The following is a 57,671-nucleotide window of genomic DNA, read 5'->3' on the forward strand; positions in this document are numbered from 1 at the left end:
CTTCCACGCGAGGTAGTTGAGCAGGGACTGCCGGGTGCCGTACTCGAAGCTGCCGTTGAACACGGTATTCACGTCGGGGAATCCCAACGGCGCGTCGGTGACCTCGGTGTTGTCCGTGTTGAACGGCACGCTGCCGCCACTGCCCGGACGGTAGGCGATGCCGCCGCCGGTGGGGCTGAAGTACCAGCCCGTGCCGATGCCTTCCGTGAGGTCGCCGCCGTCCCACACACCGCTCACGATGGAGTCCGGGTCCACCTCGTACCACGGGATGTCGGTGAACTTGTAGTCCTTCATCGGCAGGCCCAGCGCTTCAGTGGCGAGCCCTTCGTCGCCGATGGAGCGCCAGATCGGGTTGCCTTCGAATTCCAGGATGCCGGTGTTGACCGTTCCCGCGTACCACTGCCACACGCGGCTGTGCGGGCCGCCCGCCCCCATGTTCAGGCCGAAGCCGAGGAAGTCCTCCTGACCGAAGCCGGCCAGGCCGTTCAGGTTGAGATCGATGTCGGCGCCGGGGATCGACCGGCCGTTGGGCGTCGCCGTGAAGTGGTTCACGAACGTGCCCGGCGTGGCGTCAGGATTCGCCGCCGTCTGGTAGTAGTTGTCGGCGAACGCGACGTTGGCCCACAACTGGACGTTGGGGTCCTTGAAGTCCGCATAGGCCACCGGCTTCAGCTGCACGCCGAGATTCTTTGCCGCGCCGGTGGTCGCGTTGGCAAGCCACTGCGAGAGCTTCCACGCCCAGATCGCGATCTGGATGCCAAGCGGCACGTTCCCGCCGGCGGCCGAGGCCACCGACGCGACCGCCGAGACGGCCGTCAGGGCAATCTGCGAGTACTCGACCAGTTGCGTGAGCGGAATGTCGAGGCTCTTCTGCTCGAAGTCGTGCGGGTCCAGCGTCGTCATCTGGATGCCGTCCGTCACGATGTCGTACGCACCCAGGCGCTGGATGATCTCGCTGTTCACGGACGTGCCACGGCTGTGGCCGATGAAGTGCAGCGGAGACTCGAGCAGGCTGCCGCCGGTCTGCAGGTCGAGGTCCAGCAGGGCCGCGAACAGCGCGTCGGCCGCAGCTTCCGAGAAGCCCGAATCGCTGATGTCGGATTCCCGCTTCCAGTCGGACACCAGGACCACCGGCTTGCCGCCGATGAGCGCCGAGGCGCCCGCCGGGCCCCACGTGCCGTTGTCCTTCATCTGCCGCCACTGGCCGGTGTTCTTGTCGTAGAGCATCACGACCCCACCGCCCCCCGCCGTGGAAATCAGGCGGGCCAGATCGATGAAGGCGCCGGGCTGCTGGAACGAGGAGTTCGCCAGGTCGGTCTGCGGATCGAGCTGGAAGCCGTGCGTGAGGATCGTCACGTTGCTGAACGTGGACGTGTTCTCCACGTACTTGGCGGTGAAGGCCTCGGCGCGGTTGATGCCGCGGTCCTCGATCTCCACGCCCCAGTAGTAGAACTGGCCCGCCGTCAGAACCTTGCGGAAGGCCGCGTCCAGCTCCACGATCGTGCGCTTGGCGTCCGGCGCGGCACCCATCTCGGTCACGTTGCCGTTCACGTCGATGCTGTAGCGCTTGCCGATCTCCAGGCCGTCGCTGACGGTCAGGATCCTGCCGGGGTTGTAGTCCTCCGCATCGGGATCGCTCGGGTCGCTCGAGAAGAGATGCTCGACCAGATCGAGGAAGGTCGCCTGGCCCAGCGCGAACTGGGACACCGCGTCTTCCTTTCTCGCGCGGAAGGGATCCTCGGGCCACAGGCCTTCGCCCGGCGCGAGCGCGCTGAAGTACAGCAGCGACTTGTAGTCGTCCACGCCCAGCAGGCCGGTGTCGATCTCCCACTCGAACACCAGCGGGTCGTCGTTGGTGCCGTCGAGATCCACCACGCCGGTGGGCGAGATGAGCCGCAGCACCTGGTTGTCCTGGAGCGACAGACCCCGGCTCAGCGACTGCACGTCGATGGCCGGCATGTTGATGATGTTGTCCGGGTCGGAATCATCCGCCCAGGCGTGATCGAGCGGCAGATCGCCGAAGTCCTCGGCGCCGGATTGCGCGCGGGCCTTCATGTTCTCGATGTCGTAGACGGCGATGTTGCCGGCGTTGCGGAAGTTCACGTAGAGCTTCTTGCCGGAAGCGTCGACCTGCACCTCTTCCACGAACGTGAGCGGGATCGGCGAAGTCGCACCCAGGATCTGCGGATTCGGCCCGAACGGGTCCTTGACGATCGCGACCTTCGAACCCACGTGGTGCAGGTCCTCGATCTCATAGGCGCTCATCGAATCCATGTAGAAGTAGCGCGGGATGTACCAGTCGCCCACGAACGCCCACTTGCGGTCAGGCGTCACCGCCACGCCCGTGGCGTTGCGGATGTCCAGGTCGAACACCTGACCGGTCAGGCGCGTGGTGAATCCCGGGTAATAGCCGTAGGGGTCGGCGCTGCCGCCGAACGTCCGGATGCCCACCATCTCGTTGTTGAGCTTGAGATCGATGGTGGAGATGCTGACGTTGAAACCGGTCGGGTTGTCGTTGGTGATGCGCAGCGGGTGCAGGCCGCGCCTGAGATCCAGGCGCGACGTGAAGATCATCAGGTCGCGGTCGGTCGTGGCTTCGATCTCGAACGGCTCCAGCCCCGCGTCGAACGTGCCGATCACTTCGCGCCACTTGCGCGCGCCGCCGATGCTGCCGTTCTCGGTGCGGTCCTTCTCGTCGACGTTGAGGACGATGATCTTGCCCTTCTGCCGCGTGCCGCCGTTCCAGCTCATCGGGCCGAACAGTTCGGTGTGGGGAACGGCGATGAACAGGCGCGTGCCGTCGGCGTTGACCTGGATGTCGTTGATCTTGCCGTTGGAGGGCGCGTCCACGCCCAGCACCGTCGTGACCTGGTTGAACGAGTCCGAGCCCGGATCGATGTCGATGATGTAGACGAGCCCGGTCCCGGCGGCGTACAGGTAACGGCCGTTCGGATCGATGGCGAGGTCGTTCACCTTGCCCCCGAACGGGATGTCGATGCGGTCGATGGCATCGGTGGCCGGGTTGATATCGAACTCCTGCAGCGTGAAGGCGTCGATGACGGCGATGCCGTTGTTCGTGGCGACGTACACGCGCGACAGGTCGCTCGTGGCGAGCGTGTCCCACACCGTTCCGGCGCCGAGGATCTCGATCTCCTTGATGACGCTCTCGGTCGCGGTCTCGTCGATGCGCGCAGTGTCGATGATCTGCACCACCGCGTTGCCCGCATCACCCCAGCGGCCGGTGAAGCCGTAGCCGCCCTTGTTGTCGATACGCACGGCCATGCTCTCGGTCCAGACGACGTCCACGTCGACGCCTCCCGAACTCCCGGCCACGGCGTAGTGCGGCCGGTCGACGCGGATGTCCGCCATGCCCAGCAGCACGTCCTGCGGCACATTGACCACGATGGTGCTCCGGAACACGGAGCCGTCCAGCACGCTGAACGCGTTGACGAAGTCGTCGCCCTCCACGATCACTTCGCGGTCGCGCATCTGGAAGACGACCCGCGCATCGCGGATGTCCTCGCCGATCACGTCCCCGGCGAACATGGGGCTGTCGAGATCGAAGAACTGGTAGCCCTCGATCGTCACCTCCACCGTACCGGTGCCGGAGACGGTCGCGGAAATGTCGTCGATGCGCGGCAGCTCCGGATCCACGCCCGTGGCGGGCGGGGAAGGAATGTCCGGGATGATCTGCGTGATGGGCGCGTCCGGCGGCACGTTCACCGTGAGGTCGTAGCCGTCCTTGTTGGCGGCCCAGTCGCGCCAGATCCTGAGCTGCTGCGCCTGGTAGGCCATCGGCAGCACCAGCATGCCCGCATAGCCGGCGATGAGGCCGCCGGCCACGACGGCACCGGCAAGACCGCCGGTGGCGGCAACGCCTATGGCCAGCGAGAACGCCATGCTCAGCCCGAGCACGTAACCCATGTCGATGCGCAGGATGTTCATCGGCTGCGCGGCCTTGGCGACCAGCACGTTGGCGCGTCCGGACAGCCCCGGGAAGGGCGGCGACGCCGTGCGCGCCATGCCATCCTCGCCCACGGTGCCGGAATCCACGACCGTCCACACGTCGATGAATTCGCCGTTCTCGCCCACCGGCAGGTTGCGCTTCTCGAAGAAGAACACCGTGTCGCCCGCCTGCGCGCTCCCCGGGGGCACGGGCAGCGCCACCTGGAACGGTCCGTTGACTTCGCCGCCCTGGATGTCGATATCGAAGGCACCCAGGTAACCGAAGGTCGTCTCGCCCGTGGGGCTCGATGGCAGGGCCAGGGACAGATCGTCCTCGGCCACCGTCTGGATGGTCACGACCGCATTGCCGGTGAACTGCCCCGGCCCGAACGCCGCCATGATGCCTTCGGCGTTGGCCACCACGCCGCCTTCCTCGCCGATGGTCGCGGTGCCGTTGGTGGACAGCGGCGGTTCGACCTTGACGCGGATCACTTCCTCACCGTGACCGTAGATCACCGTCACGGTCGTCTCGCCCTCGCCCACGGCACGGATGAGGCCGTCTTCGGTGACCGTCGCCACGGCGCTGTTGCCGACGATGTAGCGGGTGCCGTGGCTGCCTTCGGTGATGAACGCCTGCTGCCCCGGCCCGAGGCTCGTGACGATCTGGCGCGTGCCGCCCGTGGGGACCACCGTGACCGTGTCCGGATAGGCATCGATGCCCAGCACGCGGGAGATCATCAGTTCGCCGTTGGACGGCATGCCCACGCCAATGGCGGTGGCGGCCGACGCGGTGCCGCGGGAGGCCGTGAGGACGGTGTAGCCATCCTTCAGCGCCGTGAGCAGTCCTTGCGGCGTGAGCGATGCGATGGACGGGTCCAGCACCCGTGCGTTCACGTACTCGAACGGCAGGACCACGTCCTGCTGGTCGGCGAAATCGCCGATCACACGCAGGACTCGCACGTCGCCCACGCCCACCAGCATCCGCCGCAGCGAGAAATCGATGTTGACGAGCGGTGCGCTGCTCACCGTGACCGGGACGTCCACCTCGGGCGAACTGTTGAAGCCGTCGTCGGCCGTGATGCGGAAGCTTGCCTGGCCCGCGTAACCCGCGTCGGGGGTGAAGACCACGAAGCGACCGTCCGCAGACAGCGCCGCCGTGCCATGCTCGGCGTCCAGCACGCGGTAGTACACGGTGTCGCCGTCGGGGTCGGCCGCGACCTGGCTCAGGTCCACGAAGACCTGCAACGCTTCGTGCGTGAACACGACCGGCATGGTCGCCGCGATCTGCGGCCCCACGTTCTGGGCGAAGCCGAAGTTCGCGTACATCACCTGGCGGTCGGTACGGTCGGACACGCCGTCGCCATCGACGTCCGTGCCGGCACCGGCCGCATCCATCAGGCCGCTGTCCGTGCCGTTCACGAGACCGTCGAGATTCACGTCACCGCCGATGGACAACGTGAGGCGGTAGTCGCCGGCGGCGCCGGACAGACCGGTGGCGGACAGCGTGTAGAGACCTTCCTCCGTCACCCCATAGAGCGCCACGACGGAATTGCCGGAGCGCTGCACCGACAGCGCCGTGAGTCCGGCGATGGCTGGAGCCGCCGCCTGGAACCCTGCCACGCCTTCGATCGCGGCCCGCAGGATGAGTTGTCCGCCGTTGGTGCCATGGATCTCGCTCGCGCGCACGCTGAACGAGTAGCGGTCCGTCTCGCCGGCAGCGAGGGAGCCCGCCACCGTCTCGCCGGTGAATTCCGCCGCACCGCCCAGATCGGCGGCCACCGGGCGTGCCGTGACGGAACCGTCGGCCGCGTAGTCGATGGACAGCCCGGGCTGGCCGACGGCGATCACGCTCACCAGGGCGCCGTTCTCGTACGCGTAGCGCATGCCCGTCCCGGTGGCGAGGTTGCGCGACGCCGTCAGCTGACCGGCCTCGTTGTAGAGATAAGTGACCGTCGTGCCGTCCGGCGCGACGGCGCGCACGATGCGGACTTGCAGATCGCGCAGGAACGCCAGCGTCTCGCCGTTCTCGGCCGTGACGCCGTTGTCGCTCAGGAACAGGCGCTTGCCCGCCGCCGTCACGATCTCCTGCACACCCCGCTCGGCGTCGATGAGGTACTTGGTGCCGTCGGTGGCCACCAGCGTGAAGTCGGTGCCGTCCGCCGATGGCGCCAGCGGGTTGTACGGCTGGCCCGTGGAGGACAGGTAGTACTTGCCGCCTGCCTTGGTGAGCAGGGTGCCGGCCGACTGCAGCTCGTAGCCGCTGCCGGCCTCGGCCGCCCACGCGGCCCGGTAGAAGGTGACGCCGCCCACGACGGTCTCGACCGCCGTGAACGAGAAACCGGCGCGCTGGCCGTCGGGCAGCGTGAAGTACACGCGGGTGCCATCGGCGTAGGCATTGAAGACACCGAGGTCTTCGCGCCCGGTGAGTGCCACGTTGGATTCGAACTGCAGGTCGCGGCCGGACAGCGTCCAGCCCGGACCGAACGCGCCCGGATCGCCCAGCGAATCGTAGAAGCGTGTCAGCGCATACCCGGTGCCGCCCAGATCGACGGTCAGATCCACGTCGCCGCGCCGGTACCGGCCCAGCTTGACGGCCGTGTCGATCTCGACGTCGGCCAGCGCCACGGTGGTCCGGCCGCCGATATCCTTCGCGGTGAGTCTCAACTGATAGAAGCCGTTTGCGTAGCGGCGGCCGTCGAGGCTCGCGAGCGTGCCGTCGACCGGCCCGTCACCTTCGGCCAGCGTGGCCCAGTGCTCGCCGTCGCCGGAAAGCTCCAGCGTCCAGAAGTCGAGGTTCACGTCGGCCACCGAGGCGTCCAGGGCGAGCGGCGCGTCCGTGAGACGGGCGCGCGACACGGTGGAGGAGAACGTCACGACCGGTGCGCTCTTGTCGGACGGATCCCGGACCTTGAAGAAGAAGGTGCGTTCGGCCACACCGCCGTCCACGTCCGTGGCCACGGCGCGGACCTCGACCTTGCCGGGCGTGGCGGAGCTGATGAACGCGCGGCCGTTGGCGTCCACGGCAATCTCCTGACCGGCCACGAACACACGCAGGGACTCGATGTCCGAGAAGCCGTCCGCGATGGCGTGGAGCAGCACGCTCTGTCCCGGCAGCGCCGGGAAGCTGGGCGTGAGCTCCACGAGCAGCACGGGCGGGACGGGTTCCAGCGACGCGCGCAGCACGATGGTCTGGCGGTCGATGGCTTGGCCGTCGTCGGCGATCAGCGTGACGACGTAGTCGCCGGACTGGCCCGGGCCGGGCGTCCACGACAGCAGGCCCGTGTCGACATCGAGGCTCACGCCTTCGGGCAGACCGAGGGCGCGATAGGTGAGGTCGGTGCCCAGATCGGGGTCCGTGGCGCGGATGAGGAATTCGCGCTTCTCGCCGATGAGGAAGCTGTGGTCGGAATCGTCCAGCACCGGTGCGCGGTTGACGTTGGCCACACGCACGACCACGTCGTAGTTCACCGGCGTGCCGCTGGGGTCCGCCGCCGTGAACCGGATGACGTGCTCGCCCGCCTGCTCGAAGCCAGGCGTCCACTGGAATTCGCCGCGGTCGGCGACGAACAGCGCCCCCTCGGGCAATCCCTGCGAGGCCGCCAGCACGATCGGATCGGCGTCGGCATCGCCCGCCACGACCGTGAAGATGATCTCGGCCCCTTCGCGGGCGAGCTGCGGGATCATGGGCACGAACACGGGCAGCTGGTTCGCGTTCGCCACGCGGATCTCCACCGTCTCGCTGCTGCTGCCGCTGCCGTCGGAAGCTGTGAACGTCACCTGGTAGGTGCCCGCGCGGTTGAGCGCCGGCGTCCACGTGAACTGGCCGGTCAGCGGGTCGAGCTTCGCGCCGGGCGGCAGTTCGTCCGCGTAGTACGTGACAGTGTCGCCGTCGCTGTCGACGGACTTCAGCTGGAAGGCGAGCGCCTGGCCTTCGGTGGTTTGCTTGTCGCCCACGGGAATCAGCACGGGGGCGCTGTTCGCCGCACGGACCGTGAGCCGGAACGTGGCCGTGTCCGAAGCCGTGGCCGCCGCACCGGCGTTGCCGGAATCGGTGACCGTCACCGTGACGTCGCGGGCGCCGATGTCGCCCGTCTGCGGCGTCCAGGTGATCACCGCGTGGCCGTATTGCGGCGCGGCCGCGATGGTCGCCCCGGCCGGAAGGCCTGCGAGGGCATAGGACAGCGCGTCCTGATCCATGTCGCTCACGCGCACCGGGATCTGGATCGTCTGGCCGGTCACGGCGACGGCGTCGCCGATGAAGTCGATCTGCGGCGGCTCGTTGGCGCTCTCCACGTCCACGATGAAGACGTAGGACGCCGACTGCGGGGCACCGCCCTCGCCGTCGTCGGTGGCGATGATCCGCACCGCGTGCTCTCCGCGGTCACCGACCTGCGGCGCGATGCGCAGCGTGGCCGTGCCATCGCCGTGGTCGGTGAGCTGCATGAACGACGGCAGCGGGAAGCCCGGCTGCTCGCTGGTGGCCGACAGGGTGATATGGCCGCCTTCCGGATCGGTGGCGCGCACCGTGATCTCGCGCACCGTGCCGCGGTCGAGCTGCACGTTCTCGATCGGTTCCAGAACTGGCGTGCGGTTCAGGTTCAGCACGCGGATCGGCACGACGATCGTGTCGGAGAGCGGCACACCCGTGCGGTCGCCGGTGTCCACCGCGGTGAACGTGACTTCGTAGTTGCCGGCCTGGGCCGCACCGGGGCGCCAGGTGAAGTCGAGCGTGTCGGGATCGAAGCTCGCGCCTGCGGGCAGCGCTCCCGCCGTCACCGTGACGGTACGCGGTGTCTGCGCCGTGTCGACCAGCACGCCGTCCGCGCCGCGGAACGCCGGCTCGTAGAACGGATTGTCCGGATCGAAGGCGAACATCTTGATGGTGAGCGGCTGACCCTCGAAGACCTCCCACCCTTCCTGCGGGTCGAACACCGGCGCGCCGTTGGCGTTGGTGACCGTGATCCGGGTGCTGACGGTGTAGCGGTAGGTGCCGTCGCTCACGCTGAACGGAATGTCGTAGGTGCCTTCCTGCGTGAACAGCGGAGTCCACTCGAACAGCCCGCTGGCGGCGTTCAGCTTGGCACCCCAGGGCAGCACGGGGCTGGAGTAGACCAGCTCGCGCGTCTCGTCGCCCGAGCCTTGCAGGAAGAAGCGCACGGTGTCGCCTTCGCGCACGGTGCGGTCGGCAGGCTTGATCAGTTCGGGCGTGCGATAGCCCTCGGCGATGAGAATGTCCACGGCCACGTTGGTGACCGACACGCCGTCGGAGGCGAAGAAGCGCACGTCCTCGAACGTGCCGGCGGATTCGTAGCCTGGCATCCAGCTGAAGGTACGCGTGGCCGCGTCGAACGTTGCGCCGGCCGGCAGATGGTCCGCCCACACGGTAAGGGCGTCCTGGTCGGAATCGCTCACCACCACGTTGAATTCCACGGCCACGCCTTCGCGGCCCTCGACCTGGGTCGGCACGGAGAGGAATTCCGGCGCGGAGTTGCCGCCGTCCACATCGATCACGAAACGTTGCAGGGCCGTCGCGCCGCGGCTGTCGAAGACCTGGAGCGTGACAGCTTCGGTGGCGCGCACCGGCCCTTCCACCTGCCACGTGAGCAGACCCGTGACCGAGTCGAAGCTCATGCCGTCGGGTCCGGACAGCAGGTAGTACACGACCGGCTGACCATCCGGATCGGTGGCGATCGCCTGGTACGTGTAGGCACTGCCCAGGACCGCATCGAGCGGCGGCTGGGAAGTGAACTCGGGCGCGCGGTTGAGCTGGGTCGCCGCGACGACGCCGGTGGAGAACTCCACCCGGCGGCGGTCCGGCGTTGCCACCGACACGGTGTGGCCCGTGGTGGAGGCGAGCGGCGCGAGCCGGCCGCCTGCGGGCAGGTTCGCGGCGAGATCGATCATCCAGCGGCCGTCGTCCGTGCGGCCCGCGGCGTCCGCGGGCACCCCGGCGTAACCGTCGTTCGGATCCAGCGTGAGCAGCGCGGGCAGCAGGATGTCGGTGTCGCCGCGGTTGGTGATGGTGACGTCGTAAGACACCGTGCCGAGCGACCGGTCGTAGCGGGTGAGGCCGAACTCGATGTCGAGATAGGCCGACAGATCGCTCACGCCCTGGAAGTGCGTGACGTAGTCGCCGGGGAGCGTCTGGCCGTACACGCTCGCGACGTCGTCGCGCACCGTGAGGGTGTAGGCATCGGGGAGCAGGTTGCCGAACGCGAGCAGCACCGTCCGGTTCGCCGCGTCGTACTGAACCGACTGCACGGTGTAGGTGCCGGTGCCGGCGCCCGTGAGCGTGTAGTTGGCCGGATTCAGCACGCTGCCGGACAGCGTGGCGTCGCCGGCGAACATGTCCTGGTTGAACTGGATGGACATGAAAGGCAGCGGCAGCGGCATCACCGCACCGGCCGACGGATAGGTCGCGACGACACTGGGCGCGAACACCGGGTTCACCACATCCACCTGGTGCGACTGGCTGACCAGCAGCCGGCCGTCGGAAGTCGCGAACACCACGTCTCCGCGGGACCCGTCCTGGGCCACCGCCACGCGCCGCAGCGTGGCGACGTCCACCATGGTCAGCTCGGAACCCGCGGCGGCGGCGCCCGTGCTCGAGACCGGCCCGGCGTTGTGCGAGACGAACAGCAGCCCTTCCAGCGCCGTGCCCTTCTCGCCGAAGGCCAGCGAGTCGATGTCGGAATCGAACTCCAGCATGATCTCGGCGCGGCGCTGCTCGGTGAAGCGCACGACCTGGCGGCGATCGGGCCAGGTCACGGCCCAAAGTTCGCCCGGAGTCGTCGAACGCGAGGCTGCCGACGCGCAGGTTGCGGTCGCGGCTGTACTGCACGAACGTGCCGGTGTCCGGATCGAAGATCTGCACGCCCGAGTTGCTGGACACGAACAGACGGTCGGTGTCCGGCTCCACGGCCAGCGCGATGGTGATGCCGTCGCCGTACCGGCCGACGACTTCGCCGGTATCCGCATCGAGTTGAAGCAGCGCGCCGCCGCCGGTGGTCGCCCACAGGCGGCCCTGCCCGTCGAACGCGAGGTTGAAGACCGGATCGTCCAGGCTCGCCCAGGGCAGGCCCGCCGCACCGCCTTCGTTGGACACGCGATAGATGTCACCGCGGTTGGCGCCGCCGGACACCAGGAAACCGCCGTCGGCCGTCTCCGCGATGGCCATCGGTCCGATGTTCCCGTGGCTCCCCACGATGCCCGTCACGAACGACTGCGCCGCGAAGGGCCGCAGCACCGTGTCGAACTCCGACACGCGGGTGAGCGGATCGGCGCTCGGGATGCCGGCCTCCGCCGCCGTGAACAGCGGGTTGGTGGAAGGCTCCGGCGCCGGGGTCGGGGCCACGCCGAAATTCGGCGGCGTGGTGCCCTGCACCGTGGGCAGGGCGCCGAGATTGACGCCGGATCCGTCCGGCACGGCGTTCACACCCGCGACGGGTGCCTCGCGATTGCCGGCGACGTCCGTCGACAGCGCGAGGAACTCGTACGTGTGGCCCTCCTCTCCCGTGAAGATGAGGCTGCCTTCGGCCGCCGAGACATCCCGTTGCCAGATCTTGAAGTCGCCGCCATCGGTGGCGAGGTACAGCGTGAGGTGGCCGAAGCCGGAACCGCCGGTATCGTCCTCCGCGGACCACTCCAGCGAATAGTTGTGGGTCGACCCGATGCGGTTGGCCGCAAGCGTGGTGACCGGCGCCTCGCCGTCGACGAGCTGCTCCAGCACGGTGGTGTCTTCCGGCGCCATGGTGTCGAACAGCACGCGCGCCTGCGCGGTGATGGTCGCACCCGTCTGCGCCGAGTCGGCCGCTTCGACCGTGTAGGTCACGAACCCGGCACCGCCGCCCATGGCGTCGTTGGGTTTCAGCAGCCCGCGGGTGGTGTCCTGCAGCAGTTCGCCGGTCAGCGGATCGATGGCCTGGATGAGCCAAGTGGCCGACGGCGTTTCCTGGTACAGGTCGATGCCCGCGCTCACGCGCAGGATGAAGCCGCGCGTGGCCGCGAAGTCGTACTCGCCCTGGAACAGCGAGCGGCCCTCGGGCACGTCGATGGTGATGTCGCCGACCGTGATGTCGCCCAGCTCGAAGGTGCGGGCATCGAGATCCGGGTCGAGCGCCGTGACGACGCGAACCTCGTTCACGTAGCTGGAGGCCGCCGAACTGTTGGCGAAGCTCACCGTGTAGGGCAGCGCCTGGCCGACCGGCAGCCAGCCTTCCGTGTCGTAGGTCTGCGGGCCGGTGATGGACGCCAGACGCCCGGTGCCACCGGCGTTGCCGGACAGGTAGCGCGAGAAATCGAGCGCAGCGAACTCGTTGCCGTCCACCGGCTCGGGACCGTTGATCTGGAATTCCAGCGGCAGGCCGTCGCCACGGTTCTCGAACGGCATCCACGGCACGTAGATGCGGAACGACTCGAAGTGCGTGTCCTGCGACAGCCCAGGTCGTAGTCCTCCAGTTCCGGAATCGCCGGCACCGGCACCTCGCCCTCGTAGCATTCGCTCTCGCGCGGATCCCAGTATTCGATCTCGGCCATCCTGTCCTGGTCGTGGCCGTACAGTTCGCGCACCTTCTCGAAGAAGCCCAGCAGGTCGCCGTCGCTGCGGATCTCCGTGCCGCCCGGTCCGAAGAGAATGCCGGACGCGATGATGCTCATCAGGCTCACGATGTGCTGCTGCGTGCGGATGGGCGGCACCTCGCCTTCGGGCCGAAGCAGTTCGGCCTCTTCCAGCGCTGCCAGATACAGGTCCACCCACTGATCCTCGCGTGCGGCGAGTGCGAGCAGCGACGCGGGCGCGTCGTCAGCCTCGAACAGTGCCGTGCGCAGGTCGCGCGCCTTCTGCGACTGGAACGCCACGTATTCGTCGCGCGTCATGCTCGTGGACGTCGCGTAGATGTGGAAGCGGAACGGGATGAACGGGATGATGCAGTCGTTCGGCACCGCCTCGTTCTCGTTGTACATCTTCACGAAGTCGATCTGGTTCATCGCCGCGCCCAGGCCCGGCGCCATCTCGTCCGCCTTGGCCTTGAGCGCCTCCCACCAGTCGGCGATGCCGCCGGGGCCGTTGGCGAGCTTGTCGTCGAGGTCGGGGAACTGTGCCGCCATGCGGGCGCGGAACTGGTCGAACGCCTGGTCGTGCAGCTCCTCCAGTCCGGGATACGTCTCCACGTTGAACGTGAAGCCGCCGAAACCGTCGGCCGCGAGGTCGTAGATGAAGCCCGACGCGGCGAGCTGGCCGATGGTGTTGGTGATGGCCTCCATCTGGACCCACGGCACCGATGCGTTCGCCGAGCCTGCGGCGCCTTCCGGCGTGCCGCGCACATTGGTGTAGAAGTTGAGGTACGGCAGGCCGTACACGATGGGGTTGATGTTGAGCTGCGGCACGCCCACCTCGAAGTACGTGTACGGCGTGTCGAGGTTGGAGATGCTCTGCAGCGCGACCGAGTAGGTCGCCTGATCGCCGGCGAGGATCACCCGCGGCCCGCCCAGACCGATGGTGACGTCCGGCTCGATGGCGCGTTCCACGAGGAACCGGTACGGCACCACGGCCGTGTCGCCGTTCGGATTGATGACCTTGAGGTCGTACAGCCCGTGGGGTGCGTCGGTGAAGTCGAACGTGGCGATGATCGTGGTGCTGTCCACCGACGTCCCACAGCAGCGGCTCGTATTCCGCGATGCCGGGCCGGACGAGCTTGACGATCGCGTTGTCCTGGAACTGCGCACCGCGGATCGTCGTGGTGACGTGCTTGCTGTCGCCGCCGGTATCCGTGTGGACCTCGGTGATGACCAGCGGCAGCAGCTCGGCCAGCAGGGTGACGGGGACGCCGTCGGCGTCCGCCTTGAAGTTGCGCACCAGGAGGTAGTAGGTGCCCGGCTCGGTGGACGGAATGATGGCCGTGAGGTCGCTCGACAGCGGGCCTTCGTAGGTCGCATCGAACAGCGCGGAGGTCGGGACGGCATCGTGCCGCACGAAGATCTCGTTGGCGCTCTGGTTGTCCGAGGCTTCCAGGGTGAGCCGCAGCGTCTGGTCGCGCGGCACCTTGATCTGGAAGAGCTTCTCCTGGCCGTCAGCCAGGGTGAGCGCGAGCGGCGTGCCGATCAGCAGCTCGTCGACGGCAACCTCGAGATCCTCCGGTGACGCGGTCCGGTTGTTCGCCTCGTCGACACCCTCGTGCACCTGATTGAAGATGTCCGTGCGCACGATCACGCGATAGCGCCCCGGCGCCGTGCCGGGCATCAGCGTGTCGAGCGACAGCGTGTACGACTCGCCCGAATTCAGGGTGCCGGAATACGTGCCCCGGCCCAGCGGACGGTCGTTGATGTCCCAGACCGAATCCTCCGACAGGAACAGTGAATCGGTCCACGTGCCGCTCGCCGCGACCGTGCTCTGGTTCGTGACGGTCCAGGACAGCGCCACGGGCTCGCCCGACGCGCCTGAGCGGGAACATTCACGTCCGTCACCGCCAGATCGGTGGGCGGCGGCAGTTCGATCACCATGGGCACGGCGGAGACGCGCTGGTTGTTGCGCTCGTTCTCGTCCTCGAACACGGCGCCGCGCGCGTCGTAGCGGTTGGGGTCGGTGACCACGAAGACGTAGTAGGCCTCGGTCGCGAGATCGGTCGGCACGGTGAACGTGCGTTCGATCTCGTAGGACGCCCCGGCCGCCAGGCCACCTTCGCGGCGGATCGACGCGATGAAGCGGTCCGCCCGGGTGTCGAGGAAGGCGTCGCGCGACAGGTAGACGAGGTCCTCCCACATCGACTGCTGGTACGGGGTGTCGCCACCCAGATTGGTGACCGTATAGGACAGGTCGAAACCCTGGCCGCGGATCGCGCGCAGCGGAACGCCCAGTTCGGTGACCTGCAGATCGGGCGCGACGAAAGGCGTGATCGTCACGGGCTTGGCGGTGACGTTGTTGCCCTCGCCCTGGAACTCGGCCACCTGGTCGCCGACCACGCGCAGCCCCTGGAACCGCGTGGAGATGTTGGAGGCGTTGTAGGGCGATCCGGCAACGTTCGCGTCGGTCATGGCGATGACGTTGAACGCGCCTTCGATGTCGAAGGGGATCGTGATGCGCACCGTCGCCGTGTACGACGCGTTCACGTCGAGCACGCCGTCGCGGTGGAACTCCGCGATCGCCGGCCGCGCCGGATGGGTCTCGTCCTTGAGCAGCGCGTCGTAGACGTCCAGCGAGGGGTCGAAGGACAGCACGATGCGGTCGGTCCAGCCCCTCTGCCGCGTCGCGCGGTTGCCCACGTTGGTCACGGTGAACGTGACGTCCACCGTGCTGCCGGCGGCGATGGTGGCCGGGACCTGCAGGTCGGTCACGCGCAGGTCGGGCTCGCGGTAGATCACCGGCAGTGCCGCCTGGCCCATGTTGTTGAGCGGGTTCTCGTACGCGCGGCTGTAGTAGAACTCGTATGGATCGCCCACGCGGAAGTTGCCGTCGCCGCTTTCCACCGTCCACGGCAGTATGCCCGGCAGGCCGACCGGATTGACGTTGGCGAAGACGTAGATGTAGTACTGCCCCTCGATCCCGGCCGGCAGCGTCACTTCGATGTCACGCGTGTAGCTCGCATGTCCGGCAAGGGAACCCGTGTTGGGCTGCTGCACCGAGGCGAGCAGCGTCACGCGATTCGGATCGGCAATGAACGTCGGGTCCTTGGACAGGTAGATCTTGTCCGTCCAGTACTGCGTCTGCCGCCAGATCGCCTGGTCCGAATCGTTGGTGACGGTATAGCGGATGACGGTCTTCTCGCCCGAGTAGGCCGAGGCTTCCGGCACGACCGTCGACACCTTGAGGTCCGGAATGCGGTCGGTGACGAGCGTGGACGTGTGGCCGAGGTTGTTGGCGGTGTTGAGCTCCGTGGGCCGCACCAGACCCGTGTCGAGCCGGACGTGCACGTACTGCCCCTTGGCGGAAGGCTCCAGCCAGATCGTCTGCGTGTTGGTGTAGGCCTCGTTCGGGTTGAGCGCCTTCACCGGCTGGAACTGGCCGAGGAAGAACTGCTTGGCACCCTGTGCATCCAGCACCGGGTTGTCCGACAGGTAGACGTTCTCGTACCAGCCGCCCGTGGCAGCGCCCTCTCCCACGTTCGCGATGGTCCACGACATGGTGTACTGCTCGCCGGCGAATTCCACCGGCTCGACGTTCACCGACTGCACCTCGAGATCCGGGTGCAGGATGATCGGGGGGATGCCGATCAGGTCGATCGCGCGGGCCTTGTAGTTGTTGTTGTTGACCTCGTGCGGATCGTCCGGATTGACGTTGATCGCCAGCGTGTCTTCCAGGATCTGCGCGTACGGATCGACCCACGGCGTGATGTAGTACGTGCCGGAGACGACGCTGTCGGGCAGGTTCACCGAGACGACGCGGTCGTAGCCCGCATTGCGGGCGAGCGAGCCGCCGTTGTACGCGAAGCTCGTGAGCAGCACGTCGCCCTGCCCCGGGTGCGGACGGTTCTTGTCCTTGGTGAGCCAGATCTGCTCGGTCCACTGGCCGATGTCGCTGGGGCCGCTGCCGAGGTTGGTGACGGTGTAGCGCACCTCGATCTGGTTGCCCTCGAACGCCTGTGCCGGAGCGACCACGTCGCTCACCACGATGTCCGCGAACGGCCAGGGATTCACGTAGATCGGCAGCCGCGCGATGTTGTTGCCGTCGTTGGGCCACTCGTCCACCGATCCGCCCTGGTCGGCGACCACGAGGGCGTACACCGTGCCGCGGAACCGCTTGGGCACCTGGAAGGTGCTCGTGAGGGACAGGTACTGCTCTCCCGGCTCCAGCGCCGCGCCGTTGGACAGGCTGCTCACCAGGATGTCGTCGGAGGTCACCTTGTCGTCGAGCGACAGGTAGACACGGTCGGTCCAGTTGGGCACGGTGGTCGCCACGGGGCCCTGGTTGATGACCACGAACTCGATCGATGCCGTGCCGCCGGCATCCACCACGTCCGGACCGGTCACCGAGAACACCTGCAGGTCGGGCCGCGGCAGCACCGTGACGGAGATCTGCGTATCGTCGGCGGACTGGTTGTTGTCCTCCCGCGTGTGCTCGTACACCGTGTTCTGCGAGTCCGTGCGCACGAGGATCTCGTAGCGCTCGCTCGTGTGCAGCGGGATCGTGACCTGCTCGCGCCGGGTGTAGGTCTTGCCCGCCTCGAGCGGGCCCTGGAACGTGTAGGTGCCGATGGCGGCGCCGGCCCCCGTCTCGCCGAACTTGCGCAGGTACACCGTGTCGGTCCACACCCCGTCGGCGTCGCCCAGCCCCTGGTTGAGGACGGTCCACGACACGTCGATGGCGGAGCCCTCGGCGGCGACCTCGGGAGTCACGATGGACGTCACCACGAGATCCGGCGGCGGCGTCAGCGACACGTGGAACACGCCCGACACGCGGGTGTTGTTGCCGGTGTATACGAATTCGAACGGACCGCCGGTTTCCACCACGATCGTGTAGTCGCCCTCAATGCCGTCGGGCAGCGTGACCGTGCCCGTGCGCGTGTACGTGCCATCGGGCGCGAGGAAGCCGATGTGGCTGAAGCTGCCGAGGAAGATGCGCTGGCTGCCGTCGGCGTTGGGGCTCAGATAGATGCGGTCGGCCCACTCGCTGCGGTCGGTGAGTCCGATGCCGGCGTTGCGCACCGTCCACTGCACGTCGAGGCTCTGGCCGCTGTAGGCGGTGCCCGCGGGCGCCGCCGCGTCGATGACGAGATCGGCGTACGGAATGAACATCACGTCGAAGGGCGCGGCATCGGCCGCCGCGTTGTTCGCTTCCAACCCGTTCTCGAAGACCTCGCCGTTCGCGTCCGCGCGGACGAACAGCGTGTAGCGGCCCTGGAACCGCGCGGGCAGCAGGAAGGTCTCGGTCCGCGTGTAGCTCGCGCCCACGGCAAGCGCGCCGTCGTGCGTGAACCGGGCAAGGACGACGTCGTCGCCATTGCCGGCGACGGCATCCGCGGAGGCCACGACCGCATCGGTCCACTGCGCGGTCCTGCCCGCGCCGTTGCCCTCGTTGGTGACCTTCCACGACACGGTGACGGGTATCGGATCGCCGATGTTGAGGTTCGGCGCTTCGACTTCGGACACCACGAGATCGGCGTACGGCGCGAGATCCACGGAGAAGGCCCGGTCGCCCGTGTTGTTGCCCTCGGCGTTGAGTTCCGTCACGGCGTTGCCCGCGTCGCTCACCACGACGAACCAGTAGTCGCCGGTGGCATCGATGGGGACCTCGAAGGACGTGGAGGCGGTGTACGACTCGCCCGTGCCGAGCGTGCGCGCGGCGGAAACGGAGCCCAGCAGCGTGTCGCCGCTGTTGTAGACGCGGTCGCGCGACAGATAGATGCGGTCGGTCCACGTGGCGGACAGCGGGCTCGAGCCGACATTGCGGACGTCCCACTCCGCCTGCATCACGGAGCCGGACTGCGCGGTATCCGCGGCCCTCACGGCCTGCACCGCGAGGTCGGGGTGGACGATGGCGAGCGTGCCGTCGGTGGCACGCTGGTTGTTGTTCTCGTAGGGCGTCTCGTAGATGCGCTGGGTGGCGTCGGTCACCACGAGGACGCGGTAGTTGCCGTCGCCCAGGTTGGGCAGGACGATCTGCGCGGAGGCCGAATAGCCCTCGCCCGCCGCCAGCGTGCGCGCGATGTCCACGCTCGCCACCTGCACTGCATCGGACAGACTGCCCGTGGGGGTGAGGTAGACCCTGTCGGCCCAGCTGCCGGAGATCTGCGCTTCGCCGAGGTTTCGCACCGACCAGGTGACGGTCCGCGTCTCGCCCGGCACGCCTCCGGCGGGCAGGAAGACCTCCGCCACCTGCAGATCTGCCACGGGGGCGGGCGCGAGCGCCATGGGCTGCAGACTGCGGCCCGTGTTGTTGCCCTCCAGCTCGCCCTCGAACACGGCGCCATCGGCATCCGTGCGCACCAGCACGTGGTACTGGCCCGTCATGTTGTTGGGTGCGAAGACGGTCGTCGTGAGCGTGTAGGAGCCGCCCGCTGCCACGGCGCCGGTGCGCAGTGCCTGGCCGAGTTGCAGGTCACCCGCGTCGAGCACGTCGTCCGCCGACAGGTACACGGTATCGCGCCACTGGGCGGCGTCCGTCGCCGCGTCCCCCGCGTTGCGCACGCGCCAGGCGAGCGTGATGGAATCGCCGCCCCGCGCACTGGCCGGCGCATCGACCACTTCCACCTGCAGGTCGGCCCGCGGCGCCGTGAGATCCACGGCGTGCGGCGTCGACGTGTTGTCGGCCCGGGTGTCGGGTTCCGCGACGGCCTGCAGCGCATCCGCCGTCACGGCCAGATAGAACACGCCATCCAGCCGCAGCGGCAGCGTGATCGTGGCGGAGGCGTCGTAGGTGCCGCCAGCGCTGAGCGCGGCTTCGCGCGCAATGGTCGCGAGCACGATATCGTCGGCGTCGCCGATCGTCGTGTCATCGCTCAGCACGATGCGGTCGACGAACCCGGTACCGGTGCCTACGCCGCCTTCGTTGGCGACGCTCCATTCGATGAGGGCGGTCTGTCCGCCGCGCGCCGTGTCGGGCGCGGAGAACGAGGTGACGACCAGATCGGCATAGAGCTTTTCGGCGGCCGTGAACACGAAGGCGGCCGAGTTGTTGTTCTCGGCAGAAGCGCCGCCGGCCGTGAGTTCGATCAGGGCACCGGTTCCGGACGCGTTCTGGTCGGCGAAGACGGTGATCTCGATGCGACCCGTGCCGCGCAGCCCGTCGGGCAGGCGCAGGGAGAAACTGCGCTCGACCGAGCCGCCGGGGGCGACCGGACCATTGCCTGCCAGCGCCGGATCGTAGAACGAGGCGCCGTTGAACAGCGTTTCGCCCGTGTCCAGATTGCGCACCTGGATGCGGTCGTTCCATCCGGAAGGAGTGGTCGCGATACCGCCGTTGACGTCTTCCCAGCGCACGGTGATGTTGTCGCCCGCCTGCACGGCGGCCTGGTCGATGCGCACGTTGCGGACCGTGAGATCCGGTGTCGACGCCACGGTGACGCGTTGCAGGTTGTTGGCCTCGGCGTCGTCCTGGGCGTTGCTTTCGAAGACCTGGCCCGATACGTCCGTGGTGACGGCGAAATCGATCTGGCCGCTGCCGGCGGTGCCTTGCGGCCACGTGAAGGTGAAGCTCCGCGTGCGCGTGCCACCCGCCGCCAGGGCACCCTCGACTTCCGCGCTGTGCGTCTGCGACGCATTGACGATGGTCTGGCCGGTGCTGAGGTTGCGCACCAGGATGCCGTCGCTCCAGGGCGCGGCGGCCGCGGCATCGCCCGCGTTGTTCACCGTCCAGGAGACCGTGACGCTCTGGCCTGCCGCCCAGCCGCTCGGTGGCGAGATGGCAAGCCCCGTCACGCGAAGATCGGGATAGGGCGATGGGAGCGAGACGAGGCTCACGGCCGTCGTGTTGTTGAGTTCGGCGAGCGCGCCCGCGACCTCGGTGACCACGTTCGAGACGTCGGTGGTGACCTCGAAGCGCAGGTTGCCCACGCCCTGGTTGCCTGCGGGCAGCGTGAACGTGGCCTGGCGCGCCCGGCGTTCGCCGGGCAGCAGCGGATCATCCGCGGCCTCGCCCAGATCGGTGTAATCCACCAGCACGTTGCGGATCAGTTCGCCGCGGTCGACGTTGCGCACCAGCACGCGGTCCAGCCACGGCGCGGTGGCAGGTTCGGAGCCGTCGTTGACGACTTCCCACGTCACCGTGACCGTGCCGCCCGCGCGCACTTCACCCCCTGCCGGCGTGATCACGACGTTCCGCACCGTGAGATCGGCCCCCGGCTGCGCGCCGATGCCGGAGATCATGATGCGTTCCTGCTCGGGCACCGGCTGCACGTTGAACCCGTACGTGGCGGTCGCACTGGTGGCGAGGTAGTAGCGGCCTTCCACCAGCAGCGTGTACGTGCCGTCGTAGGGCAGCGTCGTCACGTCGACGTCGTTGCTCGGCATGTACGTCGGACCCCACACCGTGCGGCCCCACGGGTCCAGCAGGCGCCAGTACGTGTCGCCGCCGCTGTTGCTCTGCCGGTCGAAGAAGAACCGGTCGCCCGCGTCGGCGTCGAAGCGATAAATGGACGTCGCGGAGGCCGGGTTGAGCGTGCCCGACACGAGCGTGCCCGGATCGATGTCCACGGCCGTCGACAGATCGAGCAGTCGGATGGCGTAGTCGGCGACAGCATCGTTCAGGCCGTCCACCGACAGTGTGTACTCGCCGGGCGGCAGATCGCGGATCGTGAGCCCGTCGTAGGAATCGAACTGGTACGAGCGGACGTCCGTGAACTCGGCCCCGCGCGGCCCCGTGAGCGAGAAGCGCACGTTGGTATTGGGCGTCTGCACGTCGACGTAGATGCGCTTGGCCTCCGTCAGCGTGAACGTGTAGCGGTCCGTCTCACCGGGCGCCGAAAGGGAACCGGCGGCGATCTCGCCCAGCACCATGGGCTGAGTGTCTGCAGTGACCGGTACCACGCGGAAACCGTAGGAGGCCGTGCCGCCGACGTAATAGCGGCCCTCGACGACGATCGTCCACGCGCCGTCGTACGGCAGCGTCTGGACGTCGACGTCGTTGTTGATGTGCGTCGGACCCCAATACGTGCGGCCCCACGGATCCAGCAGACGCCAGTACGTGTCGCCTCCGCTCGACGCGGTCCGGTCGAAGTAGAACTGTTCGCCGGCGGCCGCATCGAACCGGTAGAAGTGGGACGAGTTGGCCGGGTCGAGGGTGCCCGCGATGGTGGCTCCGCGCTCGATCGGTGTGGCGGTCGAAAGATCGACGAGACGGAACGAATACGTGGATGTTCCTTCGGCGCTGTCGTCCACGACGATGCGGTAGGTCCCGGCCGCGAGATCGAGAATGGTGGTGCCGTCGTAGGAATCGGTGCCGTAGAAGTACCGCTGGGACACGATCGTGCCGTTGGGCCCGACGAGGCTCCAGCGCGTGTTGGTGCTCTGCGTGCGGCTGTCCAGGTAGAGCCGCGTGGTGCCTTCGAGCGTGAAGCTGTGGATGTCGGTCTGGCCGGCGTGATCGATGGCGCCGGTCACGACGTCCCCGACGTTGAATTCCGTTTCCTGGTCCTGCACCTTCGTCAGGCGGAAACTGTAGCTCGCCGTGCCGCCCACGTAATAGCGGCCTTCCACCAGCATCGTGTAGGTGCCGTCGAGGGCCAGACGGGTGACGTCCACGTCGTTGCTGGCTCTCTCCCACACGATCCGGCCGAGCGGGTCCACCAGCCGCCAGTACGTGTCGCCCCCGCTGCGGGTGATGCGGTCGAAGTAGACGAGATCCCCCGCGTCCGCCTCGAAGCGGTAGAGCTCGGTTTCGTTCGCGGGCTGCAGCGTGCCCTCCACCAGCGCTCCGGAGACGATCTCCGTGGCGGTGCCCAGGTCCAGCACGCGGAAACTGTAGGCCGCCGCGGCGCCGGTGATCTGCAGCACGTAGGTACCGGCGGGCGCACTGACGACGGGATTCGCCTCGTAGGAATCCGCGTTGCTCAGCGTGCGTCCCGACACCAGCGTTCCCTGCGGTCCGGTGAGACTCCAGCGGACGTTGTCCAGGTTCACCAGCGAATCGAAGGCGAGCAGCGCGGGCGCGTCGAGGGTGAACGTGTAGCGGTCGATCTCGTTGGCTGCGCCGAGATTGGAAGACACGGTCTGGCCGAGCGCGAGCGCGGGAATCGGATCCGCCGTGCCGGCCGTCGTGGCGATCTCGATGTTGTCGAAGTCGTGGTTGGCCCTTTCTCCACCGTTGTAGGCCGACAGGCCCAGCCGGGCGTCCTTGAGTTCGAGGCCGCTCACGAAGTAGTTCGCGATCGGCGTCACGTCCTCGCCGCCCGCGGGGGTCAGCACGACCGTGACCGACGTTCCACCGCTCACGCGGGTGAGGATCACCCGGGCGTGGTTGAACTGCCCGTTGGCGAGGTCGAAGCCGGGGTTGCCGAACTCCGCCAGTTCCACGCCGTTGTAGTGCAGGGAGAGGTGATTGTTGTTCACCTCACCGTTGTTGTAGATGTCGAAGGACAGGCCGAAGGCGTCGGCCAGGTTGGCTTCCGGCCCGAGCCCCGGCAGCGCACCGCCGTTGCCCCAGGTGTCGGCGCCCGCCCACACGAGGCTGAAGCCGTCCGCCCGTCCATACACAGGCTGCATGCGGAAATCGAGATCGATCTGGACGCTGCCGTGCGGACCGGCGTCCGTGGTCGCGAAGCTGATCGTGTTGCTCGTGTAGTACGAGCCACCGGGCACCAGGCGCAGGTAGCGGCCCGTGGGACCGTCTTCCTCGATGGTGGGGGCGCCGCCGTATTCGTTCACCAGCGTGTAGGGGAGGCCGATGCCGTCGAAATCCTGACCCGTGAGCCCGCTCGGATTGGCCTGTCCTGCATCGACCACGGCGAACTCGTAGTCCACCGCCGCCGTCTCGTTGTACCGGCCCTCGATCAGCAGGTAGTAGTGGCCCCCGAACGGCAGCGTGTAGTCACCCGTGTCGGCGAAGTTCGACGGGCCGAAGACGACACCGCCGAACGGATTGACGAGCCGCCAGTAAGCGGAGTCGCGGCTCTCCGAGATCATGTCGAAGCGCACGCGGTCGCGCGCGGACGCTTCGAACACGTAGACCTGCGTGGCGCTGCCCGGATCGAGGGTGCCTTCCCGGGACTCGCCCACCTGGATTTCCGTGGCCGACGAAAGATCGAGCAGCGCGAACGCGTAGTCGCCCACACCGTCGGATGCGGACTCGACCGTGAGCCGGTAGTCGCCCGCAGCCAGGGCCAGCACGGGACTGGCGCCGAAGTCGGCGGAATCGGACCCGTTGAACGAGCGCGCGGAGACCACGAGGCCTTGCGGGCCGTCCAGCGTCCACAGCAGATCGGACCGGTTGACGCGCGGATCGAACAGGAACTGCCCCGCGCCGTCCAGGGTGAACGTGTAGACGTTCCTGTCGCCGGCCTCCGCGAGCGTGCCGCCGGTCTCGGTGTCGAACGCAAGCTCGGTCTCGGTCACCGTGGGCCGGCCGATGCGGAAGGCGTAGTTCGCGTCGCCCCCGGTGTAGTAGCGGCCTTCCACCAGCAGCGTGTACGTGCCTTCCGCCAGGGCGGCCGGTTCGACATCGCCGAACTGCGAGGGTCCCCACACCGTGCGCCCGGCCGGGTCCAGCAGGCGCCAGTAGACGTCTCCGCCGGCTCCGCCGATGGCATTGAAGTACAGCGTGTCTCCGTCCTCGGCCTCGAACTGGTAGGCGTCGGTCTCGGTGGACGGCTCGAGCCGCGCCTCGACGGTTTCACCGATCATCACCGTCTGCGCCTGCGCCAGGGGCAACAGCCGGAAGGCGTAGTTGCCGGTGACGTCGTTGGTGCCCTCCACCGTCAGCGTGTAGTCGCCCGCGACGAGATCGAAGATCGCCGTTCCGTCGTAGGAATCGGAGCTGTAGAAGGTGCGTCCGCTCGTCTCCGTTCCCCGGGGACCGGTCAGGCTCCAGCGGAGATTGCTCACCTCCCACAGCGAATCGAAATACAGCCGCGTGGCGGAATCCAGCGTGAAGGTGTGCAGCGTGCGATAGCCGGGCAACTCGATGCGGCCCTTGACGATGCCGAAGGTGAGGTCCTGCACCGTCGCGTCCCGGCCATGGCCGGACGTGTCGGCGATCACGTGGCCGCCCGCTTCGTCGAACTGCCACTCGCCGATGAGGCCCGCCGGCGCCGGTTGCGTCAGGGCATTCATGGACTCCGCGATCTGCTGCGTCGTACGTGCGACGTTCCACACGCGCATGTCGTCGACGGCGCCGCGCAGATGCGAATACCCGGTGCTGCCTTCCGTCGTCGTGCCCAGATAGAGCGGCGACTCCGACGGCCAGCCGATCGTCAGGACGCTGCTCGTCTGCTGCGCCCGGTCGGTGCCGTCCACCACGATGCGCATGGTCTGGGCTTCGCGATCGACAACTGCGGCCACGTGGTACCACTGTCCGGTCTGGATCGTGCCGCCGGCCGTGTTCACGGCCGTCTCGTTCACGCCGTTGCCCATGGACATGTACAGCATGCCGTTGCTGTGCAGCCACAGCGAGAACGTGCGCTTCCGGTAATCGCCGTCCTCTCCCTGGAAGAAGATCGGCGTCCAGGTGTTGTCGATGCCGTCGACCCGCAGCCACGTTTCCCAGGTGGCCGAGCCTGCCAGGGAGGCGCCGCTGTCGTACGGGACCTCCACATAGTGCAGACCGTCCAGCACCAGCGCGCTGCCGTCCTCGCGTTCCGTCCAGCTCGTGCTCATGTTCGAGCTCTCGCCGGGAACCATGGGCCGCTCGGTGTTCACCGTGCGCACGAAGCGGAAGCTGTAGTTGCCGTTGCCCGGGCTGGGGCCGCCTTCCACCAGCATCGTGTACCAGCCCGTGGCGGAGAAGTGCATCCGGCCGGCGTCGCCGCCGATGTAGTTGGCCCCGGAGACGACGCGGCCGAACGGATCCAGCAGGCGCCAGTACGTATTGCCCGGGTTCCCGTTCAGCGAGTCGAAGTAGGCGTTGTCGCCGTCCGTCGCTTCGAAGCGGTAGATGTGGGTGCCCGAGGTCGGGTCCAGCAGCCCCGTCACCGTTTCGTCGAACTGGAATTCCGTCGCCTGCCCGACATCCAGCAGGCGGATCGAGAACTCTCCGGTCGTGTCGGCACTGCCGTCGACGGTGAGCGTGTAGTCGCCCGCGATCAGATCGAGAATGCTGCTGCCCGCGTAGGAATCGGTCTGGTCGAACGGACGCGAGCTCACGAGCGTGCCCTGCGGCCCGGCGAGGGTCCAGCGCATCGCGTTCTGCCCGGTGAGCGCGTCCACGTAGATGCGTCGCGTGTCGTCGAGCGAGAACGTATAGGTGCGCTTCTGTCCGGCGTGGTCGAGACTGCCGTCGAGCTGCTCGCCCACCGCGATCTCGCCGGCGGCGTCGTCCACGTGATTGAGGGCGAACCGGTAGATGGACGGCGAATCGTGATAGATGCGGCCTTCCAGGGCGATGAGGTACTTGCCGCTGAATTGCGCCGTGAAGACGTCGATGTCGTTGAACCACTGCGGCCCGGAGACGAGATTGCCGACGGGATCGAAGAGCCTGACCGTGAAGTTGTCTCCGGCCAGGATCTGGCGGTCGAAGTAGAACCGCTCGCCGGCCTGCGCCTCGAACCGGTACAGCTTCGTCTCGACGGCAGGGAAGTTGGTGAGGTACCCGTCGTTGAAGTTGAACGACCCGTCGGCCACGAAAGCATCGTAGTCCGGCTCGTCCATGCCCCAGCGGCCGATCAGCCCCTCGTGCGAACCGACGATGGCGGCGCGATAGTGGGTGGCGATGTCCTCGGCACTGCGCGCCACATTCCACAGCCGCACCTCGTCCAGCATGCCGCGCCAGGGATACCCGCCTGCGCCCTGCCCCAGCAGCAGCGGCTGGGTGGTGTGGTTGATGGTTCCGGCGTAGGCCCGGCTGGCAACCTCCTCGCCATTCACGTACAACCGCAACGTCGCACCGTCGTAGGTCCCCGCGACGTGCGTCCAGGTGTCCACCGCCAGCGGCGTGGAGATCTCGACGTTGTTGTAGTTGTTGATGAAGAAGTGCAACCGGCCATCGGGGTAGATGGCGAGCCCGTAGCCGTCGTTCCAGCTGCTGTTCGACGACTTCATCGCCACGGCATCCCAGGTGGACGCGGCGGCCCCACGGTTGACCCAGGCCTCGAGAGTCAGCTGCTGCGGACGCAGGGAGGCGTCGTCGGGGATCGTCACGTACCGGTTCCACGTGCGGAAGTCCAGCGCGCCCCCGGCGTCGGCCGGGTCGTCCATGGGCACGGTGGAGGGCAGACGCACCTCGGGTACGCCGATGGCGGCATCGCCGAGTACGCCGTCGATGACCTCCAGGACCTGGATGTCGGATGCGGTGCCGGCATCGAGCAACCGGAAGGCGTAAGCGCCGACGAAGTCCCCCGAGCCGTCGATGGTGAGCGTGTAGCTTCCCGAAGCCAGTTCCAGGAGCGGATTGCCGCCCACTTCCCACGAATCCGATCCGGTAAGCGATCGGCCGGAGACGAGCACCCCGCGCGGACCCGTGAGGGACCACAGGACGCTCGGCTGCTCATTGAGCGCGTCGAACAGCGCGGTGGTGGCCTGCGCCACGTCGAAGTGGTAGATGACACGTTGACCGGCGTGTTCGATGGTCCCCAGCGCCGTGTCGCCCATGCCATAGCCGACTTCGACATCCTCGATGCCCTGGACCTTGAAGGTGTAGGTCGACGGAGTGGTCGTGTTGTTGATCCGGCCTTCCAGCGCCAGCGTGTACGTGCCGTCGTAGGCAAGCGTCAGCTCGCCGCCGTCGGTGTTGAAGTTGCTCGAACCGAAGACGGCGCGGCCCCACGGATCGAGCAGGCGCCAGCGGATGTCGCCGGAACGCGTGACGTAGTCGAGATAGATGCGGTCGCCGCTCTCCGCCTCGAAGCGGTAGAGCGCCGTGGCGTTCGATGCATCGAGGGTGCCCTCGATCTGGGCACCAAGGATCAGCTCGGTGGCGTCGTCGAGATCGGCGAGCCTGAAGCGGAACGCTCCGGCGGCGTCCCCACTGCCGTCGATGGTGAGCCGGTAGGTGCCTTCCCGGAGTTCCATCACCGACAGGCCGTCGACGCTGTCGCTGGAGGTGAAGGACCGGTCGAGCACCACCGAACCGCGCGGACCCGTGAGACTCCAATGGACCGAGCTGTTGTTGGTCAGGGCATCGAAATAGACGAGCGAGGTGCCAGCCACATCGAAGGTGTAGGTGACCTGATCTCCCGCCTGCGCGATCTCGCCGTCGACGACCTCGCCCAGAGAAATCGCCGATTCGCTCGCGTCCGCGGCCTCCTGCAGGACGAACGAGTAGCTCACGGAACTGTAGTACTGGGTCGTCCAGACGCGCGGTTCCGCCAGCAGGGTGTATGTCCCGGCCACGTCGAGCTGGAACACGTCCACATCGGAGAAATTCACGGGACCGAAGACCTGCCGGCCCCAGGGATCGAACAACCGCCAGCTGAGCCAGCTGGTGTTCGAATGGGACAGGCTGCGCATGTCCAGGAAATACCGTCCGCCCTCTTCCGGAACGTCGAAGCGGTAGACGTCGCTCTCGTTGGCCGGGTTGAAGTCGGCACTCTTCACTTCACCGGGCAGGATCTCGGTGGCGTCCGCAAGATCCAGCAGACGGAAGGCGTACGCGCCCGTGGTGCTTCCGGTCGCGCTGATCTGGATCTGGTAGGTGCCTGCCATCACCAGCGGAACGACGGGATTGGGACTGCCCAGCTCGTAGGATTCCGAGTTGTACAGCGACCGCGCGTCGACTTCCTGGCCGCGCGCGCTCAGCAGACGCCAGCGGAAGCTCGAATTGTTGTTCGGGGCAAGGCTGTCCATCACGACGAGCGCAGGCGCGTCGATCGTGAAGACATACGAATCCACTTCGCCGGCGGCCGAAAGGGTTCCGTCCACGCGGTTGCCCAGCGACATCTCGGTGCCGGTGAATTCCGCCACCGGCGTGTTGCCGAGGCTCGTGACGGCGAACGTGTAGCTGCTGACCGTGCCCGCGCCCACCGTGCCCTCCAGGAGCAGCGTGTAGGTGCCTTCGATCAGCGCGGTGACGTTCGCGACGTTCTGGAACGACGTGGGTCCGAACACCGTGCGGCCCGTGGGATCCAGCAGACGCCAGTAGGGTGTGCTGCCCGAGAGCGTCTTGCGGTCGAACGTGAACTGGTCCCCCGAAGCAGCCTCGAAGCGGTAGGCGACCGTCGTGTTGGCCGGGTCCAGCGTCCCTTCCACGTCCACATCCTTGGCGAGTTCCTGAGCCCCGGCGAGATCCAGCAGCCGGAAGGCGAATTCGCCCGTGGTGTCGCCTGCCCCGTCGACGGTCAGCACGTAGCTGCCCGCCGCCAGATCGAGCAGCGGGTTGCCCGCGCTGGCATCGGACTGGGACATTGCCCGTCCGGACACCTCCACACCGCGGGGACCGGAAAGCGACCAGTACAAGTTCGAGTTGTTGGTGAGCGAGTCGAACAGCAGCCGTGCCGGGTCGGCAAGATCGAAGGTGAAGCGGACACGTTCGCCGGGCGACGCGATGGCGCTCTCGGCACGCTCGCCCACGGCAAGCTCGGCTTCGGCATCCTCCGCCGCATGCACGGCGATCTCGTAGGCGGCCGAGCCCGTGTTCGTGACGCGGCCCTCGATCGCGACGAGGTAGTCGCCGGTGAACTGCGCCGTGAACACATCCACGTCGCCGATTTCCGCCGGTCCGGAGATGAGGGCGCCGAACGGGTCGAACAGACGCAAGGTGAGGTTCGCCCCAGACTTGCTCACGAGGTCGAAGTAGAGGCGCTCGCCCGCCGTCGCGGCAAAGCGGTACAGGTGCGTCTCGCGCGCCGGCACATTGGTGATGCTCGCGGTGATCCCGTTGCCCGAGGCGTCCGCGTACTCCGTGCCGGTGGCCTCGTCGAAGTGCCACGCTGCTGCGAGACCGGTCGTGGTCTCGGGCATTGCCGCGCGATAGTGGGCGGCAATCTGCTCCGCCGTGCGCGCGACGGTCCAGACCCGGACCTCGTCGAGGTTGCCGACGAAGTCCTGTTCCGTACCCTGCCGGCTGCCGACACGCAGCTCTTCCTGGCTCGGCGAGGTGTCGCCGATCGCGCCCGATCCTTGGTGGGTGTGGACGAGCTCACCGTTCGCGTACGTGTCGACGCGGGCGTTGTCGTAGACCACGGCGATGTGCGTCCACTCGTTCAACGCCGCGACATAACCCGTGTTGACCCAGTTCCACCCGGGACTGCCGTTGGCGAAGGCCCAGGCGATGCTGCCGTCGGCGAAGCGCGCGATCTCGTACTCGCCCTCGCGATTGACGATGATGCCGCCGTAGGTACCGTCCGTTCCGTTCCCGGTCGGACGGATCCATGCCTCCACCGTGAGCTGGTTGGTGGCCTCGAGGGCCGGGGCCGTGCCCGCCGTGACGTAGGTCGTGCCACCGTCCACCAGGAGCGAACGGTTCGTGGCCGGATCGACGCCATCGAGGGGGGCACCCGCCGTCGAATGCATCCTGGCCGCGGTCTGCCCGACATCGCCGACGATGCCGGAGACCGGCACGCCGCGCTGGAGCTGACCGCCGTCGGTGAGATCGAGGAGGCTGAAGGCGTAGTCGCCGACGGCATCGTCCACGCCGTCGATCACCAGCGTGTAGTCGCCGGAACCGAGAGCGAGCGCCGTGTTGGTGTTCCACGCATTGGCGTCGGACTGATGGAGTCCCCTGGCACCGACCACCGTGCCGCGCGGCCCGATCAGCGACCACTGCACGTCCGAGCGGTTCACGAGCGAATCGAACAAGACCGTCCGCTCGGAGTCGAGCGTGAACGTGTGCAGGACGCGGGCACCCGCCGAGGCCAGTGTTCCCATCACCGTGGCGCCGACTTCGACCGGAACCGTCGTCTCGACGACGGGCACGACGTTGAAGCGGTAGTCCATCGGGGTGCCGTTGGACACCCGCCCTTCGATGAGCAGCGTGTAGGCGCCGTCGTACTGCATCAGGGTCTCGCCCACGTCCCCGCCCATTGAGGTGGGGCCCCAGACGTTGCGGCCGAAAGGATCCAGAAGGCGCCAGTACGCGCCGGATTCGACACCGAGCGTGCGATCGAAATAGAACTTCGAGCCTGCGACGACGCTGAACTGGTACGCGTCCGTTTCGCGGCCCGGTTCGAGCCGGCCTTCCTGAGGTGTTCCCGGGGTGATCTCGTCGGCCTGCCCGAGGTCCAGCAGACGGAAGCTGTACGCGCCCGTGTTGTCGCCCGCGCCATCCACCGTGAGGGTGTAGTCGCCGGGCATCAGGTCGAACGCGACGGTCCCGCTCTGATTCACCGAATCGCTCTGGTCGAAGCGGCGGTCGGTGACGAGCGCGCCCTCCGGTCCCGTGAGGGACCAGCGCTTGTTGCTGTCCTGCGTCAGGGAATCGAACACCACGCGCGTGGCGTTCTCCAGGACGAAGCCGTAGCGGTCCACTTCGCCCGGAACGTCGAGGGAACCCTCGATGGTCGGAACCAGGGAATCGGCCGACAGGAGCACGCGCGGCTCGAGGGCCTCGATGAGCGGCCGCCGGCGGAAGGGCGGCAGAGGGCCGCGCACGAGACTCGCAAGACGGGCCGGCAGGCCCTGGCGCAGGCGGCGCGCCTTGCGCAGCGAGATGTCCATCACCTTCTTTGCACGGCGTGCAACAACGGCTGCCTGGTCGTACATGGGTCACCTCTCAAAGTGCCCTGCACGCCCCCCGATTGCGGGAAGTTTCCTCAGTCTCCGGTGGCGGCCTCGCGTCTTGGCGGCGGGCTCGCTCGATTCTGTTGCTCGGATCGACCTGGACGCTCGCGCCGGTCCGGATACGGACCAGTCAGGAGGCACGCAGTTCTATGTTCTGTTCTGGATCCACTTCGGATCGATGCTTGCATTGTGGTCTCTCACCGTCGAGCCAATGTTGACAGTCGTCAACGCCGCAGGACATTTCCACCGCAAACCCGTTCCGTATTTCTCTACCACCGATGCCCTGGCATCGGCATTCGCTACCTCACAATCAGAACTTGCCGAGAAGCCGCGACAGGTTCTTCAGCAGGCCGGACTTGGCCGCTGGCTCCGAAGCACCGATCTGCGCCAGCCGCTGCGTCAGGTCCTTCGCCCACGCCGTCTTCTTCCAGTCGTCTCCCGTCGTGACCGTCGTCGGGTTCGGCGTCGTGGGCTCGGTCTGGGCCAGCGGTACGCTCCAGTTCACCTGCGGCGCGCCTCCCGCCGTTCGTCTCCGCTCCCGGCACCGGCAGCACCAGGTTCGTCGTCTCCACACTCGCCGTCGTGCTCCTCAGCATCACCGGCGCCGGCGGCTGCACCGCCACCACGGTGATCTGCGCATCGGTCCCGTCCACCCCCGCCTGGCTCGCCGGACTCTGGCTGAGCTTCCCATCGTTCAGGGTGAGCACCTGCAGGTCGATCGCCGCTCCCCCTTCCGCCGCTCCCGCCTTCACCTGGAAGTCGATCTCCAGCAGTTCGGTCAGCCCGGCCCCCAGCGCATTCAACCGCGCCAGGTCCAGCACGATCTCCCCCGCCACATGCTTCACCAGCCGGTACGGGAAGTCGGTGGCCAGCCTCACGCCCTTGTACTCCAGCCGGCTCGTGTCGTAGACGATCTTCGCCGTCAGGCTTTCGATTCCCTGGGCGTTGTCGAGGGTGAGCGGGATACTCACCAGGTCCCCGGCACTGGCGCTGCCGCTTCCGCCCAGTCCGACGTTCCTCGCCGGTCCGCCGAACGCGAGCGGACTGCTCCCGGCCGGCAGGGCCGGAATCTCCGGCCGCGCCTGCCCCTGCACGAACTGCATGAACCGGTTCACGTCCAGGCTGGTCAGCTGGCCGTTGCCGTTCAGATCGCCGATCAGCACCGGGTCGACGTTCGGGTACGCGGCATAGCCCGTGTCCAGCCCGGACACCACGCGCTGCAGCCGCTGCACGTCCAGCATGCTGTAGCCGCGGTTGCCGCTCACATCCATGAAGTAGGCGGACACCTGGACGGCCTCGTCGCCGGTGACGGTCTCGACGGAGCCCAGCGCACCGCGCTTAAGGGTGATGTCGCCCCACTTCACGTGGCCCGGCCTGCGGTAGGTGGCCCCGGCATCGACGTCGACGCTCAGACTGAGCGGACTCTGGCTGCCGGCGCCGAGCGGGCTGGTGAAGACGGCATCGACGTGCACCCCGCCGGCGATGGCGGTGGTGTTCAGGGTGCCGGCAAAGCCGCTGGCGAACTGCACGCTGCCCAGGTCCAGATCGGTGCCCTCCAGCAGCAGGTCGAAGTGCAGTTCGGTCGCGCCGGCAGCATTGGTGAGGGTGAGCGGCAACACGGCACTCTGGCCGGGACCGCGTACGAGGTCGGGCAGGCTCAGGACGGGTGCGGTGCCGGCCGTCACGGTGAAGCTGCGCGTGGCACTGTCTCCGCCCGCTCCGTCCGCATTGCCGTCCAGCGCCCGGCCCAGCAGGTCGGCCAGTCCGCCCGCCCCCGCCCGCACGCCCACGGTGTAGGTGTCGGCCGCCAGCACACCGCCGGTCTTGACGAAGCTGAGGCCCTGGCCGTCGCCGTGCAGCACCAGGCTTCCCTTGACCGCCCCGCCCACCGCACCGGTGAGGGTGAGGTCCGCCGCACCGTAGCCGCCGTCCAGTCCGTCGTACAGGTTGAGCAGGCTCGCGTCCACCGGACGGTTGAAGCGCAGACTGAAGCCGGACGCCTCGGGGCTGAATTCGGTGATGACCAGCAGCCCGGCCTCCACCTCCAGGCTGACGACGACCGGGTCGCTCTGGACCGTGCCATCGCTGGCGCGATAGCTGAAGCTGTCCGTTCCCACATAGCCGTTGGCGGCGGTGTAGCGGAAACTGCCGTCGCCATTCAATTCCAGGCTGCCGTGCAGCGGACCGCTCACCAGCACCGCGGACAGCCCGTCACCTTCGACGTCGCTGTCGTTGCCGAGCACGCCTTGCGCGGCAGGGACGTCCAGCGGCACGCCCGCCGTGGCGCTGAAGGGACCGTCCGCCAGCGCGGTGGGGGCATCGTTGACCGCCGACACGTTGATCGTGACGGTGACGGCCGCACTGGTATCCGGGCCGTCGGCCACGAAGCCGGACGGTTCCAGAGGACAGCCGCAATCCAGTTCGTCGTCGCCCGTATCGGTCACGGTGAAGGTGAAGCTGTCGGATCCATTGAAGTTCGCGTCCGGCGTGTAGGTGAAAGTGCCGTCGGCGTTGAAGAGCAGCGTGCCGTTGGCGGGACCGCTGCCCAGCGCGAAGACGAGCGCGTTCGCGGGCGTCTCCAGATCATTGCCGGTGACCTGCCCCGACACGGCCATGTCTTCCTCCGTGCCGAACGTGGCCGTGTTGCCGGTGGGCGCATCGTTGATCGGGCGCACCTTCAGCGTGATCGTGCCCACGGCGCTCGCCTGCCCGTCGCTCACCCGGAACGTGAAGCTGTCGTTGCCGCGCGTGTTGGCCGTGGGCGTGAAGCGCACGACGTGTGTGACCGGGTCGATGGCGGACAGCGTGCCGCGATCGGGGCCTGCCTCTAGCGTGTAGGTGAGCACGTCGCCGTCGACGTCGGAAGCACCCAGCGTGATGTCGATGAATCCGTCCTCGTCCACGAACACGGTCTGCGACTGCGGCACCGGCGCCGTGTTGTCCGCCTTGACCAGCACCTGCTGCGTATTGCTGGCGTAGGTCCCGTCCTCGTCCGTCGCCGTCGCGGTGATGGCATAGGAAACACCGCCCGCGAAGTAGGTGTGCTGGACCGACGGAGTCCCACCGGCCACCGTCTCGACGACGCCGTCACCCCAGTTGATCTCCCAGGAGACGAGGCTGTCGTCGCCCGGATCGCTGCTGGCGAGCGCGAGCTGATACGGCGTGCCCTCGTCCACCTCGGCCGCGCCCGCAATCGTGAGCGTGGCCGCGACGTTCTGCACCGTGATCCCGAAGGTCACGTCGGACCACTGCGCAGGAGAGCCGGCATCGGTCACGCGGGCCGTGACCTGCACGGTGTCCACGCCGTCCGCGGGCGTCCACGACACGATGCCCGTATTGGCGTCGATGGTCATGCCGGCCGGCGCACTCGTCAGGCTCCACTGCAGCGCCTGGCCTTCCGGATCGGTGGCGCTCAGATCCACCAGCAGCACGCTGCCTTCGAGCACGACCTGGTCGTCCACGGCGCCGATCACCGGCGCGTCGTTGACTGCGTTCACGGTAAGCGAGACGGTGGCGGGCGCGGAAGTCAGCGCGTTCGTGTTGGAGCCGTCGGGATCGCCGCGGTCACGCACGGTGTAAGTGAAGCTGTCCGCGCCCGTGTAGTCCGCATCCGGCGCGTAAGTCCAGCCGCCGGCCGGGCCCTGCACCAGCGTGCCGTGCAATGGCCCGGTGCCAAGTTGGAAGACGAGATCCTCGCGGGCCGTCTCGGTGTCGTTGCCACCCAGCACGATGAGCCGCGGCGTGTCCTCGTCCAGGCTCACGCTCTGGTCGGCGGCCGACGGGGCGTCGTTGACCGGCTGCACGTTGATCGTGATCGTCGCCACCCCGATGCCCGCATTGCCGTCGTCGGCCTGGAACTGGAAGCTGTCGCTCCCGGTGTATCCGGCGTTCGGCGTGTAGAGGACCGTGCGTGCCGCAGGATCGAAGTCCGACAGCGTGCCGTGCTGAGTGTCGCCGAGCAGGCTGTAGACGAGCGCATCGCCGTTGCCGTCGGACGCCGACAGCGTGATGACGATCGCCGTGTCCTCGTTGGTGGACACCGTCTGCGCGTTGGCGACCGGCGCGATGTTGGCGGTGCGGTCGATGGTGAAGTGGCGCACGTAGTCGCCCCCTCCCGGAGCCGCCCCGTTGCCGTCGAGCGCGTTGCCGGACAGATCGAAGATGCCTTCCGGTTCGCTCGTGCCCACGTTGTCCCCGCGCAGCGTGAGACGGTAGTCGCCATCGGCAAGGATGCCTGGCGTGCCGTTCGCGCCGGTGAGGAACTCCAGCGTGAGATCGGTCTCCGGGTAGGAGTACGACGGCCGCAGCGCGACGATCACGTCGTCCGGGGTGTCGAAGTTGCCGTCGAGGCCCTTGCTGCGCAGATCGAAGTTGGCCGGGCTGCGCGCGCTGATGGTGTTGAGCGCTTCGCTCGTGCTCACCTGCAGGCCGGAGAACGCCGCGGCGGTGGAGCCGCCTTCCGCCGGAATCTGCGACACGGCCGTGACGACCGGCGCCTGCGTGTCGTCCGAATTGCCCAGGAATTCGTAGGCGCCGATGTCGAAGTACGACAGCCCGTCCTGGGGCGTGAACAGCACCGAGGCGGCATTGTTCAGGTTGGACGAGCCGCTGTACTGCGACAGGACGAAGGTGTAGCCGTTGCCCGCGCTCAGGCCCACGGTGGGCGTGAGCGACTGGTTGCCGTCGCCGTAGTCGAAGCGGATGTTGCCGTTGGCGAACAGCGTGGCCGAGAAATTGACGTCTCCGCCGCCCGTGTCCTGCCTCGTGGCCGCCCAGCGGAACGTGATCTGCCCGGCCACCGTGGCGTCGACGAACACGTTGCCCACGGTCGAGCCCGATGCCGCCGATTGGGTCGTGTCCGTGCGCAGGTTGTCCCACAGCGGCGCGATCCGCCTGTTGCGCAGGAACGTGGTCTGGTCGTTGTTGTCGCCCGTGCCGGGGGAGTCCGCACCGCCGAAATGCAGGTAACCGTTCGTTGACACCGAGACGCTGTTGTACGACGTGCCGTAGTAGTCGAAGGCGAACGGCAGGTTGACCGTCGCGGTGCTGTTGGAGCTGCGCAGCGGGATCGCCGTGCCGGCCGTGTCGGAAGGGATGATGCCGCCGGGAACGGTTTCGTCGTAGCGCGCCCAGCCGATGCCCGTGTTGGCCGTGGCCGGATCGTCGTGCCGCTGGCGCCCTTCGATATCCAGCAGTGCGGCATCGTGAAGATAGGTGGGGATGGGCCGGGCGGCCTCGTACGCGTTGGCCGCGTCGATGGCCGCGGAGTTGGCATCCAGACCGAAGTTGTCGTCGTAGCCGTCGCCGGTGGTGACATCCTGATCGCCCAGCACGTTGTCCGCGCCGTTGATGTCGAGGAACTCCGGATCGCCGGCCACCGCGTGCAGGTCGGGGGTTCCGGCCACGGCCTGCCACTGGGCCAGGGAGGTCTGCTCCGTCGCGCCCCAGCGCGCGGTCTTGGCGGCCGCGGTGCGCAAGTCGAACAGGTTGTAGTCGCTGCTGAATCCGCTCTGGCCGCTCGTCTCCACGTTGAGGGCGTAACCGTTGCCTATGGACAGCAGGTTGTTGCGCACCCGGATGTTCGAGGTGCCCGTCACGCGGATCGCGTCGCCCGTGTCCTGCCACACCGTGTTGTTGTAGACGGTCCTGTCTCCGGCCACGTGGCTGTAGGTGACGTAGATCCCCACGTTGGTGTTGGCGTAGACGAGGTTGTTGAAGATCTCGCTGTAGCCACCATCGCTGATGCCGGTGGAGTTCGAGTACACCTGATTGCGGGAGATGTTCGACGAGTAGTAGGTGCTGATGCCCGTCCCGTTGTCGAACGAACGGTTGCCGATGATCCAGCCCTGGTACCCCGTCTGGATGCCGATGGTGTTGTTCCAGGCGTCGTTGTCCTCCACGAGCGAGTTCGCGTTGTAGCTGTAGATGCCGACCGACTGGTTGTAGGCGCGATTGCGCTGCACGGTGACGGCACTGGAAACGTTGATCCCGGTGCTGCCGTTGTCGTGCGCATCGTTGTCCGTGACGTGGATCCGGTTCGCCTCGGAGCCGCTCGAGGCGCTGATCCCTGCGCTGGCATTCGCGTACACCTCGTTGCCGTCGATGATCGTCCGTTCCGACCCCGAAGCATTGATCCCGTTGGAGTTGTTGTTGTGCAGTTTGCTGTCCTGGATGGTCCAGTCGGAATCACCACTGTTGATGTCGATTCCGTTGCCGGTGTTGCCATAGACGTCCATGTGGCGCAGCGTCACACGGTCGTTGCCGGTCACGTCCGTCGTGTCGATGCCGGTCTGGCCGCCCGTGACATTGAGCCACTCGAGCGTGACGTCGGAAGCGCCCTGGAAGGAGAACACCACCTGTCCGCTGTTCGTGTTGGTGCGGTCCAGCACGGCATCGTGGGTGGGCAGCACCGGACCGCGGATCGTCACGCCGGAGTCCTCGGCCTGCAGGACGATGTTGGTGGCGAGGTTGTAGACACCCGTATCGACGTAGATCGTGTCGCCGGCGTCGAGGTTGTAGGCGCGCAGGAGCGCCTGCAACGAGGCCATGGGGGTGGCGGCGGTCTTGCCGTCGTTGGCGTTGTTGCCCACCGCCGTGGCGTACTCGTCGCCCACCAGGGAATTGTCGTTGACGTAATAGGCGGTGCCGGCGTTGGCAATCTGGAACGGCGCGTCCGACAAGTCCGTGACCGTCGCCTCGCCCGCGTGACCCGTGGCGCGCAGCAGCGCATTCGCTGCCACCGGTCCGGCGCTCCAGACGAAGCTGCCGCGGCCGTAGCGGTCCAGGCTCACACCGCCGGCCACCGGAAGCCACGAGTTGCCGCCGTCCGTCGATACTTCGATGTCCACGGTGGGATTGGCCACACCCTCCGCATTGTCCCGCCGGATCTCGATGGCCGAGAGCTTCGCGCCATAGTTGGCGGTGAGGCTCTCGAGATCCAGCGCGATACCCTTCGCCGTTCACCGCCGTAACGGCGTAGTCCAGCACGATCGCCTTGTTGGTCGCACCGGCCAGGGCGCGCCGGTCGACCGACGCTGCGACAACGGCGCCCTGCAGGCTCAGTTCGAAGCGCTCGGATCCGACCGCTTCGCTGCCGGACGCCAGGTGCAGATAGATGCGATAGGTGCCGTCCGCGACCGGCAGACGATAGCTGAGCATGCCGCCGACCCCGTAGTTCGACATGGCGAAGGAAGGGTAGAGGTCCGCGGGACCGGCATTCGCGACGCCGGCCGTGGAGATGGCACCCGAGGCGCTGGTGCTGCCCACCGTCCGGTACTGGTCCGCGGCCCATCCCGACGGGCTCACGCTCGTGCTGCCCGCGTCGAGGAGCAGCACGGTGTCGCTCGACGCCAATCCCGCCGCGCGGAATTCGATGGTGACCTGCTGCCCTGCCTCGACCTTCTCCAGACCGTTGAGGTTCAGCACCTGAACCAGCTGTGCAGCGCTCTGCGTCGCCTTCGCCGTGTTCCCGAAGGCACCGGCATCCGCACGTCCGCCATTGAATCCGGGTTCCGACGGCCAGAGCGACAGGGGATCCGCGCGGTCGATGCCGGGGCTGCCCGCCGCCAGACGGAAGTCGTCGTCCATGCCGCCATCGACACCGGATGCGGCACTGTAACCACGGATTCCATCCGCACCGTCCATGTCCACGAACAACGGATTTCCGACGAAGCTCTCGAAATCGTTGCCCGTCTCGTAGGCCCAGTCGGCGAGCGTGAGAAAGTCGCGCCCTTCCCATCGGGCGAGCTTGCCGGTCCCCACCAAATGGAAAAGGTTGTAGTTCGACGCGAAGCCCACCTGGCTGTTGTCGTCCACGCGCAGGGCATAGCTGCCCCCGGCGACGATGATGTTGTCGCGCACCCGCGCGGTCGTGGCGCTGCCCGTGACCAGGACGGCATCCCCGGTGAGCTGGTAGATGGTATTGCCGAGCAGACCTTCGAGGCTGCTCTGGGTGCCGCTCAGCCGCACGCCGTAGACGAGGTTGTCGTAGATGAGGTTGCCGCGGGACAGCACGCTGCTGTCGTGCTGCAGACCGAACGTGTTGCCGTAGATCTGGTTGTCCGTCGCCACGCCGCTGCGGATGTACAGGCCCAGTCCCGTCGTGGTTCCGTTGCCCGTGTTGGCGAAGATGCGGTTACCGTCCACGGTCGTGTTGTTGGACGCACTGATGCCCGTGGTGTTCTGGTAGACCGTGTTGTCCTGGATCAGCCCGGACTGGTCACCCGCGATGCCATAGGAGCTGTTGTGGTGCGCCACGTTGCCCTGCACCAGGACCCTGTAGCTGATGCTGATGCCGGTGGAGCCGTTGCGCACCTCGTTGCCGATGACGCGGATGCCTTCCTCGTAGGTGGCCGCGCTGCCTGCGGACGCCGCGATGTTGGTCGGGTTGTTGCGCACGAGATTGTTCTGGACGAGGTGGCCGTTGCCCCCCACGTAGATCCCGATGCTCGAGTTGCCGTACGCCTCGCTGTCACGGATCGTGAGCGAATTGTTGTTGCTGCCGATCTGCAGGCCGTAGGCGTTCCCGCGCAAGACCACGTGCTCAAGCGTGATGCGGTCCGAGTCGACGCTGCCGGTGCCGTCCAGACCGTAGTTGCCGCCGGTCAGCACCACGTGCCGCAGGGTGACGTCATCGGCGCCGCCCAGTTCCACTGCCGCGTGGCTCGTGTTGCCGCGGTCGAGGACGGCCTCGTGCCCGGCCAACTGCGGACCCTGGATGACCACGCCGGAGTCCTGCGCTTCGAGGACAACGTTGGTCGCGAGGCTGTAGACCCCCGTGTCCAGATAGATCGTGTCGCCGGCGTCGAGATCGTAGGCGCGCAGCAGGGCGGCCAGGGAAGCCATGGGCGTGGCGGCCGTCTTGCCGTCGTTGGCGTTGTTGCCCACGGCGGTCGCGTACTCGTCACCCGACATGGAGGCGTCGTTGACGTAGTACGCAGTGCCTGAGTTGGCGACCTGGAACGAGCGGTCCGAGACATCGGACACGGTCACTGCGCCGGCGTGGGCCGTGGCCCGCACCAGCGTCTGTCCGGTGGCCGGTCCCGCGCTCCAGTCGTAGCTGGCCCGTCCGTACGCGTCCAGGGCGACGCCTGAGGTGATGTTGACCCAGTTCGCGCCGCCGTCCTGGGAGACATCCAGGTCCACGGTCGCGTCGCCGACGCCGAGAGGATTGATCCGCCGCAGCTCGATGCCGCTCACGACCGCACCGTAGTTGTTGACCGACGCATTGATCATGTCGATGGAGAGCCCTTCGCCGCCTTCGACCGTCACGTCGTAGCTCAGCACCACCGCCTTGTTGGTGGCACCGGCCAGCGCGCGCCGGTCGGCGTTGTCAGCCACCTGATCGCCCTGCAGGAACAGGTCGAAGAGTTGCGTACCCACCGCCTCGGTTCCGGCGAAGGTGTGCAGCAGCAACTGATACTCGCCGTCGGCCGCCGGAATGAGATACGACAGATGAGTGCCGATGCCGTAGCCGGCGTAGTCGTACGAACGGTAGAGTTGCGCCGGGGCGGCGTTGGCGACACCCTCCACCGAGAAGACTGTCTGCACGTTCGTGGCTGCGCCCGCCGTGCGGTAGGCGCTTCCCGCCCAGCCGTCGACCGTGGACGAATTGTCTCCGGCATTGCTGCGCAGCACGGTGTCGTAGGGGGTGAGACCGGCGCTACGCACCTGCAGCGTGACGGTCTGGCCGACCTCCACTTTTTCCAGACCGTTCGGATTGAGGACCTGCACGACCTGTTCCGGGCTCTGCGTGGCCTCGGCGGTATTGCCGTAGGCGCCCAGATCGATCCGCCCGCCGTTGGCGTAAGACTCGGCCACCGAGATCGAGGAGGGATTGCCCCGGTCCACCGCGATGCTCGCCGGCGCCAGGTGGAAGTTGTCGTCGGCGCCGTGATCGCCGTCGATGCGCTGGATGCGCACCGCGTCCGCGGTGATCCGGTTGGAAGTGCTTCCGCCGATGTCGGACACCTCCACGATCAGCCGGCCGTTACGGATCTCGACGGTGTCGAGACGCTCCCAGGTCGTGCCGTCGGCAGTGAAGTCGTTGGGTGTGGAACCGTGCGAAAGATTGTTGGCGAGGGCGACCACGTTCGACACGGCAATCTCGCCATCGTAGAGGCGGTAATCGGCGCTCCCGCCGGTGATGCCTGCGCCGGCGGGCCAGCGTGCCGCCACCTGATAGATCCCGTCCTCGAGCCCCTCGAACGTCCACCGCGCCACGTTGGCACCCGTGCCGCCCGCCGGAATCTGCAGGATGTCGTTGCCCGTGGCCGTGTTGTAGATCGTCTTTTCCTGCTGAGTCGCAGGATTGCCGGGCTCATCGGCGGCCTGTCCGGTCAGCAACGACCACGGACCGACGGTCGAGAAGCCCGCACCACCGTCGTCGATGACGATCGCGGCACCGGCGGATGCACTGCTGAACCCGCGGATTCCATCCGCACCGGAGGGATCCACGAACTGGGGATCGGCGACCAGGCTTTCGCCGTCGCGCCCGATCTCGTAGTACCAGTCTTCCAGGGTGAGGAAGGGCCGATCCTCCCAGTAGCCGATCTTGCCCGTCCCGGTCAGGCGGAACAGGTTGTAGTCGCTGGTGAAGCCGGCCTGGGCATTGGACGGCACGTTGATCGCGTAGCCGGTGCCCACCTCGAGGATGTTGTTGGTGATGAGCACGTTGTTGCCGCTCGAGGCCACACGGATCGCATCGCCCAGGGGCTGCACGACCGTGTTGCCGATGATGCCGTCGGCGCTGCCGCGATAGCCGCTGGTCTCGATGCCCACACTGCGGTTGTCGTAGACGAGATTGTTGGCCACGCGGGACTCGCTCTCGTCGATGCCGATGTTGTTGCCGTAGACGATGTTGTATTCCGCCACGGCACCGCCGCCGCCACCCAGGCCGATGCCCGTGCCGGTGTTGTCGTACACGCGGTTCTCGCGGCCGACCGCGCCGACGGAGAGGTTCAGTCCGTTCGGACTCCGGGTGATCTCGTTGCCCAGCGCGAGAGCACGGTCGCTGTACATCTGGATGCCCCAGTTGCCGCCGTTGCCGTACACCGTGTTGCCGGAGACGAGCACCCAGTAGGACCCGTCGATGCCCGTGCTGTTGTTGTCGTGGACCACGTTGTCGAGAATCTCGATCCGGGCTTCCTGGCCGCTATTGCTGCCCACGATGCCCGCGCTATTGCCCCACACGTGATTGCCGGTGGCCCGGCCGCCCGCGCCGGCAAGATTGAGGCCCCAGGAGCCGTTCTGGTAGATCTCGTTGTCGTTGAAGTGGGCGTTCGAGTTGCCGCCCGCGACGAAGCCGCCGTAGCTCGCATTGCCGTAGATCTCCGAAGCTTCCACGGTCAGGTCCTGCGATCCCACATTGGCTGCGGCGTAGACGCCGTAGTAGCCTCCGGTGATCGCCAGATTGCGAAGCGTGACGTCGTCCGCACCGTTCACCTGGAAGGCGTAGCTGGTCGACGACGTGTTCCGGCGGTCGATGACCGCACGCGCTCCCGGTAGCGTCGGACCCTGGATCACGACGCCGGAGTCCTGGACATCCACGACGATGTTGACCGTCAGGACGTAGTTCCCCGTATCCACCAGGATGATGTCGCCCGCGTCGAGGTCGTAGGTCTCCAGCACCGAGCGGATCGTCGCCTTGGGCGCCGCCGCCGTCAGGCCGCTGTTGGCATCGTCGCCGATCGCCGTCGTGTACTGGTCACCCGCCGTGGAGCCGTCGTTCACGTAGAAGACGCTGATGGGCGGCGTGATGGAGAACGTGGAATCCGAGCGGTCCTGGATGGCGCCGACGTCGATCGAGCGGACGCGCACATAGTAGTTGGCGCCGACGGCGTACAGCGCGGGATTGACCGACCAGCTGTAGGTTCCGTCATTGTTCTCGTTGTCGGCGATCAGCGTCCAGGTGATTCCGCCGAGGTCGCTCAGGGTACCCAGCTCGATGGCGACGTTTCCGCCGAATCCCGCGGAACGCCAGCGGATGTCGAACTGCGACTCCTGCGGAATCGCCTCGCCCCCGTTCGGGCTCGTCACCAGCATGTACTGGGCGGGGCTCTTCGAGGCCTGGGCGGTGTTGCCGTAGGCGCCCAGGTTCACGTAGCCGCCGTTGTTGGCGGGCTCGTTCACGAACGGATCGCCGGGCGCACCCCGGTCCAGCGCCGGTGAAGTCACACCGTCGAGCGTCGCCGCCACGGATGGGAGGAACACAGGCAGTCCAGTGACCGTGCTGCGTACCGGCGCGAGCGACATGCCCTTGAAGCTGCCGAACTGAGACAGCACGTGGAAGTCGTCGTCGCGGCCGTCGTTGCCCACGCTGACGAATCCGGTGATGCCGTCGGACCCGTCCGGGTCCACGAACAGCGGATCGCCGAACAGGCTGTTCTTGTCGCCGAAGGTGGCGTTGCGCCAGGCGGTCAACGTGGTCCGGTCCGCCCCCTGCCACAACCCGACGTCCGCACCACCGGTCGTGTAGAAGAGGTTGTAGTCCGACGCGAAACCCGATTGCGAATCCGCCGTCACGGAGACGCCGTACCCGGCGGCGGCCTGGAGGATGTTGTCGCGCAGCGTGATGTTGGACGAGTTCTGCTGGATGCGGATGGCGTCGCCCGACGCGGCGACGACCGTGTTGCCGATGAGCTGGACGTTCGACACGCCGGCCAGGAGGATGCCGTAGTCCTCCTCGTCGTACACGACGTTGTTGCGGACGACTCCCGAGCCGCTCACCCGCATGTTCGTGGGGTTCGAGTACACCACGTTGGCCTCGAAGCGGCTCGCGTAGCCCGAGATCCCGTATCCGGTGTTGCCGTACACGCGGTTCTCGGTCACGTCCGGTGCACTGCTGGTGGAGATGCCGACGTAGTTGCCCCAGACGACGTTGCGGGACGCAGCGGCGCCGGCGAAGATGGAAATGCCTTCGCTGGTGGTGTTGGTCTGGCCGTACACGGTGTTGCCGGCGACCCGGGTGTTGTAGGCGGCCTGGATTCCGATCTGGCGGTTGCCGTAGACGAGGTTGCCGCGTCCGAGCGCGAGATCGGCATTGCCGAGGACGGCTTCCTCTCCGCTTCCGCCGTTGTAGAGCAGCATGCCGATGTTGTTGCCGTACGCCGTGTTGGCCTCCACGCGCGCGCCGGCGCCCGGGTTCTGCACGTTGATGCCCGTGCCGCCGTTGTTGTACGCGACCGAATCGCTCACCACGCCTGCGGACCCGTTGACGTAGATCCCGTCCGTCGTGTTGCCGTAAACCAGTCCGTGCGTGAACCCGGCGATCGGGCCGTCGATGAAGATGCCTCGGCCGGTGTTGTTGTAGGCCGTGAGGTGATGGAAGGTGGCGAAGGGCGAATTGGTGTCGATGCGCATGCCGTCGGCCGCATGACCGAACGCCGTGAGGTACGACGCCGACAGGCCGTCGCTGCCGTTCCTCACCTCGATGCCTCGCAGGGCATCGCGCAGCGTGAGGTTCGACACGGTCATGTTGTCCGCGTCGTCGAGGAGCAGCATCGCCTGCGTGCGGTTTCCGGGGATGGCCGGGAACAGCGACGCGATCCTGGAGACGTCCGACGGGCCGCGCAGCGTGAAGCCCTCATCCAGCCCGAGCCCGAGGTCGGTGGTGCCGGAGATGGTCACCGGATCGATCATCGAGTAGCCGCCGGTGTCGATGTTCAGGACCGACGCGGCCCCCAGGTCGTACACGCGCAGCAGGTTGGTCGCGTAGGGCTTCGGGGCGGTCGCGAGCTTGCCGGAATGGCGGTTGTCGCCGACGCCACCCGGCGTGAATTCGTCGTCGACGTTCGACGCATCGTCCACCCAGTACGTCGTGCCGCTCTCGACGACGGTCGAGACTTCCTGGCTGCGGTCGATCGCGATGGGCACGTTGACCAGGGACACCTGGATCCGCAATCCGTACGTGCCGAAGTCCAGTCCGCTCGACGACGGAATCCAGATGTGCTCGCCGTCGTCCGGGGTGGCCGCCGCGATGGTGGCGCGCAATTCCGGTCCGTTGGCGGTGTCCTGGTAGAGGTCGATGCGCACCGGCGACTCGCCGGTGTTGCCGAAACTCTCCCACCGGATCGTGATGGGCTTGTCCTTTTCCAGATCCTTGTAGAGATCCGGATAGCGCAGGGAGATGCGCGGCGTGCCGGTACGGGCGGTGTCGGCGGTCGTGTTGCCGTAGGCGCCCATGTCCAGGCCCAGGGCCTCGCTGCGCACGTAGGCGAAAGACCCGTCCATGTACACATCGTTCGTGGTGCCGGTCTTGCGATCGGCCGCGAGGCGGATGACCGCCTTGCGCGCAGTCGCGGGAATGGCGAGCGTGCCGCCCACCAGTTCCCACCGGTCCGTGGTGTTGGAGGCCTGGACGGTGACGGGAGAGCCGATGTCGGCGTTGCCCGCGTCGAGGAAGCGCACGCGGATGGAAGCCACATCCGGCGCGCTTTCCGCGGCGACGCGCATGCGGGCGCCGAAGATCAGCTCGAGATCCTGGCTGTCCAGCATGGCGGCCGTGATCCCCGCCTGGGCGAGATCCACCACCTGCTCGATGTAGCCTTCCTCGTCCGCGCCGGGCGTGTAGTAGGCGGCTCCGGTGTGCGGCGCCGGGTTGGCGGCACGGGTCGTTCCGGTGGTGTTGACCTGCGTCCAGCCGGTCAGTCCGCTCTCGAATCCGCCGTTGGCGAGCAGGTTGGTGAAGTCCGCGGACACGCCGATATCGGTAAGCGCGTCGCTGTCGTCGACGCCGGGGCTGGTGAAGCGCAGCTGCGCCACGACCGGCATCAAGCGGTAGTCGTCCTGCCCCCGGTTGAAGAAGCGCGGTTCGGCCCACTGCGGATTGACGTCGGTGCGGCCGATGGAGTGCAGGTCGAAGCGCGCGATGTCCGCCTGCCAGTCCAGCACGTCGTTGAAGTCGCGCGTCCAGTAGCCGATCTTGCCGGCACCGGTCGTGTAGAGGTTGTTGTAGTCGCTGAAGAACCCCGATTGCGAGTCGTTGGCCACGTACAGGTCGTAGCCGTCCTCGGTCCACAGCACGTTGCCGCGCACATCGACGTTGGAGGCACCGGCAGCGAGCCGGATGAGGTCTCCCGATGCCGTGTACATCGTGTTGTTCACTATCCGCACGTCGGCCACGCCCTGGACCAGCACGGCTGTGCCGGTGTTCCGGTACAGGAGGTTGTGCGCGACGGTAAGGCCGGCGGTGGCCGCGATGCCTGTCGTGTTGCCGGCGATGCGGTTGAACTGGACGGTACCGGAGAAGGCGCCGATGCCGGTGCCATTGTCCTCGATGAGGTTGGCCGTGCCCAGACTGCCGTCGCCGATCGTGCCGGAACCTTTCACACCCACGCTGTTGCCGAAGACGTGCTGACCGCGCATGCGGGCGTTCGTGAGCATCACGCCGGTCGAGTTGTCGTGTATTTCATTGGGAACGGCCGCACCGACCCAGCCCAGAGCGGTGGCACCGGCGACGCTGGCGGCAATGCCGGTGGTGTTGCCGGAGATGCGGTTGCCGATCAGCTCCGCCCCGGCGGCATAGCGCACGCCGGTCGTGTTGCCCGTGATGTCGTTGTCACGGATGGCGCCCGTGAATGCGGCGTCGATGTCGAGGCCGGTCGTTCCGCCGGAGATCGTGTTGTGGGCGATGGTGCCGGACGCCGCGCCGGCAATTCTGAACACCGCGCCCGCCGTGAAGAGGTTGTGCACGAGCGTGATGTTGCTGCCGGCGTTGACCACCAGGTCTGTGGTGCGCACGACGCTGTCGTTCAGGGTAACCACGCCGTTCAGTTGCACACCTGCGGCGAAGTCGAGACGCTGCAGCTTCGCCGAGACCCCCGCGGCCACGGTGACCGCGCTGGTGAACTTCGTGTCCTGGGTCGGCGCCCCCAGGATCGTCACGCCGCCGTCGCTGGCACTCACCGTGAAGCCAGCCTGCTCTCCGGGCGCGGCCACGATGACATCGGCGGCACCGAAGTTTCCGCTGTCGAGGATGCTCTGGATCGTCTCGCCCGCGTTGGCGTAGCGCACCGTGGCGTTCGCCAGCAGGTTGCTGCGCAGGTAGATCTGCGGAGCCCCCGTGCTCGCATCGTTCCAGGCGATGGTGGGGCGGCCCTGGGAATCCACGGTGGCGGTCAGCGCCTGGACGAAACCGCCGGTGGCGCTCACCCCGCGATTGGACGCGTCGCCGGGCACCCGCTCGAAGAAGCCTGCCGCGCTCCACTCCTTCACGTAGAACGCCACGGTGTTGTCGGGACGCTGCTGGACGCTGTCGTCGCCCCATACGAGGAACAGCTTGCCGCCACCGGCCGCGAGTTGCGGCGAGAACGTGCGGCCGGTCGTGGCCGACACCCCTGCGCCCGAGCCGGAGTTGGGCCCGATCTCGTTCCAGGTGCCGCCATCGAGCCGGCGGACGTAGATCTCCTCGCGCCCCGAACTCTGGTCCTGCCAGGCCGCGAAGATGGAGCCGTCGAAATAGGCAAGCGTGGGCGCCGTGCTGGCACCCCCATTGTTGCTGGCGTTGGATGCGCTGCCCCAGGTGCCGGAGGCGAACACGTGCTCCCGGACGTTCACTTCCGCGGCGTTGCCCGTGCCCTGCACCCAGCCCACGGCCAGCTTCGCGCCGTCGGTCGCCACGGCGATCTGCGACACGCCACCCGCCACTGCGGTGACCGCGACGCTGCCACCGAGCGAGACCCAGTTCGTGCCGTTGAAGCGCTTCGCATGCACCTGCGCCGCGCCGCCGGAGCGGTCGAGCCACACGATGACCGGACCGCTCGCGGTGACGATCAGCCGGGCTTCGTCGGCCGCGCCGCTGTTGCTGATGCCATCGGAGTCCAGCGATTCGCCGAGCGCCACCCAGCTGGCGCCGTTCCACTTGGCCACCTTGATGTTGGACGTGCCGTTGGCCGCGATCTCGGTCCAGGCGACCACGGGGGCGCCCCCCTCCACCGCAAGGCTCGCGCGCCGCGACTGCGCGAGACTCCTGCTCACGCCGGTGAACGAGGCGCTTCCGTCCAGTTCGCTCCAGACGCCGCCGGCGTTGCGCGCCACGTAGATCTCGTCGTTGCCGTTGCGGCTGTCGGTCCAGGCGACGTAGCGCGAGGTGTCCGTCACGGCCACGCTGGGTTCGAGTGCCACGCCCGACCCGCCGCTCACGCCCGTGCCGCTGCCGGATCCGGAGAATTCGCCCCACCATCCGGAATAGTCCGGACCGGCAGGGAGAGAGGCGATTGCGCGGGGATCGACGATGCTCGCGAGAGCAGGAGGCGACACCGTAGCCACCGGGACGGAGAAATCTCCGGGGGTGCCGATTTCGCCGCTGCCGTAGTTCACGATCTGGGTCGTGCCACCGCCCGCGAAGATCTGGTCGTCGTCGCCCTCGCCGAAGAGGATGTCGTTGCCGCCGTTGCCGTAGAGCCGGTCGCGTCCCGAGCCCGCCTCGTTGCCGTCGGTGCCGAAATCGCCGTAGAGCCAGTCCACGGCATCGTCGTCGCCCAGGCCGCTCTCGCTGTGGCCGTAGAGGCGGTCATGCTGCGCTCCGCCCAGCAACACGTCGATGCCCGTATTGCCTTCGATCAGGTCGTCACCCGCGCCACCGTCGGCGATGTCGTCGCCGCTGCCGCCGCGCATCGTGTCATTGCCGCCGTTGCCGTACAGGATGTCGCGGCCGGCATCGCCGGCCATGATGTCCGCACCGTCGTCGGAACCTCGCAGGATGTCGTCTCCGTCGCCCCCGCCGAGGTCATCGCCGACCCCGCCGCCGCCCAGGAGTTCGTCGTTGCCCGCCTCGCCGCGCAGGATGTCGACGCCGACACCGCCGTCGACGAGGTCATCGTCGTCGCCGCCGGACGCACGATCGTTTCCGAAACTGCCACGGATGACATCGCGACCGGCGTTGCCCAGGAGGTAGTCGCCCGCCACGCCGCCATCCAGCGTGTCGTCGTCCGTGCCGCCGTCGATCCAGTCGGCACCGCCCAGACCCCACACCGTGTCGTTGCCCGCACCGCCGAAGATGCGGTCGCCGAACCACGCGTTGTCGAAGAAGTCCGGATCCTCGCCGCCGTCGTCCGTGCCGACGATGCGGTCGTCGCCTTCGTCGCCGAACAACTGCTTGCCGACGCCTGTTCCTCCCAGCAAGAGGTCGTCGCCCACACCGCCGTGGAGGATGTCGAGACCGCTTCCCGCATCGATCAGGTCCTCGCCCTCGTTGCCGAACAGCGAGTCGTCGCCCGTCTCGCCGTAGATCGCGTCGTCGCCGAGGCCACCGAACAGCTGATCCTGTCCCTCCGAACCATAGAGCCGGTCGCGCCCCACGCCGCCCCAGGCGAGATCGTTGCCGAATCCGCCCACGAGGATGTCGTCGCCGAGGTCGCCGGAAAGCTGATCGTCGCCGTCCTCGCCGAAGACCTGGTCATCGCCTTCCTGGCCACGCACGGTGTCGTTGCCGGTGCCCGCGAGAATCGTGTCGTCGTCGGCGCCGCCCAGGATGAGATCGTTGCCCTGGTCGCCATAGATGAGATCGTTGCCCTGATCGCCGCGGATCTCGTCGTCGTCCAGGCCGCCGTAGATCAGGTCGTTCGCACCGCCGCCGGAGATGAAGTCGGGGCCGGTCTCGCCGTAGATCTGGTCCTGGTCCGCGCCGCCGAACAGATTGTCGTTGGCACTGCCGCCGTAGAGGCGGTCCATCCCCGCTTCACCGTAGAGGTCGTCGTTGCCGCCCTGGCCGTACAGGACATCGTTGCCGGAGGCTCCGGCATCGCCCGGACGTTCGTAGTCCGTGCCGACCGCGAAGTCGCCCCACAGGAGGTCGCGCGCGTTGTCGTCACCGGCGCCGGTCAGGCTGAAGCCGTAGAGGATGTCGGCGTCGGCGCCGCCGATGAGAGCGTCGGTGCCCGCGCCGCCCTCGAGCGTGTCGGTGCCGGACTGGCCGTAGAGCTGATCGTCGCCGGCACCGCCGCGCAGACCGTCGTTGCCTTCAGCGCCGTACAGCAGATCGTCGCCGCCACCGCCATCGAGCTGATCGTCGCCCGCCTGGCCGCCCAGCTGGTCGTCGCCGCCATTGCCGTACATCCAGTCGTTCCCGGTCCCGCCGTACATGAAGTCGGCGGCGTTGTCGTCACCGGTGCCGGACTCGGAGTGGCCGTAGAGGTGGTCGTTGCCGGACCCGCCGAAGATCTTGTCGGAGCCTTCACCACCTTCGATACGGGCAGGCCCGCTGCCCGCGGCGATGAGGATGTCGTCGCCGCCGGCGATCGACGAACCGGTGAAATCGCCCCACAGCTCCACCGGGATGTCGACGTTCTCCTTGATCTCGATCATGTCGAGACCCGCGCCGCCGTAGCCGATGATCTTGCTGACGTCCGGCCCCAGTTCGCCGTTCTCCAGATCGGAGAACCGCCCGTAGAGCTGGTTGTAGCCAAAAGCCGAGACCATCACGGTGCCGTTGCCGACCTGCTTGACGACGAAGGACTCGTTGCCGTCGTCGAGATCGCCATTGATGCGCGCGGCGGAACGCGGGCCCATGTTGAGGTACAGCTCGCCCGTGTTCTCGTCCAGCGTCGCCAGCACCGGCGGCGGTTCGTCGCAGCTCACCTCGAATTCGATGATCGTGACGCGTGCGATCTCGAAGTCGAAGGACAGACAGAAGGGACAGAAGCCGACCTCGGCGAACACCGACAGGAACGCCCCCATCTCGCCCCGGTAGTCGAAGGCGCACAGGAAGCCGCTGCTGATGACCTCGAACAGCTCCTTCCCGCGCAGCTTGCCGTCGTCGTTGGGGTCGTTGATGTTCATGTACACGTCGGCGAACAGCCCCCCCTTCGCGCCGATCTCGGCGATCCACACGTCGGCCTTGGCCCCCGCGTAGATCTGCGAGGTGATGACCATCTCGTCGATGTCGTTGCCGTTCGCGTCGTGGTCCGCGATGAAGAAGCCGTTCAGCAGATCCGCCGCGAAACCGGACTCGGGTCGAAGATGCCCTGCGTGTCGTAGCCGAAGGTGAACTGGCCTTCCAGCCCCGCCCCGCCACCGAAGATCACGTAGATGGGCACCCCCATCACCACGGCCACGGGTCCGAACTCCAGCTCGAAGTCGAAGCCGAACTCGAACTTCGGTGTGGTGTACGTGAAGAGGTCCACGTTCTGCCCGAGAATCAGCTTGAACGCCGACAGCGGATCCTCCAGCAGCGGAATCTTGAAGCCCTCCTCCGCGCCCTTGATCTTCTCCTTCTGCGACTTGAGCCCCGGAGCGATGGACGCGAACTGGTCGGACAGGCTCGAACCCGGACCCGTCGTGCGTCCGCCGAAGATGCTCGAGCTGGAGAGCTGGCTCTTCGACGACTCGTTGCGCAGATCCACGCCGTTCAGGTTGAAGCTGCCGAAGCTGATGAACGTGCCGTCCGCGGCCGTCGACTGGATCATGTCGACGAAATCGAGGATGTCGCCCACGGCCTCGACGAAGTCCGCCGTGGATTCCGGAATGAAGCCGAAGTCCGCAGCCAGGTCGAGCAGCGTGTAGTCCTCGCCTGCCACGTCCGAAATGACCGGCAACGGTTCCGTCACGGCGTCGATGATCGGCTTCAACGGGTCGAAAATGCCCGAGATGTTGTCGACGATGGGGCCGAGGAAGCTGTCGAGGAACTCGCCGAAGTTCAGGCGGACGTTGTCGAACGAGACGTTCTGGAGGCTGCCGGACAACCCGTTGGCCGGCGTGAAATTCCAGGTGAGGTTGAAATCCGCCTGCAGCGACGGGAACTGGTCGCTCAGGAAATCCGGGTCGTTGGGATCGGTGACGTCGAAGTCGCCGGGCACGCCCAGCGTGAGGTCCAGATTGATGAGCGCATTGGCCGTGAGCTTGGCGTCGATCACCTGCGCAAAACTCAATCCGCCGCTGCCCAGTTCGTTGAACGTGAGCCGGTTGTTGCCGCCGACGGGGTCCTTGATGTCGATGGAGAACGACCCGTTGAAGAAGCTGGGGTCCTGGCCATCGTCGTCGTTGGTCTCGTCCTGGATCTTCAGCCGCAGGAATCCGAGCGTGCCACCCAGCGCGAAATCCTTGAGGCGGGCATCGAAGAAGACCGACACTTCCTCCGTGTCGTTGGTCTTCAGGTAGACCCCGTCGGTCCGGCTCACGCCGATCGCGAGGTCGTACGTGAAGCCCATGGAGAACACGGCAGCGGAGTTGTTGGCGACCGCCAGACCGAGGCCCGGCAGGCCCAGATCGAACCCGATATCGATGGGCGCCTCGGCCAGCACGCCCAGCTTCATCTCGAACAGCACATCGTCGACGAGGCCGTCGTTGTTGCCGTCGACCGTGGTGAAGCCCACGTCGTCGATCGTGACCTGCGATCCTGCGTCCGCCCCGTCGAGCAGGATGCCGATTCCCCCCGGGCCGAAGGCGTCGAACAGGATCTGCTTCACCTGGGTTGCGGACTGCGTCCCGCCGGCCAGAGCGTCGTTGAGCTTCTGGACGACATTGGTGCGCAGGTTCTCGATGAACTTGACGCCGTCCTTGAGGCCGTCGCCCACGAACGGGAGATTGACGCCGAACACCTGCCCTTCCAATGCATCCTGGATGGTCGCAAGGATGAGATCGATGCCGTCGACGAAGCTGTTCATGTTGCTGAACAGGTCGATGCTGCCGATCTCCGCGGCGAGATTGGGCGCCGTCAGCGTCGTGGTCCCCGCGATGTTGGCGAGGTTGCCGATGGTGAGCTGGATGTTGTTGTTGCCCGCCCCGCCCACCGGATTGGTGACGGTGGGGAAATACACGGGAAGTGTCGCGCCGGCGCGTCCGGCAAGCACGGCGTTCAGCGCGCCCGTGTTCCACTGGTTGCTGTAGTAGCGGTCGCCCGCCACGGGCTTGAACGACAGCGTGAAACTCGCCGGTACACCGGAGCCGTTGTCGAGATAGACCGAGCCATTGCGGATGAAGATGCCCAGGGGTCCGAGGGCCGCGTCGAAGTCGAGGTTGGTGCCGCTCACCTTGGCGGTGAGCGCAAGATTGGAGTCGTCGCGAATGTACGCGCGCGGCGTCGTGGGCGTCGCCAGATCGAAGCCGAAGACGAAGTTGAGCGCGGCCGCCGCTTCGACGGACAGCGCACCGCTGCCGCCGACGTCGATGAGATCGCCGATCCCGTTGAGATTGTTCCCGTCGGTGTTCGTGAATCCGGCGAGCTGGCCCAGGTCCAGGTCGAGCGCGATGTCGTCGGAGAACGCCTTGGAAAGGTTCAGCGTGAATTCGATCGACTGGTTCGCGAACACGACCGACAGCGCCGACGGCGCAATGCCGAAGGCCTGCTCGATCGCCTGTTCCAGCGCCTGGATCGTTGCGGCCCCGCCGTTCTGCAGCGCGGTCTTGGCATCGGAGAACTTCGAGACGAAGCTCACCAGATCGGTGACGCTGCGGTCGATGAGCGGCAGATCCTGGTTGAGGAAGGAAAAGCCTTCCATCTGGCCCAGATAGGTCACGAGCTGACCGAAGGCCGTGACGATGTCGTCGAATCCCAGCTCGCGGTAGTTGAGCAGCGGCTGCAGGTCCGGGAACGTGACCTGCAGCGTGTTGGGCTGGAACACGTTGCTCATGCTGATCTGCACCCGCGGCGCGCCGGGCAGACCGATGACGTTGCCCGTGACGGAGATGGGCAGCGACGCGTTGAGCGTTCCGGTGGACGCGATGGATGTCCACTGCGGAATATTGTTGAGGCCCTCGAAAAGATCCGAGAACCGCATGATCGCGGCAGGCTGTCCTGGTTTGCGGAACTGGACATCGATGGCAGCGGAAGCGGACGCCGTGCCGTTCTGGATGCCCACGCCGAAGAAACCCATGTTCGCGCTGGCATCCACGTCTGCCGCCGAGACCGTCACGTTGCCCGTGGCACGCACGTCGCGCAGGAACGCCTTCTTGGGCAGGCTGTCGACGGCCGTGTTGGTCGCCTTGAGGTGCAGTTCCGTGACCGCGGTGTTGGTGGCGATGTCCGGCACCAGGATGTTGAGGAAGGCGCCGACGAAGCCGCCCGCGTGGGTGAGCTTGAGACGATTGGCATCGAGCGATGCCGTGAGTCCGGTCAGCCCTGCCGCGGTGAACGCGGCGTTGATGTCGGTGATGAGGTGCGCGCGCGTCGTGTTGGTCGTGTCGCGCGGGATCACCACATCCACGTACTCAGCGTTGTCCAGGGACACTTTCAGCGTGGCGGGCTGCGAGAGCTGACCGTTGGCAGGCAGCACGTCGTCGGCGATCAGGACAGCCGAGAAGGGCGACAGATCGAACCCCAGGACGAACTGCACCGTTCCGCTCGAGTCGATCGACAACACGCTGGAGGTGGTGATGCCGCCCAGCGGCGCGAGGTTCAGGTTGAACTTGATCGGGTCGGAGGATGCCGCGTACGCGCTCTGCAGCCGCAGGAAGAACGTGAGCTGGTTGGTGGACGTGTTGTAGCTGGCGTTGATCGCGCCCGCGGGCATGCCCAGCACGTCGGACAGCTTCTGCGCGAACGTCTGGGCCGTGGTGAACGTGGCGACCCCCTCGGGATCGATGAGCTGATCGATGAGCCCGGTGGTGAATCCTTCCGCGAAACGCAGCACTTCGGTGAACGTGCGCCCCTCGGCGAGCGGAATGACGCCGTCGAAGGCATCCGACGTGCGAAGCCCGTTGAGCCAGGCGGCCACCTGATTGAGCGTCTGCAGCACCGCCGTGGGCTGCGCGCGGCCGAAGTTCAGGATGTCCTCGGCCAGCGTGCCCGTGACACCGACGGTGGGCGTCTGCTCGAACACGTTGGTCCCGGTGATCGAGACCGCCGCGTTGCCGGCGTTGAAGCTGCCCAGCGCCTGGACGGCCACGGGGAGATTGCCGTTGATCGTGCCGTTGACGACCTGCGCATCGACCATCGTCTCGATGGTGGTGCCCAGCAGTTCGGACAGCGTGATGTTGCCGTTCGCGTCCCCGTCGGGATTGAGCAGGGTGAGATCCAGCAGCGCGTTGAGCGCGAGCGTACCGCCCTGGACCTGAGCATCGAGAAAACCCACGGCCAGCCCGAAATCGAGGGCCGCGTTGACCGACGCGCCGGCCTTGAAGTCGTCGACGCGGATGAAGAAGCGCTCCTCGGGCGCCAGCCCGTCGCGCAGGTCGATGCCGAACGAGAAGTCCAGATCCAGATCGAAGTTCACATCCAGCTTGCCGTTGGCGTCGGCCGTCAGCGCGATCCCGGTGCTGGTGGCCTCGAGGGCGAAGGGCAGGTCCTGCAGCGTGCGGGTCTCGTCGAGCACGAGGTCGAAGCGGATCTCGTCGCCGTACTGATCGCCTGTCACGGTTCCCGGTCCGAGGACCGCGTTCAACGCGGAGACGATCCCGTCCGTGGTCTGCGTGCCGCCCTGCGCCAGATAGCCCTGTACCGGGATGACGATCCGGTCGTGAATGATCTGGGCGATGTTCAGGGAAGATCCAATGGTCTGATTGACCACCGGAAGGGATTTCGCGAGCTGCTCGACGTTGGCGAGGCCCTCGGCCCACGTGCCGAGCTGCTGCACGCCGTTGGAGATCAGATTCTCGGTATTGGGCGCAAGGTCCGCGGACAGCAACACCCGGGATTCGAGCGCCTCGAACAGGGCCCGGCGCCGGAAGGGCAGCCTGGGGGGGCGGGAAACAACGGACGCGGGTTGACGACGGAATAGTCGATTGAGAATCCGCTGAGCAAGCATGGTGGTCTCCCGGGAACCACGTCCGCCACGGGGCCGGGCGAATCGAGGCGATCCCTCACTGCCTTCGGTCTTGTTCATGCCGGCCAGTCGACTGAAGCCGCAGGGCCGGCATGTCTCGCGCCGGACTTGCCGGCATCCGAACGGCGCATGGACGGCGCGCGGGGGCGCGCCGTCCTGGGCCATCGGTATTGTTTTCTGGAAGGGCGGCGGGCAGCCTCGGCGGGCTGCTCAAGTGGTCCGGTCTCCCCTCGTATATGGCTCGAAAATTACGTCAATTCGTTAGGTTTGTCCACGCGCGATACGGGGGAGTACGGGAGGCCATCCGTGCGTTCGGAAAGGCGGGTGAGCTGCTCGTTGCCTTTGATTTATCGAGGTTGTTTTTTTCTGTCGCAGAAGAACGGCAAGACCTCGGCAGGACCGCGCATGCCCGTATGAAAAATCTCATACGGGGCCGGCAGATCAGGTTCTGCAGGGAAGATTTCCTGCGGTCCGGTCTGGCATCCCGGGACGGCCGCGCGCTGTGCGCGGCAGTACCCTGACGAATCTGTCAGACCCTCGCCTCCGATGCCCCGAGACACGCCGGGCATCCTGGCCCCGACGGCTCGGGCGTTCCGGTCAGTACCGCTTCAGTGCCGCGTCAGTGCGGCAAGCAGGGTCTTGAGCATTCCCGTCTTGCCCTGGGCCTGGGGCTGGGCCACCGCCATGCTCATCTGCGCCAGCCGCTGCGTCAGGTCCTTCGCCCACGCCGTCTTCTTCCAGTCGTCTCCCGTCGTGGCCGTCGCCGGCGTCGGGGCCGCGGGTTCCGGCGTGGCCAGCGGCACACTCCAGTTCACCTGCGGCGCGCCCCCGCCGTTCGTCTCCGGTCCCGGCACCGGCAGCACCAGGTTCCCCGTCTCGACACTCGCCGCCGTGCTCCTCAGCATCACCGGCGCCGGCGGCTGCACCGCCACCACGGTGATCTGCGCATCCGTCCCGTCCACCCCCGCCTGGCTCGCCGGACTCTGGCTGAGCTTCCCGTCGTTCAGAGTGAGCACCTGCAGGTCGATCGCCGCTCCCCCTTCCGCCGCTCCCGCCTTCACCTGGAAGTCGATCTCCAGCAGTTCGGTCAAGCCACTTCCCAGCGCATTCAACCGCGCCAGGTCCAGCACGAACTCCCCCGCTACGTGCTTCACCAGCCGGTACGGGAAGTCGGTGGCCAGCCTCACCCCCTTGTACTCCAGCCGGCTCGCGTCGTAGACGATCTTCGCCGTCAGGCTTTCCACCCCCGTGGAGGTGTCGATCGTCAGCGGGATGCTCACCAGGTCTCCGGCACTGGCACTGCCGCTTCCGCCCAGCCCGACGTTCCTCGCAGGTCCGCCGAACGCGAGCGGGCTGCTCCCCGCCGGCAGCGCCGGGATCTCCGGCCTCGCCTGCCCTTGCACAAACTGCATGAACCGGTTCACGTCCAGACTGGTCAGTTGGCCGTTGCCGTTCAGGTCGCCGATCAGCACGGGGTCGACCAGCGGGTAGGAGTCGAGTGCCCTGTCCTGCCCCGACAGCACCCGCTGCAGCCGTTGCACGTCCAGCATGCTGTACCCGCCGTTGCCGCTCGCATCCAGGAAGTAGGCCGAGACCTGGACGGCGTCGTCACCCCGGACCGTCTCGACCGGGCCCCTGGCTCCACGCTTCAGCGTGATGTCCCCCCAGGCGATGCGATGGGCCGTGCCGTAGGCCGTCGGAGCCAGCATCCCCACGTCCAGCGTCAACGGCGTCCGGGTGCCCGGCTCGAGCGGCTTGTCGAACACGACCGTGGCGTGCAGCCCGTCCCGGATGGCCGTC

Annotated in this window: 10 protein-coding genes and 10 pseudogenes (2 of these 20 running past the window's edge); 4 read left to right on the top strand and 16 right to left on the bottom strand. The window is 67.2% G+C overall.

The genetic code is table 11. From position 1 onward, the window contains the following. Positions 1-10,713, bottom strand: the 5' portion of a protein-coding gene (locus IPK20_22530; protein MBK8019180.1) for a tandem-95 repeat protein. It extends 5,382 nt beyond the left edge of the window; the window shows 10,713 of its 16,095 coding nt (coding positions 1-10,713); its start codon is at positions 10,711-10,713; the stop codon falls past the left edge of the window. A gap of 437 nt (positions 10,714-11,150) precedes the next feature. Here IPK20_22530 and IPK20_22535 point away from each other — a divergent pair, with 437 nt between their 5' ends. From IPK20_22535 to IPK20_22545, 3 genes are all read left to right on the top strand, one after another. Further along, on the top strand, positions 11,151-11,600 hold the full coding sequence (locus IPK20_22535) for a hypothetical protein (protein MBK8019181.1): 450 nt from the start codon (positions 11,151-11,153) through the stop codon (positions 11,598-11,600). Between the two features lie 15 nt (positions 11,601-11,615). Continuing rightward, positions 11,616-11,771, top strand: coding sequence for a hypothetical protein (locus IPK20_22540; protein MBK8019182.1), 156 nt, complete (start codon positions 11,616-11,618; stop codon positions 11,769-11,771). A 99-nt stretch (positions 11,772-11,870) separates the two neighbouring features. Further along, complete coding sequence (locus IPK20_22545; GenBank protein MBK8019183.1) at positions 11,871-12,092, top strand: hypothetical protein; 222 nt, start codon at positions 11,871-11,873, stop codon at positions 12,090-12,092. Between the two features lie 28 nt (positions 12,093-12,120). Here IPK20_22545 and IPK20_22550 read toward each other — a convergent pair whose 3' ends face one another. Beyond that, positions 12,121-13,587, bottom strand: coding sequence for a hypothetical protein (locus tag IPK20_22550; GenBank protein ID MBK8019184.1), 1,467 nt, complete (start codon positions 13,585-13,587; stop codon positions 12,121-12,123). Between IPK20_22550 and IPK20_22555 the strand changes: the two genes are divergently transcribed. Further along, on the top strand, positions 13,562-14,083 hold the full coding sequence (locus IPK20_22555) for a hypothetical protein (GenBank protein ID MBK8019185.1): 522 nt from the start codon (positions 13,562-13,564) through the stop codon (positions 14,081-14,083). The genes IPK20_22550 and IPK20_22555 overlap by 26 nt on opposite strands. Positions 14,084-14,220: 137 nt before the next feature. Here the strand turns inward: IPK20_22555 and IPK20_22560 are convergent, their stop codons facing one another. From IPK20_22560 to IPK20_22625, 14 genes and pseudogenes are all read right to left on the bottom strand, one after another. Beyond that, positions 14,221-31,158: an LEPR-XLL domain-containing protein gene (locus tag IPK20_22560; GenBank protein ID MBK8019186.1), complete on the bottom strand. Its 16,938-nt coding sequence runs from the start codon at positions 31,156-31,158 to the stop codon at positions 14,221-14,223. A gap of 317 nt (positions 31,159-31,475) precedes the next feature. Further along, complete coding sequence (locus IPK20_22565; protein MBK8019187.1) at positions 31,476-38,039, bottom strand: tandem-95 repeat protein; 6,564 nt, start codon at positions 38,037-38,039, stop codon at positions 31,476-31,478. Positions 38,040-38,955: 916 nt separating this feature from the next. Next, positions 38,956-40,410: pseudogene (locus IPK20_22570) on the bottom strand (right-handed parallel beta-helix repeat-containing protein). Positions 40,411-41,826: 1,416 nt separating this feature from the next. Further along, positions 41,827-43,428: pseudogene (locus IPK20_22575) on the bottom strand (right-handed parallel beta-helix repeat-containing protein). A 186-nt stretch (positions 43,429-43,614) separates the two neighbouring features. Next, a pseudogene (locus IPK20_22580) lies at positions 43,615-46,557 on the bottom strand (right-handed parallel beta-helix repeat-containing protein). A gap of 1,944 nt (positions 46,558-48,501) precedes the next feature. Continuing rightward, positions 48,502-48,789 (bottom strand): annotated as a pseudogene (locus tag IPK20_22585) (hypothetical protein). After that, positions 48,763-48,843, bottom strand: a pseudogene (locus IPK20_22590) (hypothetical protein). The pseudogenes IPK20_22585 and IPK20_22590 overlap by 27 nt, the downstream one beginning before the upstream one ends. Positions 48,844-48,984: 141 nt before the next feature. Beyond that, a pseudogene (locus IPK20_22595) lies at positions 48,985-49,173 on the bottom strand (calcium-binding protein). A 105-nt stretch (positions 49,174-49,278) separates the two neighbouring features. After that, positions 49,279-49,473, bottom strand: a pseudogene (locus IPK20_22600) (hypothetical protein). Positions 49,474-49,485: 12 nt separating this feature from the next. Next, positions 49,486-49,701: pseudogene (locus IPK20_22605) on the bottom strand (calcium-binding protein). Continuing rightward, positions 49,702-50,256, bottom strand: a pseudogene (locus IPK20_22610) (hypothetical protein). 39 nt (positions 50,257-50,295) lie between these two features. After that, positions 50,296-51,045: pseudogene (locus tag IPK20_22615) on the bottom strand (hypothetical protein). A gap of 50 nt (positions 51,046-51,095) precedes the next feature. Beyond that, the gene (locus IPK20_22620; GenBank protein MBK8019188.1) at positions 51,096-55,853 is read right to left on the bottom strand and encodes an LEPR-XLL domain-containing protein; all 4,758 of its coding nucleotides are present in this window, start codon (positions 55,851-55,853) and stop codon (positions 51,096-51,098) included. 626 nt (positions 55,854-56,479) lie between these two features. Further along, positions 56,480-57,671, bottom strand: the final stretch of a protein-coding gene (locus IPK20_22625; protein MBK8019189.1) for a cadherin-like domain-containing protein. It continues 6,455 nt past the right edge of the window; the window shows 1,192 of its 7,647 coding nt (coding positions 6,456-7,647); its start codon lies off the right edge, out of view — the gene reads right to left on this strand; the stop codon is at positions 56,480-56,482.

This window comes from Betaproteobacteria bacterium (assembly GCA_016713305.1).
Classification (GTDB): domain Bacteria; phylum Pseudomonadota; class Gammaproteobacteria; order Burkholderiales.

Excerpts from the sequence above, each read along its gene's own strand:
- IPK20_22535 (MBK8019181.1), top strand. The coding sequence starts at position 11,151 with ATGCCCGTCACGAACGACTGCGCCGCGAAGGGCCGCAGCACCGTGTCG.
- IPK20_22540 (MBK8019182.1), top strand. The coding sequence starts at position 11,616 with ATGCGGTTGGCCGCAAGCGTGGTGACCGGCGCCTCGCCGTCGACGAGC.
- IPK20_22545 (MBK8019183.1), top strand. The coding sequence starts at position 11,871 with ATGAGCCAAGTGGCCGACGGCGTTTCCTGGTACAGGTCGATGCCCGCG.
- IPK20_22560 (MBK8019186.1), bottom strand. The coding sequence starts at position 31,158 with ATGTACGACCAGGCAGCCGTTGTTGCACGCCGTGCAAAGAAGGTGATG.
- IPK20_22620 (MBK8019188.1), bottom strand. The coding sequence starts at position 55,853 with ATGCTTGCTCAGCGGATTCTCAATCGACTATTCCGTCGTCAACCCGCG.